We start from the raw sequence: 55,752 nt of genomic DNA on the forward strand, positions 1-55,752 counted from the left end.
TTCCGTATTTGTCTTTAACGATGAAATGGCAATCGGAGCGATAAAAGCCGCAAAAGACAGCGGGTTAAAAGTGCCTGAAGATATAGCTGTAGTGGGGTTTGATAACTCAAAAATGTCGGATATCATTGAACCTCATATTACAACGATTGAACAGCCTAAATATGAAATTGGAAAAAAAGCGATGGAATTACTGCTTGGATTAATGAGCGGAAAAGCGTTAGAACAAAAAAAGTTTGTATTAAAAGATGAACTAATCGTACGCGAGTCTTGCGGAAGTAAAACTACAGTGAAAAATTTTATCCAGCTTGAAGGCTCAGCTAAGAAAATTAACTAGTGCTGTTTAAACGCTATGCTATGAGGTTTTTTGCTGAGAAGTAAACAAGAGAGACCATCATCTTTGTCTTCTCTTGTTTACAGCAAAGCGGAAGGAACACTCTGATAAAAAAGAGAAGGTGACTTTAGTGAGGATTAAGGGAACAGTATTCAAAAAAAGAACATATCCAAAGCATCACTATAAAAGAATGGATCACCTGTCTTTTTTAGAGGTGAAAGATAACATCTCCTTTGATGGCGATGTGCTGAAAATCATTCCTGTTCTTAGTCAAAAATCAATGGAATGCTGGAATATCGGAGATGAAATTGATGTGGAAGGTGAAATGAAGTACATTCGCATCATTACGTCATTAGGAAAACTCAGCCTTCTGCCCGTCCCTGTGTTTATCGTAAAAACAATTAAAGAAATAAAACCTTCTCCGATAACTAGTTAAGCTGTCAGACATAAAACGGCTGGTCATCGTCATCAATCATAATCATATTTTAATGGGATTTAAATTCTGAAATTTCTTATAAATTACAGGTTCCTTCAGATGAGAAGGAGGTGGAGCATGTGACAGCTAATCTTATAGCGGGGAAAATTTCTTTAAATGAACGTGCCCATCGTACACAAGTAAACGGAATGTCTTTTCATGTTCACTACCTTCGTAATGCGGTAGGACCTATCGTAGGATTAAATTTAGATCTAAGCCACTTAATCTGGATGGGCGCAGATCCGATTTTATCAGCTAGAGAACTAGGAGCAGCCATTCATCATGTTCATAGAAAAGACGTGCGCCTTGAGAGACATCTATCAGGAGTGAACGGAGTGATGGAAACAAAAGAAGTGACGGATGTAGCAAATAGAGCCTGGAAGTACGTGGCCGTAGGCTGTGGACAGGATTTACAGTGGTGGAAAGAGTTTTTCTCTGTTGTTAAGATGATGGGCTATGATGAAGAAGTTTCTTTAGAAATGGAAGATTTAACGATGTCAGTTGAAGCTGGAGTTCGCACTTCCGTTGAGGCATTAAAACAAACGCTTAGCTTTTAATTTGAAGGAATTTTCACTCCCTAACCAGAAAAACAATATAGATATCATTTTCTGGAGGAATACGATGAAAGAGCTAAAAAAGTTAGAACCGCTGCAGGCAGCTACAAAATTCATTTTTAAACATTACCCTAACTGTCAAGGCGCATTACTCACTGGAAGCGTAGTGAGAGGAGAAGCTACACATACGTCTGACCTTGATATTGTTATTTTTGATGATAATTTTACTTCTTCTTTTAGGGAGTCCCTCATTGAGTTTGGGTGGGCAATTGAAGTTTTTGCTCATAATCTCACTTCCTATCAATTGTTTTTAAAAAATGACTGTAAGAGGGCTAGACCATCACTACCGAGAATGATTTCCGAGGGAATTATTTTAGCGGATAAAGGAGTAGTGCAGTCTATAAAAGAAGAAGCAAACCAACTCCTTGAAAAAGGCCCGGAAAAATGGTCGGAAGATACGATTAAACTAAAAAGGTATTTTATAAGCGATGCCTTAGATGATTTAATCGGTTCTTCAAATACAAGTGAATCACTTTTTATCGCCAATACGCTCGCTTACATAACGCATGAATTTGTTTTAAGAACAAACGGTCATTGGATCGGGGATTCTAAATGGATTGTCAGGTCTTTGAATCTCTATAATGAAGGCTTTAGTAAAGAGTTTGTAGAGGCATTTGATACCTTTTATAAAACAGGGAATAAAGATAAAGTAATTCAACTGGTGGATAAAGTGTTAGAACCACATGGAGGCCGGCTGTTTGAAGGGTTTTCACTGGGGAAAGAATGATAAAATCAGTAGCCTTGTTAGAACCCCACTACTATTTCTTGCTAGTAGTGGGGTTTGTTTTTTAGGAATATTCGCATATGCTTAAAGCGTTTGCCCGTTATCAATCGTAAACACTTGGCCCGTCACAGACTCTTGCTTTAACTGAAACAGAATAGCATCTGCGATATCTTCAGGAGAAGAAATGCGCTGAAGAGGCAGATTTCCTGCAAGCTGATACATTTTATCTTCGTTGCCAGCCCACCACCTTGTATGGACTGCACCAGGAGAGATGCAGTTTACTCGAATATGGGGTACGAGTGCAATAGCTAACGACTTCGTCATCGTATGAATTGCTGCTTTTGTTGCTGCATAGGGAATAGACGAGCCGATTCCAGTTGTACCCGCGACACTTCCTACATTAACAATCGCCCCTGACTTTTGCTTTTTCATATGTGGAACGGCTGCTTTTACACAGTGAAACATGCCTTTTACGTTTACATCATATAAAGAGTCCCATACGTCATCCGTTGCAGACTCTAAGTCATTCATCGGGATTTGAGCTGTAATACTAGCATTATTCACTAATCCATCTAACCGTTCGAATTGTGTAATCGTTTGATGAATCATTTCATTCACTTCGTGCTCGTTGGCTACATTCGCTCGAAAAGCAAAAGCCATACTTCCTTTTTCTGAGATTTCTTCCACAACTTTTTTAGCTTCTTTTTCTGAGTTGCTGTAGTTTATCACAAGTTTCGCGCCCATGTCAGCTAGCTTTAAAGCCGTAGCTTTGCCTACACCAGTGCCGCCGCCCGTAATAATAAATACTTTATTTTTGAAATCGATCATTTCTATAAACCTTCCTTTCTCTTAACATCTTTTATTATATCTTCGAAGAGAAAAAGGATATAATAGGTAATACTAAGAGAGGTATCATTTAAAATGATATCAGCGGAGGAATTAAAATTGGAAAGCCAAGACTTACGAATGTTCAAATGTGTGGCAGAAGCAAAGTCATTATCAAAAGCTGCGGACGTATTAGGATATGTTCAGCCGCATATCAGCCAGCGAATGAAAAACTTAGAGGAAGAGTTAGATACTAAATTACTGACACGTACAAATAGAGGAGTCACGTTAACGGATGAAGGAGAAGCTTTGTTTAACTATGCTCAGCGTATTTTACGTTTAATGGAGGAAGCTAAAGCAGAAGTTAATCCGCATAAGTTTAAAAGATCCTTAATCATTGGTGCCTCGCAGACGGTTTCTGCTACTAAAGTTCCTTTTTTGTTCTCGTCTTTTTTGAAAGAACATCGGGATATTGAGGTTAAAATAAAAACAGATAGGAAACACGCCTTACAGGAAATGCTTTCGTACGGGGAAATTGATGGACTTTTTCTTAGCGGTACCTATAACGAGGCTCAGTTTGAAAGAGTTTATCGCTATGCAGAAAAAATGGTGCTTATCTCATCTCTATATGAAGCTAGAGAAGAAAAAGACCAACCAACGCTACTCATCAATAGTGATGGAAACTGCATCTATAGAAACAGACTATTAGCGTTTTCAAAAGAACATCATATACATAAAGCCAGCATCATGGAATTTGATTCATTAGAAGCTATTTTACAAGGCGTCCGCGATGGACTAGGTATAAGTGTAGTCCCGGCTAGCGTAGTAAATTCTCGTGGTGATATAAAAAGCATTCAATATCAAGAGCTTCCAGAAGACGTTCATATTGATTTTGTAGTAAAGAAAGGGAAGCAGCGCTCACAAAGTCTTAAAAAGTTTAGTCGTTTTTTAGAAAGCCTATAGATTCTGTCTTTAGGAAACGTGATGTCTTCTCTTTTCCAGTACATTAAAAAGAACCCTTAATGCCTGAAATGCGCTTCAAGGGTTCTAGCTTTCTTATATTCCAAAGATTATGCAGCTAATTTTCTACATTCATCCGCACATTTCAAGCAGGCCTCTGCACATTTTTGACAGTGGTCATGATCGTGTTTCTTACACTCGTTACCGCATTTTTCGCAAATTTCAGCGCAAACTCCCGCTAGTTCAGCAACGAAAGGCGTTCCTCTTTCTAAAGCTTGTTCCAAATATCCGCAGATATCTGCACATTCTCGGTCAAAACGGATACAGTCCACCATCATCCCTACATTTTCTTCCTTTAGGCAAGCATCAAAACATTGGTTGCAGGCACTCATACATTCATGCAGCGTTTGAATAACAGTTTGATAATTTTCGTTAGACATTGTAAAATTCCTCCTTATTTTTTCTTCTCTCTATTACATTAGACTATAGTTTAGTTTAGTAAACATAATAAACATAAGAGTGCTGTAAAACTTATTAAGTGATGAGCAGGTTCTTTTTTTTACGTTTAAATATAGGGGTGGAGGGTATGTAGTTGATAGATAAATCTTAAAGGAGTGTAGCACTTGAGCTGGCTAGAAATACTTTCTTATATCGCTATTGCAATTGGAATTATTCAATTTTTAGTTATTACAATCGACGTGATCAGGCATTCGCAGATGATGTTTGTGATGAATATTGTGTGGCCTATCACAGGGCTATATTTTCCTGTCGCAGGGATATGGTTTTACTTTAAATTAGGCCGTAAAGATCGAAAAAAACACGATCATGCTCATCATTCCTCTGATTATATGCATGATGCTCATGAGGGTCATCATCACGAGCACCATCATAGTGAGAAGCCTTTTTGGCAAAGTGTTTTTGTATCGACTACGCACTGCAGCAGCGGGTGCTCGGTCGGAGATTTAATTGGCGCACCAATCGTATTTTTAACGGGATGGACGATTGCCGGAAGCGTACTTTTTGCAGATTATGTAGCAGAATTTATTCTTGCTTATATAGCGGGAATTGCTTTTCAATACTACGGCATGAGTATGAAAGATAATAGCTCAAAAGAAGAGTTGAAAAATGCGGTAAAAGCAGATACGTGGTCCCTTATTGCCTTTGAAATCGGCATGTTTGGCTGGATGGCTTTATCACATTATGTCTTTTTTACACAGGCACCCAAACCAGACAGCGCGGTCTTTTGGTTTATGATGCAAATCGCCATGATCATTGGCTTTTGTACGAGCTATCCTGCTAACTGGGTACTTGTTAAAAAAGGGGTAAAACATGCGATGTAGATTTTACTTGGAGCTGCTGTCGTTGATATCAGGTTTAAAGCTACAGGATGGGGCAGAATAGTGTCAACTCCGAGATGAAGTGCTTCAACGACTAGCAGAAGATATTGAAACAAGATTAATACGCTGCATTGATCAATCTGTATAAGTCCTGTGATTCCGAGAAAGAAAATAACAAAACAAAAAGATACCTTTACGTAAGGTATCTTTTTGTTTTCTAACTTTATTAGGGTATGAGGAGTGGAAACGAAATTTTTGATACATGAATAATTTGCTTTCAGATGCCTACTCTAAAAGCAGACTGTAATAAAAAGGATGATATTATGAATTTTATCTGGCAATCTGTAATCTTGATTTTAACGGGAATCTTATTGTTGAGAATAGCGGGAAGAAAATCGATTGCTCAAATGACGCTCGCTCAGACGGTCGTTATGATTTCCTTAGGTACTATCATTGTACAACCTATTGTTGAGAAAAGTATGCTAAAAGCCATTGGCGGGGCAGCTATTTTTGTTCTTGCTATTTTAGTTTTAGAGTACTTACAATTAAAGTTTAATGGGTTTGAAAAATTTCTGACAGGTAAGTCTAAAATCGTTATAAATGATGGTCAATTAGATACTAAGCAGCTTAAAAAATTACGTTTAACCGCCGATCAATTAGAAATGAGATTACGAAATGCAGGCATATCAACTATAAAAGATGTTAAAACCGCCACAATCGAACCAAATGGACAGTTAGGATACGAACTTCAAGAAGACGCAAAACCTTTGACTGTAGGGGACTTTAAACAGTTGATGGAATTATATATGTCATCTTTTTCTCAAAGCAGCGTCCCTGCGCAAGATTTACATAACAAAGTGTCGTCTAAACCTTCTTCAGATATATTTGAAGAAATTAATCACCATTCTAAACCGAATCCTAAATACCTTCAGTGATATAGTCACTAAAAAAAGACGGCCTTTTTACCGAATAAAAGGACGTCTTTTTCACATGTGCTGTTAGTGTTTTAGTTATCTAAGTAACGGTACAAAGTCGTCTTGCTTATACCTGTAGCTTCTGTAATTTGAGCAATCGTATAGTTTTTACTCCAGTACATATCAAGCGCTCGGTGGACGTTATAGTCAGGTTTTTTTGGCCGGCCACCGCTTTTTCCTTTTGATTTTGCTTCTTGAAGACCGGCTTTTGTGCGTTCACTGATGACGTCATGTTGAAATTCACCAATACGTTTAATGGTACTGAAAAAGGCTTTTCCTTGTTCGGTGGATGTATCAACGTCATCCAAAATCGATACAAAGTGAACATGATTATCTGAAAGATATTCAATTAATTCAATGAGGTGCCGAGTGGAGTCTGCGATACAGTAAAATTTATACACAACGACTGTATCGCCTGGCTGAAGTGAAGCTGCCATCTCATCGAATTCTACTCTTTTTTTTATGGAATTTGTTTTTTCATGATAAATTTTATCGCAATTAAAAGGCTGCAACGCCTGTAACTGTTTGTCCAAGTTTTCATCTTCGCTATATGGACGGGTATAACCAATAATCACTACACCATCTCCTGCATGGATTGTTTATTTATATTTACCTATTGTACCAAATTCCTTCCGCTCATAACATTTCTTTTCAGTATAGAAAGAAGTGTAGTTCCGAAAAAGATCGTTTTTGGAACAAAAAATGATAGACATTTTGGTTTAGGTCTGCTAGAGTTTTAGTTGTTCACAACGTCTCGGCTTCTATGAGAGTTGGAAGCCACTTATAAAAGAAAAGCGAGGTGTAATATGGATAAAGAGACCATTAAACAGATTCGAAAAAGCTACAATTTGAATCAGCGGAATTTCGCTGAAAGAGTAAACTGCAGTTTTTCACTCATTGCATTAGTGGAAGTTGGAAAAAGAAGAGTCACACAGGACTTGGAGAATAAAGTGAAAAAAGCGTTTGGATTAAATGAGGAAAAAATAAAGGAGCTGATTACTTCAATTTAATAAGAGCGTAGTTAAAAAATGTAATGAAACGTTTCATGTACGTGAATATAATTCTTGAGAAAGATAGGATATGTTAGGCTGTTTTCACTCATTTTTTTATATATTAAAAGTACCATAAACGTTCCATTTAGGTTCTATTTATTTTCTATTTTACTACTTTTATTGTCCAAAATCTAGAAAAGCGTACAGTAAACGCTTATGACTATAGAGAGAAAGGTGTTTTTGGTTATCATGTTCAATAAATTAAAAGTGGAGTGGTTTGGCAACGTGAAAGGAGATATCCTTTCAGGTATTGTCGTAGCGCTTGCGCTCATTCCTGAAGCCATTGCTTTTTCCATTATTGCCGGGGTAGATCCGATGGTAGGATTACACGCATCTTTTTGTATCGCCGTTGTAATGGCCTTTGTAGGAGGGCGTCCTGCGATGATTTCAGCAGCTACCGGCGCGATGGCCCTGCTGATGGTGACACTAGTAAAAGAACATGGAATGGAGTATTTATGGGCAACGACTATTTTAACGGGTGTGATTCAACTTCTGTTTGGTATTTTTAAGATTGCTCGCTTTATGAAATTTATTCCGAGGTCCGTGATGGTTGGGTTTGTGAATGCATTAGCTATTTTAATTTTTATGGCACAAGTTCCGCACTTCGTAGGAATTTCAACGATGACGTATGTGTTTGTGGCGTTAACTCTTGTCATTATCTACGTGTTACCGCGCTTTACAAAAGCAGTGCCATCTCCATTAGTAGCCATTGTCGTCATGACAATTGCAGCTATTTTCGGAGGATTTAATTTGCGTACAGTAGGAGACTTAGGAGAGATTACAAAATCACTGCCGCTCTTTTCTATTCCTAATGTTCCTTGGAATATGGAAACACTGTCCATCATCTTTCCAACAGCTTTAGGGCTGTCCATTGTTGGATTAACGGAATCGCTGCTGACGGCATCGATTGTGGACGATATGACAGATACGTCTAGTAATAAAAACCAAGAAAGCAGAGGGCAAGGAATTGCGAATATCGTCGTTGGTTTCTTTGGCGGCATGGCCGGCTGTGCGATGATCGGTCAAACCGTTATTAATGTAAAATCAGGCGGACGCGGTCGTTTATCAACGTTTGTAGCGGGGATATTTCTCATGTTTCTCATCTTGGTGCTAGGGGACTGGGTTGTCAAAATCCCAATGGCTGCACTAGCAGGGGTCATGATTATGGTATCGATTGGAACATTTGACTGGTCTTCACTTCGTACGCTCACAAAAGTCCCTTTAACAGATACCGTCGTGATGCTTGTTACGGTGATTACGGTTGTAGCAACACACGATTTATCCAAAGGAGTTATTGCAGGTGTGATTTTAAGCGCAGTTTTCTTTGCGGCTAAAATTTCAAAGCTAGACGTATCAGCAAAGAAGTCGGAAAATCGAACGGTCTATAAGGTAAAAGGTCAGCTATTCTTTGCCTCTGTAGAAGACTTTGTTCATTCTTTTACGTTTACAGAAAAACAAGATCAAATTTTGATTGATTTTTCAGAAGCCCATATTTGGGATGACTCAGCCGTAGCGGCTATCGATAAAATCGTACTGAAGCTAAAAGCACAAACGTCTGCTGAAGTGAAGCTGACAGGTTTAAATGATGTAAGTGAAGAGCTGCTTCAAAGGTTAGCGACTTACAATAAGCCGAATGCAAGAGCATCAGCTCATTGATAGGGGGACAATGAATGTATCAAAAAATCTTGTTAGCTGTAGATGGATCAGAACATTCAAAAAGAGCCGCGGAGCATGCGATACAAGTTGCTTCTTTCATACCGCAATCAAAAGTAGAAATTATTTCGGTTATTGACTTATCAAAGGCGAAAACCGAAATTTTACACGGAGAGCTGAAACAAAAAAGACAGCAAGCGCTTGAAGAAATAAAGAGCTGCTTTGAAAAGAAGCAGATAGCGCATCAACTTAAAATAGAACGCGGCGACCCGGGGCCAACCATTGTAGCCTACGCCAATCAAAACAACTTTGATCTGGTGCTAATAGGAAGCCGAGGCTTAAATTCTCTTCAAGAAATGGTGCTAGGCAGCGTCAGTCATAAAGTAGCTAAACGAGTACGCTGTGCGGTTATGATTATTAAGTAAACGAACGTAGTTATTTTAGGTGCAAATCGCAGATAATTTGTACCTTTTTTGCGGTTAAATATAGAAGTTAACGTTTATACATCATCACTGACATGTATGATACTTTTTATCGTATACACATACTCGTAATGATCTACCAAGGACTTTTGCTTTTGAAAAAAGAAATAGTTTATAAAAAAACAAAAGGAGTAGATTCTATGAAGATTTCCTTTTCACATTCTATAGAAAACGTTGAGTGGTCGAGGATGAAAGAAATTTACCGCTCTGTCGGGTGGAAGAACCATGATGAAGAAAAAATTAAAAAAATATTTCAAGCAAGCAGCGTAGTAGCGATTGCTTATGATGAAAATAAAATAACAGGGTTTGGCAGAGCTCTTTCCGACGGTGTGTTTAATGCTGCGATTTATGATGTTGTGATTGATAAGGAGTATCAAAACAAAGGAATTGGACAGCAAATTATAGAGAACCTGCTTGCTCAGCTTGACGATATTTCCTGCGTTCATCTTGTTTCCACAGCAGGAAATGAAGAGTTTTATAAAAAAGCAGGGTTTCGTAAAATGAAAACCGGTATGGCTCGCTACTTAAATCCTTCTTTAGCGGAAGAATATTTGCAATGAGCTATGTCTAAGATTGTCACCCATATCAATATAATTCTCAATCGAGTTCTCTAATTAAAAAAAATCAATAAAAGCAGAGAAGGGACAGCAATTAAGCTGCCCCTTCATTTTAATTTCAATACCTAATCCTCATAATTGAAGAAATTTATGGTCTTTTATTATTGATTGTCTTCGTCGCTTTTGTACTCCAAAATATCGCCTGGCTGACAATCCAAAGTCTTACATATCGCTTCTAATGTTGAAAAACGAACCGCTTTTGCTTTCCCATTTTTCAGGATGGAAAGATTCGCCATAGTAATTCCAACCCTCTCTGAAAGCTCGGTTACGCTCATTTTTCGTTTTGCTAACATCACATCAATATTAATAATAATTGCCATATCCTCCACCTCAGACCGTTAAATCATTTTCTGATTTTATGTTAATCGCTTCTTGCAAAAGCCTTTGGAGAACAGCAGCAAAAACTGCGATAACCAACGAAGCAAAAGGAATGACCATTCCAACAAATATAAGACCTGGGGCATCGTCTTTATCTGCCACGAGATAATAGACGGGTAAACCTAAAACATGCAAACTACAGATGGAAATGGCGCAGTATTTGATGCTCATTAAAATTCGAACAGACAATTCGGAGAAAGCAATGTTCTTGTCGATATAACTTAACAGTTTAAAAGCTTGGTAAAGGGCGAAGTAAAAAGGTAATGTTCCTCCATATAAAAGGATGAAAATGATATATTCTATGGAATGAATACCTAAGAAATCCGCTACCGCATCTGCCAGTTCAGGAACCAGAAATATGCACAAAGCGAGAACCGGAATTCCAATGAGAATAACTGCTATCTTTAAAAATAATGTGGTTGCTATCTTCATAAAAAACACCTCTCCTATATTTCTAAATGTTAATTGTTTTTTGGCTGTGAATCCATGACATTCTTTATAGGTTTTTGAAACACGTCCACAATGGCTGCGATGATACTTGTTGCCAAGATGCCCATTAGACCTAGAGATATTGGACCTGCTGCATCATCACCTGTGAATTGAGCATGCACCCTTAAATAAACTATTGCTAACAAAATAAAGAAAATGACAGTAAAAGTGCATTTTTTTATTATCTTCAAAGACTGAAGAGATAACTCAGAGAAAGCATTATTCTTTTCGATATAGGTTAAAAGTTTAAAAGTTTGATACAACGCCACAGAAAACGTGATACATATTCCATATGTACATACCAAAAGTGGATATAACGAATAATCACCAGGACGCTCTACAGCATCTCTTCTGGCTGCTTCAGGCAACAAAAATATACATGCGGCAAGCACTGCAATTCCAATCAGAAAAATTATTACCTTTAAGAAAGTGGTAGAACCTCGTTTAACATTCATAAAAACACCTCGCTTATTTAATGATAATAAGAATTTAACATATGATTTATCGTTTTACAATAAAATATTATCGTTTTTTGTTATACTATTATTGTTATTATTGAAATATGCTTTTGATTTTAAGCAAAATAAAAAGCATTTCTCATCACAAAGAAATGCCCTTACTTTAGAAGGTTAAATTTACAACTTGTTCAACAAAACTTCCAAAATCAACAACGAAAGATATCAGAACCTACTTAAAATAAATAATATCTTTAAAACTAACTAAATAATAATTCACGGTTAAATTCAAATAATTATTTCCATATTCGAGAATTTTTATGCGAATTTCTGCTTGAATTTAAGGGGAAATAGCAAATATAGAAGTAATACCAAGCAAATAAAAAACGTGATTCATGTGTCAATACATACTAGAATGCATTATGAAAGTAAGTTTTGCCCCCCAGAAAAGAACCCGTTAATAAAAATCTATGTCCTTTTTTTCTTTCTGATGTTGAGACTTTGTAATTTGTATATTTCAATTTAGTATTATATGGTATTATTTTCTTTAGTTAGGAGGATATTTGAAATGAGTGTTTCAAAAGAAAATAAGCCAATTTTATTAACGGTTATTTTGTTGGTGGCTGCGTTTGTAGTGTTTTTTGCAGATTGGATATTTCCATCAAATTCAATTTTTCCAAACAGAAGCGGAGATTTGACTATTGCACTGTGGCTGTTTTTTGCAATAGACCTTGGTTTTATTGTGGCATTAGTTTTAGGAGTCCGAACGAAGAAGCCGAGCGTTGTGTGGTTTAGCATTATCGCAAACAGCATCTTTATTGTGTTGCTTTCTGGCTTAATGTTTTTATTAGCAATTGCGAATGGGATTTCCGAGCCCTAAGCCTTTGGTTAACTAAAAATTTCATAGATTGTGATAGTAAAAGCTTTCTTAATTAGGAGAGCTTTTTTATTTTTGTAAATAAAAACCACAACTTTTTATTCTAGATTACGTCTAAGTAACGAATATTAGTTAAAAGGATGGTCAGAACATTGGAAAATACGAAAAAAGAAGAGATTGAGCGTTGGTATGACGAACACAGTAACGCCTTATTAAAATTTATTTTGATGCTCGTAAAAGATTATCAGCAAGCTGAAGATTTGACCCATGAAACATTTGTAAAAGCTTATCTTTCCTATGATTTATTTCAGCAAAACGCTAGTGAAAAGACGTGGTTATTTCGTATTGCCCATAATGTAACGATTGATTATTTTCGAAAACAAAAGCCTACTAGTCTTTTAAAAGACTTTCTTCTTTCGAAAAAGGATCATGCTCGTTTACCTCAAGAAATGATTGAGCTTAAAGAAAGTTCTCTAGAACTGTATCAAGCGTTAGGAAAGCTCAAAGATTCACATCGTAAAGTTATTTTACTGCGCAAAGTTCAAGGTTTTTCGGTTAAAGATACAGCGACTATTTTAGGCTGGTCTGAAAGTAAAGTAAAATCAGCGCAGTTCAGGGCAATTCCTGCTTTAAGAAAGCAGTTAGTAAAGGATGGATACGTATATGAAGAAACCGTTTAATTTTTATATAGATGACAATTCGCTAGAAAAATTGAACGAGGAGTTGATTTGGAAACCAACAAGGAAGCAAAAACATAAACAAAGGCTTTTAGAAACAATTGATCAATTAGAATCTTCACCACCAAAGTCTAAAAGAAATTTATTTTCTATAAAACAAAATCATCTGGTAAGAAATATTGTATATTGTGGGATTGCCCTCTTTCTTTTGAGCGGTGCATTCATTAGTTCAGCTTTTGTTTCTCCAGCAATGGCCCAAGTGGCTGCTAAAATCCCTTACGTAGGACAGCTTTTTAAGCAAAAGCCTATAGCCGATGTATTATATCAAGAGCTTGAAAAAAAGGGATATAAAACAGCTAGCGTGGGGCAGACCTATTATGGAGGGAAAAAAGAATTAGTTGTATCAGTAGAAGGGTCGGAGAAGTATTTTAATAAGGTACGAGGAGACATAACTGATATTGCAACCAACATTTTGTCCAAAAGGCAATATGATGCCTATACGTTTAAAATTGAAAGAATGGAGCCGTATGTCTATACGGAACCGAATGCACAAGAGAAAAAAATTGAAAAGATTCAAACTGATCTTTCTACAGAATTAGAGAAGCATCATTATGATTTTTTAATAGCTAACGTTAGTTTTAATTCTCCGCCAAGAGTAGAGCTGGAAATTCCTAATACAGAAAAGAGAGTAGAAGAAATAAAAGCCCTCATTCATGCTGTTCTGGCTGAAAATAAGGCAGAGAATGCTTTAATAAAAATAAAGAAAATAAATCTTAAGAAACGTGATCAAGATAATCGATGGGGAACTATTGTTACGGATATAGGCGAAGACTTATTAGGAAAAAAGAAATATTATGTCAAGATGGTAGGCTATTCTGTTCATCCCGAACCACAATTATTTATCTACACTTCATTAAACGTTTCCGAAGATAATAAGAAATTTGCCGATAAACTTAAAGGGATTATCGATGAATTTCTTGAAACAAAAGAAATGAAGAATAAAGTGAAAGGTGATTCTTACACAGTTGTGATTTACGGGAAAGGGAATAAAAAACTAAACTAAACACAGCACTTAAATATTTCTCTATACATGCTCCTCAATAACAGATATCTTGAAAGGTTGATAGACGATGATGATAGGCGGTCCTTTACTTATTGCACTGCTGCCAGGTGTACTTATACTCGTGTTAACTTGGCTATTCAGAAAAATGAAATGGAACAAAGTCGTTAGAATGGCTCCTTCAATTCTAACCGTTATTACTGCGGCTGTACTTTTTTATATTGGTTATGGAGAAGTAAGAGGCTTTGAAAGTGCGGGCTATTTGTTTTTGCTTTTATTCGCAGTGGTATCCTATATCGTAGCTAAAAAGCCTGTACAATAATTTTTAAAAACTTTATAAATTCTTTATAAATCCCTCCTATACTACGTGTAGGGGGGATTTAATATGAAAAATATCATTTTAGATGTAAAAAGCGTTTCGAAAAAGGTAAGACGCCGTCACTTAGTAAAAGAAGTATCGTTTCGAATTAATGAAGGGGAAATATGTGGACTGTTAGGACCAAACGGAGCTGGTAAAACGACCTTAATTCGTTTATTGACGGGGTTAATTAAACCAACCGCAGGAGAAGTTTTTATTAATGACAAACATATTTTTTCACAAAGAAAAGAAGCGCTGCAAAGCGTTGGCGCAATTGTAGAGTCGCCCATCTTTTTTCCTTATATGACAGGAAAAGAAAACCTGACAAATTTAGCTCGCCTGCATTCATTTCACACAAAACAACAAAGGCAGCAAAGAGTAAAAGAAGTGCTTGATATCGTGGGATTAACCGGCAGAGAAAACGATAAAGTTCGAACGTATTCTCTTGGAATGAAGCAGAGGCTCGGAATTGCTCAAGCGCTCTTAGGTGACCCGGACCTGTTGATACTAGATGAGCCAGCCAACGGCTTAGATCCAATGGGCGTACGTGAACTGCGCGAGCTGCTTTTTACGTTAAAACGCGACTATAACAAAACGATTTTGATTTCTAGTCATTTGCTGGATGAATTACAGCGAGTATGTGATCAAATCGTTGTGATGAGAGAAGGAGAGCTAATATGGGCCGGCGCTCTAGACCAGTTAGCATCCGGTAAAAATCTGGAAGATGCGTTTGTAGAGCTGGTGTCACAATGAAGGAGCTGTTAGTAGCGGAGTGGGAAAGACTTTGGAAAAGAAAAGTGGCGTGGCTGACCTTTCTATTAGTGCCGGTGGTGCTGTTAGCTGCTTCATCTTATCTCCAAAAAGAAAACGGAGCACTCACAGTCGATTTACCACAGTATACGTTTGCGGGAAACTTTCCTGTACTGAGCTTAGCTGAAATGTTATTTACCGTTTTTAATGCCATGTTCTTAGTTTTTATTACGCTCGTTGTTACCGGCGAGTACCGGTCAGGACAGCTGCGAATGGTCATGATACGATCATATTCGTTTAAAGAAATCATCCTAGCAAAAGCCGCAGTGATTCTGCTGTTTAATTTACTGTTTTTTATTACGTATTTTTGTATGAGCTATGTGATAGGCTTTCTGATGTTTGAACATCCGCAAACCTACTTTGTGTTTTATCACAGTCATGCTTTCAACATAAAAGAAGCGCTAGTATATAATCTTTCATTCTATGGATATGCCTATTTAACGACTATTGCGATATGCTGTGTGCTGTTTTTTATCTCTGTTATCAGCAAAACGACCACTACGGCTGTTGGAATCGGTGTTGCTTTTATACTGATCTCGTTTTCGTACCCGACTTTATTAACAGGGTTTAAGCAGTGGATGAGTGAAGAGCTTTTTGGACAGCTGTTTTTTACTTCCGTACCGATGATTCAATGGCAGGGGATCACAGTCATGATGGCAGAAAAACCGCAGTTTGTAGGCTGGAATTTCGGTGTGTTAGGTTTTTATGTTCTGTTTTTTAGCGGTTTAACGTATGTAGCTATTCGAAAAAAAGAATCATTTCTATAAAAGGAGAAAAGACATGATGACAGGACTTTTTATCAGTGAATTAGAGCGAACGTTTAAACGAAAGAAAACAGCGGCTGTATTAGCCGTGTACGCAGGGTTACTTGCTTTTATTTGGTTCTTTTTTCAAAGGGGAGGCATTTCGTTTTTTGATGCAGACCACGACGTGAAAATTGATTCTTTAAATTCAGCACCGCTGCTTCTTCGAGACCTATCCTTTGCGATTACGTTTATTGTCATTCCTATGTTTGTGGCAGATAGCTTCAACGGTGAGTACACGTCGGGAGCGCTGCGCATGGTACTAATTCGGCCGCACCATCGTGTGAAGCTATTTTTTGTAAAGTGGGCGGTTCAATGTTTACTAGTTTTTATTATTCTTTGTATTACGTGGTTAGTGGGTACATGCCTTGGAAGAATGGTTATGCCTCATGTAAATGAAACAACGTTTTTAGGAGGACAGACTTTAGGGACTGTTGGAGCGTTACTATATTCGCTGAAATTTTACGGCATTTGTTTTTGCATCTTTATAGCGGTTATTAGTATCGGGAGTATCCTGAGTGTTCTTATGCCTAATTCCATTTTATCTTACGTCGCAACTATTGGTGCTTTAATTGGAAGTGTGTATGTGTCAGATAAACTAAGCTTCTTTTTCTCCGTAACCGATTCTGTTTTTCATGAATTAAGCAGGCCAAACTCTGAATTTTTAGTAAACCTATTATTTCCAATTTTACTCATTAGCCTTATAATAAACCTATTCGTATGGAAAAAGAAAGAATGGGTAGGGTGAGCTGGAGATGAATCAAACAATTTTACTAGTGGATGATGAAAAAGACATTATTTCATTTATGAAAGATGCGCTGCAAGATGAAGGGTATGAGGTGCTGTTCGCCTACGAAGGGCAAGAAGCGTTAAAAAAGTTAAAAATAAATCCAGATTTAATTGTGCTGGATGTGATGATGCCAGGCATGGACGGCTTTGCACTTTGTGAACTAATCCGAAAAAGCATATCATGCCCCATCATCTTTTTAAGCGCAAAGCAAACGGAGCAGGACAGAGTAAGAGGACTATTGGTCGGTGGAGATGATTATTTAGTTAAACCTTTTAGCATGAAAGAACTAAAAGCCCGTATTTATGCCCATCTGCGCCGTGAGCAGAGAATTAGCAGCAATTCCTATAGCAGGCTTCATTTTGGAGAGTTAACCATTGATTTAAATGGCTATCAAATTTTACATAACAATGAAGTAATTCCGTTTACTTCGAGAGAATTTGAGATCATTCATTTTCTCGCTCTTCATCCAGGTCAGGTGTTTACACGCGAGCAGCTGTATGAAAAAGTGTGGGGCTACGACGCGGAAGGAGATTCATCTACGATTACAGAACACGTGAAAAAAATTAGAGCAAAACTATTAAAATGTGACGAAACACCTTATATCTCGACCGTTTGGGGCATTGGCTACAAATGGGTAAAATAAAAAAATGGATGAACCGGGCAACGTTAAAAGCGCAGTTTGTTTTATCTTTTCATGTGATTTTGCTGTATAGCCTGCTTGCTACGCTTTTAACGTGGGGAATTGTCATCTCAGTGAACTGGTTTTTTATGCCCGGAGCACTGAATCCAGCAAATTATTATGAAAAACAAATTCCCGATATTCTTCAGTTCGTTAAGAAAAAAGAAGACGCGCTCCTTTCTAAAGATGCTAAAAACCAAGTAGAATCGGTTATTCCGCTAGAAGGCATGGATTATCAAATTATGAATAGAGAAGGACAAATCGTGTATGGCTCCATGTCCACTTCATATATCAAGAGCAAACGCGATTTTTATTCTCAGGTTAATACAAATATCCATTCAGGTAAATATATTATAAAAGTCTATCCGCTTTTTGATTCAAAAGACGAAGTAAACGGGGCCATTGCGTTAAGATATCAATTAAACATGGCTTCGGCTAACCCAAATATTAAATGGATCGTTGCGCTTGTAGCGTTTTTATCTCTAGCCAGTCCGTTTCTTTATTTTTATTTGTTTGCTTATTTATTTGGAAGACGATTTAGCAAAAAAATTGAACGACCTTTTAACGAGCTGATGACAGCCGCAAAGAATATTCAACATAATAATTTGGATTTTTCGCTGTCCGTGACTCAAGACGCCAAAGAATTAAGTCAGCTGCTGCACGCCTTTGAAGAAATGCGAAAAGAATTAAAGCAATCGCTAGCTAAACAGTGGCAGCTAGAAGAAGACCGTAAGGATATGACGGCTGCGATTGCGCATGATTTACGAACGCCTCTTACAATCATTCACGGTCACACCGAAATTTTAGTAGAAGGAAGCAAAAAGGACGCGGAGAGGCTTAATCGATATTTACATACGATCTACACAAATACACAGCGTTCGATTCAACTATTAAATCAGCTGCAAGAAGTATCTGTCATAGAAAACCCGGGCTTTACCGTAAAACAGGAACCTATTGATATCTACACATTTGTTCATGAGAAAGCGGACGAGTTTCAGCTTTTATGTCAAAAAAAAGAGATTACCTTTTTATCTTCAATTAGTGAAGCAGACGGACCAAATCAATTTTACGGAGATCCTCAGCGCATTTCTCAAGTATTAGATAATGTCATCACAAACTGTATTCGGTACACGCCTGAACGAGGGGAGATAGCTTGGAATACCGTCATTCATCATAGCGAAGTAATCTTTGAAATACATGATACGGGTCCTGGGTTTACACTATCCAACAAAGAACAGCTGTTTAAAAAGTTTTACAGAGAAGATGCGTCGAGAACAAGCGGGCACGGGAATTTGGGGCTAGGTCTTTATATTGCTCATTCCATTGTGAAAAACCACGGAGGAAGCATCACGGCCGATAATAAGGAGACGGGAGGATCATTGTTTAAGATTGTTCTTCCGATGGGAAAGAAGTAAACGCGTAAAAAAAGAACTCTCAAAAAAGAGAGTTCCAAAAAGGGTAAGTAAGAAAGAAATGTACATGTTCCTTTAGGGGGACTGCATCTGTACAGTAAAATTTATACCCCGTATACCTCCATTAAAAAGTTGAAAAATAATCCAATAATAGAAATTAATAGTTGACGATATGTTTTATAATTTATAAAAAAGACTGCAAAGCAGCTGGCTGTATACCGTGCTTTGCAGTCTTTTTCTAGTTTATTTGCTTAAGAAGTCTCTCATAAATTCATTTACCTTTTGGGGCTGCTCATGCTGAGGCGCATGTCCTACACCGTCTAAGCGATGAATCGTTACGTTTGGAACGTACTCTTCAATACCATCTAAATTACTGTTTTCAAACGCTTCGTCCGCATTTCCCCATACAATTAAAGTCGGAGACTGAAATACTTTATGCGGCAGTGCTACGGGTTTACGAACGCGCTCTTCAAATGGGTAAAGGGAAGACGCACGATAGTAGTTAAGCATTGATTTCATTGCATTTGGCTGATTCCACGCCTCTACATATTTAGCTTCTTCTTCTTTAGTTAAATAGCCTTTTTTAATGCCGGGCTCCGTCAGCATATTTCTTAGCTTTTCGCTATTATTTGCGAGTAGCTCATCTTGAGAATTCGACTGTTGGAAAAAGCTCATATAGCTGCTTGCTTCTCGTTGAGCAGGATTTTCAGCAAGCTCTCTTATAAATGTGTAAGGGTGCGGTGCATCAAACATCACTAACTTTTTGAGATACTGCGGGTATGTATAAGCAAATGCTTCAATTAACTGTTTTACATCTTCCATTAAGTGAGGCATGCTGTAAGAAGAAATTTCTTCCGGCTTATCTGATAAGTTATAGCCTCGCATATCTGCAGCTACCACGCGGTAATCTTTCGAAAACTCTTCTAACTCTATTTGTTTATTACTTATATATAAAGAACTATATCACATAAATGGAATATTTATCTTATTATAATTTTAGCATATTCTAATTAGGTGTGAAATTCCCTTTAGATAAATCCAAAAAAGTATTATAATGGAATTTGTGAAAAAAATAGTATTAAACGGAGGAATCATCATGAAAGTAAGACTGCTGCTAGGAATACTCTTAGCATTCTTGTTCATTCTGGCTGGATGCAACAAGGAAACGGACACTGCCCAGCATAAGAAAGAGAAAACAAAGGATGAAAAAATAAAAATAGTAGAAGAAAAAAGTTATACACTTGCAGATTCGATCACTCATAATAACGTACTGAGCTATTCTGCGGTTATAAAAAATGAAAGTGACCAAACGCTTAATGTAAACGATACAACAATAAAATATGTAAACAAAACTGGAAAAGTCCTTGATCCGCATATTATTCCAAGTGACCCCGACGTTCATCTTGCTCCCTATGTACTAAAGCCGGGCGAGGAAGGGTACATTTCAGCGGAAGGAATTATTAATAAAGAACCAGATACATATAATGTAAAGGTCAAGATTAATCCGATAAAACCTGCAAGTAATGTACAGAGCTTGAAAATTAAAGGCGACGCAATGAGTCAGGAAAAAGAGAATCACATCTTACATATCAAAGGAACAGCTACAAACAATACCAAAGAATCTATTGAATATATTCTGGTTGGTGGAGCCTTATATGGAAAACAAAATGAGTTTATAGGAACTACATTTCAATCGGAAGAAGCGCAGCTGACTCCTGGAAAATCCATTTCTTTTGACGCTGCTTCATCGCAAATCCCTGATAAAGAACTAGCAAAAGTGAAAAAATATAAAGTAGTAGCTTCTACGTATCAAGAGTAAAAGAGTCTTCACATTAGACTTTTTTTGTGATTAATTAGACTTTATTTAAAGGAGGAAATCAATATGCCTGGAATTGTTAAAACCCCTGATCCTCCTTATTATGCTGTCATTTTCGCTTCTGAAAGAACAGAAGGAGAGAAGGGTTACGGGATAATGGCAGATAAAATGGTGGAGCTTGCATCTAAACAAAAAGGCTTTTTAGGAATAGAAAGTGCTAGAGATCAAGATTTAGGTATTACCGTTTCCTACTGGGATTCCTTAGAATCAATAAGAATGTGGAAAGAAAACTCAGCCCACCGCGCAGCGCAGCACAAAGGAAAAAAAGAATGGTATCAAACGTTTTCGCTTAGAGTGTGCAAAGTGGAAAGGCATAGCTTTTTTGAGATGTAGGGCGTATATGGTTGATTGTTTAAAAAAGGGGAGAAGCCTTTATATTTTTAGCTACTGTAGGATTTATAGCCGTTTTTATCACTTTATGTTCATTAGAGGCAAAGCTAGGAAGATCCTTAAACAAAATGATAGAATCATTGAATCACTTGAGAAACAGAATAGAAAGTAAGCAAACCCTAATGAGCTCAACGTTTATGATATCATCTCCTGACTTTAATTACGGGAGATGTTTTATTTTCAGTTTAATATCAAAACAAAAGTTTAGGCATGCACAAAAAAACCTCAGTAGGAGGTCTAGTTATTCCTTGTTAATAAAACACTTATAACAAGCTCATCTACTGTCGGATGTCATCTAGAGGCTGTATTAAAAGCTAATTATAAAGTAAGGCTATATTTATCGTTTCATCAGGAAAGATGAGCTGAACTTCTTTATTTCTTACTTGTGATCTTTCATTTAATCACCGTATTTTTTTCTGTAGGTGAGAAACGTTATCAAATATACAACTGAAATCATCGTTAGAAATATTAGCGGCGAAATGCCAATGCCATCATAAGAATTTTTTCCTTGAAAAGTCCGATAAATGGACTCTATAACTTCTAAAATCAGCATACCTATAACTACCACAAATGCGTATGATTGAGCCTTCGTGCTGATAAACTTCTTTCTTTCATCACCTTTTCGAGAAGATGATGTAAAAAAAATCAAAAGTCCGCAAACTAACAGGATGAATGAATACACAATTTTAACCCAATCCATTCTTACTCCTCCTTATAATAAATGTAAAAAGTATTTTACATTTATTATTTTATCATCAGTTCCATAAATGTCAAACTCTTTTTACATTGTAAATTATTTGTATAAAAGAATTGGTGAAAAAAATGATTTTATAACATAATGTCACGCTACAAAGTGACTTAAATCAACTCCACTGGTAAAATGGAAGTAACAGGAATTCACGTGTTTCACTAACTAAAGTGAGGTGGGTTGTTTGGTTCTTCATAAAAAAACAGTTTCTTTTGTTGCTCTTTTTTTACTGCTGTTAGTCATAAGTTCAAATTACGTGTTGTACCACTCTTCTTTTGGTCTTCAGTCGCTGCCTGCTGATCTCAACGGAGTAGTAGTAGGTTCTATTTTAGACTTAAGTCTTGTGGCTCCGCTCTTATTTCTAGCCTGGCAGCGTAAGTTCAGTTTAAAGCACTTTATTGTGTTAATGGCTATAGGCCTTATTGCTGCGCGTTTTATCATTCCAAGTGAATACTTGGCTTCTTTTCAGACGGTTATGTGGCTCGGTGTTGGAATAGAAGGAGTACTCATTTTATTTGAACTTTCGCTGCTGTTTATGCTAGTTAAAAACGTACCGCCTATTTTGAGAAGGATCAAATCAAGCTCTTTACCGCTTTTATTTTCTTTTTCGCGGGCTGTAAACGAAAAGTTCCCCAAACAAACGTTTCTACACATCCTTTGTTCAGAAATGCTGATGTTTTACTATGCATTTGGAACGTGGAAGAAGCAGCCCAGTAATGAAGGGAATACGTTTACTCTGTATAAACGCTCAAGTTTTATTACGTTTCAAATTATGATTATTCATGCGATTGTTATTGAAACATTAGGCCTTCACTGGCTGCTGCACAATACGTCTATCATTCTTTCAATCGTTTTACTGATTCTTAATATTTATAGCATTGTTTTCTTTTTAGGAGATATTCAAGCATTAAGGCTTAACCCTTTGCGAGTGGACGATGATTGTCTATACGTTTCTTTTGGCTTAGCCAAGCGTATGAAAATCAGATTTCAAGATATTGAAGAAATAATTGAAGATACTCACATCCTCGAACAAAAAATACCTAGCACCACGATTGAATTTATCGCACGCGATTTTGAAACCGTGCATCCTGATCTTTTACTAACACTAAAATCTCCAATCGAAGCAACGCTTTTTATGGGAATCAAAAAGAAATACAAGCAGGTTGCCATTCGCGTGGATGATTCTCACGCGTTTAAAAAAATAGTCAAAGAGCGTTTGGAGAAAGCTCAGCGGGATGAGTTGATCTAGAACTTTAGAAAAACAAGATCTTATAGGAGTATCTATAAGGTCTTTTTGCTGTTGATCAGCTATTGGACATAAATAGTGAAGTGTTAGCTGTATTTTAGTAAAATGGAAGTAATAGGTAACTTGGTGAAGGAGGATAGAATATGGGGATTTTTTCAAAAGGAAAAGAGAGGTATTTAAACTCTGTGGAGTGGCTATCTAAAAACTCAATCCATTTAAGCGAACCGGCTGAATGTACGCCTCAAGAGTTTGAATTTCTCCGTCATATCGTAAAAGATAAGAGAATTGTGTGGTTAGGGGAAAATGGTCACAACATAAGAGAACATAATATGATGAAGTCAAAAATAATAGAATTTCTACATAAAGAAATGAATTTTACCGTACTGGCATTTGAAAGCGGATTAGCTGAATGCTACAGCGCTAATGAGTTAAAAGAAGAGTTTACAGATGAAGACTTTTTAAAAAACGCCATTTATTCTTTATGGGCAACAAAAGAAAATCTATCTTTGTTTCAGCTAATGAAAAAATCAGATTTAAGTTTAATAGGAATAGATATTAATCCTTCTTCTAATCGTGATCTTTTCGTGAAATTCGTTCAGCAGCTGAGTCCCGTAGTGTCTGAAGACATGATAGAAAAGATAGAATACATTGAAGCAGGCGTGTATAAATGGTATTACCAACTAGGGCAATATAAATCGAGAAGAAAAAAAGTTCCAGCAGAAATGCTACGTGAGTTTGCAGAGTTTAAAGAAAAAGCAAGCGTAGTAATAGGAGATTTAGAAGCTTATCTACTTGAAGAATACGTTTTGCATCTTGAAAATCAAGAGCTTGTATGTAAAGTTAAAATAATTATTCGATGCCTGCAAAACCGTTTGTATTTTATCAATCATATTCACCATAATCACCGGATGTATAAAAAACTAAGAGAAAAACGAATGAAGGGAAATTTAGAATGGATTTGTCAAGAGCTGTACCCTAATGAAAAGATTATTATCTGGGCACATAACCTTCATATTTTCAAACAATATAAAACGTTTACAGGCTTTGAACCTCTAGGAGCGATTGTCTCTAATGAAATAAAAAAACAGTCTTATTACTTAGGCTTATTTATGTATGAAGGTGAAATACATACGGATACAGGGCAGCCATATAAAATAGAGAAGCCGCCTAAAAAAAGTCTAGAGGACTATATGCATCAAGTGCAGTCACCAGCTTTATTTACTGATTTCTCACAGCTTGAAAAAAAATCAGACAACAAATGGATATTTACTAAAACGATCTTTTTAGAAAGTGGTACTATGCCAACTTTATTTGTACCGCGTGACCAGCTAGACGGTGCTTTATTTGTTGAGTCTGTGTCTCCGCCTGAGTATCTTAAACGCAGTAAAAATAAATAAGAAAACGTGATGGACAAAGAGGGTATGTATATTGAAAATCTACAAATTCAGTAAAGAACATAGCAAAAAAGTAGAAAAATATCAGTCGCGTTTAGCCACTTACGTAAAAATGGCACGAACAAATGAAGCAGCTACGATCGGTTATATGTATATAGAAGGAGAAGGAACGATAGGGCATCATCAAGCTCCTATCTCTCAGCTATTTATCGTAGTCGAAGGTGAGGGATGGGTAACAGGAGAGAATCAAAAACGAATATCCATTAAACGTGGAGAAGCAGTACTGTGGGAAAAAGGAGAGTGGCATACATCGGGAAGTGAAACCGGCATGACGGCCATTGTCATTCAATCAGAGGAGCTACATCCTGAAACATTTATGGAAAGAAAAAAGCACGCTTAGATAAGTTATCTAGGCGTGCCACTTTTCTATAGGACTTCAAAATTTTTAAGGGCAAACTCAATCCCGTCTTCACCCGATTTCTTCGTGACAAAATCTGCGGCGTTTTTTAACTTATCAGATCGGTTCCCCATCGCAATTCCAAGGCCGGCTAATTCTATCATATCGATGTCATTTTCTCCGTCTCCGAATGCGATAGCCTCAGATTGATCGATGTTAAAATAGTCTAAGACCTTCAGGATAGCTACCGATTTTGTAATTTCTTCTTGAAGAACACTTACGACAAAAGGGTGCCATCTTTTAAACATTAACTGGGGAAATCGTTGTTTATACTGATCAGCCGTTTTATCATCAGCGTATAAGCACATTAAATAAATGTCTTCATCATAAATACGCTCATTCATTTGAGGATAATCACTGAGAGATAGCGTTTCCTTCAGTGCTTTTAAAATATTGTCATCTTTGACACCGTTCGTGCTGAGCTCTTTTGTATAAAATGAAAGACCGTGATTTTGCCAGGCTGCGTATTCAAAGACTTCGCGCGCAACGTGCTTATCCATGGACAGCTTATGAATGACTTCTTCATTATGTACAGTATACGCGCCGTTTGCGGTAATGAACGTATCTATACCTAATTCTCTAATTTCTTCACAGAGAGATAAAGGCCTGCCTGTTGCGGCAACAACTTTTATTCCTTTATCTTTTAAGCTTTTTACAATCTCTCGAGTTTTAGCGGAGATAGTCCCGTTTTCGTGGTGCGTAAGGGTTCCGTCCACGTCAAAAAATACAATTTTATAGCTCATAGTATTCTCCTTGCTTAAACAGCTCGATCTTTTTTTACATTTATAAATAATAATGCACAAATTAAAATAGCAGCTGCATATAAAAATGCAGAAACAACCGGTTTATGTAAAAAAGCAGTATGATTATATGAAGAGTCATACAAATAAAGAGCGGCTAAAAATAAAAAAGGCAGTAGTTTCTTCATGTTGTCACCTCCTGGTTTTATTATACATATTTTTCTTGTATTTGTATGTAATCTTAATAAGAGTGATAGAATAATAGTATTTTATAAGCAAAGAGAAAGCGAAGTGACGAATATGACCGTACATCACTATATAGGATCTCCCTATGAATTGCCTACAGGAAGTTTTGGCACTAAAGAAACGCTGGTGCCTTTACCCGAAGTTTCTCTTTTTAATCGAAATCAAAAGAAAGATCAGCTGATTACAATCTATGAAAAAGAAGAAGATGCGTACGGTATTAGTATCAATTACTTAAATGACGGGTACAGTGACATAGAGCACGCATTCACCTTGCCCTATATCTACGAATTATCTTGTGATGTACATTCTAAATCAATAAGAGAGTTGTTTACTTATATTGAGGAATACCTGATAGAGGGGTGTCACATTGAATTATATTCTTGCTTAGATGGTGAAGAAGCCAAAGAGAAAGATCTCAATTTAAATATAAGTATTAACTTAAAAACGCTTTATTTTGGAAAGTATTATAAATTAGACAAAAAGAAGTACATCTATGAGTTAGGGGAAATGTTTACATTTGAAGATAAACAATTTGTAGCGGTGGTGAAATGAGTGGGTTAGCCTGTAGCTTTTGGGTAAGAGTTATAGGCTAACCAGTTTAAGCAGAATGATATTTATAAAAAAAGCTTAATATACGGAAGACTTAAAGCAAAATAAATAACAAACGACATAAGCAAATAACAGCCAATAACACTTCGTTTAACGGGTTTAGAAGCTTTTTTTAGCCAGCCCCAGTGTTTGTCATCATAGTCAAAAATAAAGTAGTCCAAGATAACCGATAAAGTGATAATGGCAGTAATCATTAATAGACCCATATGTATCCTCGCTTTCAGTTTATAAAGTAATTTCCTATTTATAACAATATACCTTGTTATCCAATTAATTACAAATAGATAAAAGTATTATGAATGGTTTATTGTAACTACCGTATTATAGTAAAATTTACAGAGTATATTAAGAAAGATGTGAAGAAGTTGGACGTAGTAAAAGAAGTAAAGCTATTAAAATATCAAATGAGTCTGATGAAACATATGATTAACGCAGAGGAACACCTTTTTTTATGTTCACGATTGATCATGAATTTGAAGAAAATCAAGTCAATGCATTCTTAAAAATACTAGGTGTGTTTAGCTACCGAATAAAAGGTGAAGAAATTTTCGAATGGTATCAAAATGATCAGCTGTTCTCTCAATTTAACCTTTCGTTAGATAAACTATATGCGTCAGAACCACCTACGCTAGAAGAATTAAAAATGTATGTGACTAAAATTTTTTATCAGGAATTTGAACTAGAATATTTATTGTGCAGTTTGAAGAAGCAGTTTATTCAAACCGAAGTTTGTGATTTTTTCTTGAAGCGTTTAAAAACAGATTTGAAATAAATGATTTAAGAGGGTTTTAAATATGTAGAGTTTAAAGGGAAGGAAGTTTAATTGAAGTGGCACGAATTATCAACTTTTGGTCATTTATGTGTGCGTTACTGTGCGTTGTGTTCTTTTTCATCGCTTTTAATCACCCAGCGTTATTTAATATAAATTTTTGTTTAGCAATGATTCTATTTTTCGTCGGCATTATAGGGTTCTTTGGAATAAACAATTGGGCATCGGCTCTAAGAAGTATTCTAACGGTGGTAATTAGTGCTGGATTAATTCTAGTGACAGGATTTATTATCTTCATCGGCAATCTTTTTTCATAGCAGATACATAAGAGGTACAGCGAAAGGTTCTCGTGTAGAGAATCTTTTTTTATGTACACGCAATTATCTAGAAAATAAAAATGAAAATATAAAAACCTTTTGACAACAAGCTTCGTCTAAGAACAAGAAAGGAGAGGCAGAAGTGAAAGAACTGACCGTAGAATGGATACACGTACAAGACAAAGAATTAGTTATAGATGAAATCATGGATCGATATGGACAAGAAATTTTGCAGCTTGCTTACTCGTATGTAAACAGCGTAGCAGTTGCGGAGGATTTGACGCAGGAGATTTTTATTAAATGCTACAAAAATCTTTACAAGTACAGCGGTAGATCCAAGTTTCGGACGTGGTTATGGCAAATCGCAATTAACCACTGTAAAGACTTTCTGAAAAGCTGGTACAACAAAAATATCATACCGGCGACAGACTATTTTCCAAATCATATAAGTGAAAAAGAAAACATAGAGGAAGCTGTTATTCAAAACGAAGAAGACCACGAGCTGATGTCAACTATTATGAAGCTGCCGACTAAATATAAAGAAGTGATTTACCTCTTTTATTATGAAGAATTATTGATTAAAGACATTGCGTTAGTAACCAAAACCGGAACAAATACAGTAAAAACGAGACTGAGGCGGGCCAAATCACTTTTAAAAGAAATGCTGGAGGAATGAGTCATGGATAAACGTCTTAAAAATCTTAGAAAAACAATGGATCGTGAAGTGTTTGCTCATCTGAAATTTACAGAAAACCATAAGAAAAGTATTCGAGAAAAAATAAAGCAAGAGACTCATAGTGATGAAGAAATTTTGATTGCTATGATGCAGCTGCTCGTGCAGGAGAAAACAGGCTATCAGTTAGTCAGCTTACTGCAAAGCCGAGGAATTTTAAACTTTAAAGAAAACGAAGGTTCTTTATATGTCATCCTGCATCGACTAGAGCTAAAAGGTATATTGACGAGCAGTTGGCAAGAAGACGGAGCTAAGTTTTATCAATTAAATCAAAAGGGCCGCAGGCTACTTAAAAAAGTGGAAGAGCAGCCGTTATCTAATCATATGAGTTTTAAAGAAATATTAGAGGGGTGAAGAAGGGTATGAGTGAACAAAGAAATTCATTCTTGGAACAAGTGAAGGCACAAATAAAATCAAAAGAAGCCAAGGCATTTGTTTCCGCAGAATTGCACCATCATTTAAATGATGTAAAAAGCTATTGGCTGCAAAAAGGTATAAGTGACGATCAAGCAGAAGAAAAGGCCGTTAATCAAATGGGGAACCCCATCAGCATTGGTCGAAACCTTAACCGTATTCATCGTCCAAAAGTAGATTGGGTTACGCTAGTTTTATTTGCTGCCGCTCTATTTTTAGGGTTTTTGCCACTATTGTCTCAAGGGTATATGAGTGGTAACCATTTTCCTATGTATAAGGCTATCTTTGTGGTTTTGGGTGGAATTTTAGCTCTTGGCATGATGTTTATAGACTATAGAAAGATGGCCAACAAGGGATGGATATTCTATTTACTAGGTACCGTACTCTTATTATTTTTGACAAGATATTTTAATACGCTCGTAGAAGGACAAGCCGTTTTAAAGATAGGTCCTTTGAAGATAGAAGGTTTGATGGCCATTCCTTTTTTCCTTATGGCATGGGCAGGGTTCTTTCAAAGCAATCGCTTTAAAATGTGGCAATTCTTGCTTTTATTTGTTCTATCATCGTATTTCTTTTTACAATTTAGCCTTACAACGCTCTTTATACATGTAACTATGACTTTTACGATGATTTGGTGGAGTAAGCTAAATAAAAAGAAAATAGCCATTGTTTTAGGATCTGGCTTTGTATTAGTTGTTGCTTGGGGAATAATTGGATGGATGACCGTTGCTTATTATCAGAAGTATAGAGTTCTCTCATTTTTAAATCCCTATAACACTGAATATTTGACGTCCAAATTTGGACTCTTAGAAATACATCATCTATTTGTAGGTGCAGGTTGGTTTGGGAAACATTCCTTTGCGGATCAATTTATCCCTGAGGCCCATACTAACTTCGTCTTCTTAAGTTTTACGTATTACTACGGATGGTTATTCGCAGCAATTCTTATTTTGGCTCTTTCTTTAGTTGCCTTGAGAATTATGTTTATTGCCCGAAACCTAAACGATACGTACAGCAAGCTTTTGTTAGTAGGAGTTGTAATGGTTTACACCATACAGCTAGTTGGAAACGTAGGGATGATTGTCGGGTTCTTTCCTATGACAAACATGTCACTGCCGTTTATTAGCTACGGATTAATGCCGGTTTTATTAAATGCCTTCTTAATCGGAATTGTGTTGAGTATTTATAGACGCAAGGATTTTTTGGCTACAAACACTTTGCGTGATTAGCAGCAATAGATTATGAATGATAATGCTTTAAAATCTGTTAGTGTGATAAACAGATGATAAACTAGTTATTTCGTAAAGACAGCAAAACGCTGGCATTCACTTGCCAGCGTTTGCTTATAGATTTCTTAACCCTTTGGTGTAGCAGCTCCATTCTCGTATATTTTCTCGATAATTTTATACGTAACTCCAGTTAAAACGGACAGGATTAGCACCTTTCCTATAAGGTTAAAACCATAGTTATATTTTAGATATTCTAATAGTACTGCATATACAAAGACGCAGATACCTAATATGACATGTTTCATACATAACTCCTTTGTCATTGACTTAATACAGCTATATTTAAACGTATAGAAGAGGGCTAAATCGTTAGCCCTCTGTTAAGTAAGCTTGTTAAGTGATCAGCTGTTTTTTTACTCAGTTATTTACATTCAAAAGAATAGTCATTGGTAATTGAATTATGTATTTCTACTATGGTTTTTCCGCCATTATCATAACATCTTGAGGTCAAAGTTTTTATCTCTGAACTATTAAAATAGCTAGAGAAGTTAATCAATACAGAGATTACTAATAGTAAAGTAAGTAGAACAATTAGGATTTCTTTTATTCTAGATTCAACGATAGATTTAATTTTTTATTCTCCTTTGCAAGTTACATTAAAAGCTATAGGTGTAGTAACAATGAGTCATAGTTAACGTTTGAATTTTAAGAGCTTGATCTTCGGATAGTCGAAAATCAAGCTTTTATTCTTTCATATAGAAATTTCAATAATCTTATCTACACCCCGATTTTCTTACGTTTTTTAATTGACCTGGTTTATTCATAGTCAACCGTCGTTCCGCCAAACATAAACGTAATAATCCCCAGTACAAAAAACAGCTGAGAAATTACGCCTACTATACTGCAAATCAGCCCAGCAATAGCGAGTCCTTTACCGCTTTGATTGGTAGCAGCTATTTGATTTGATGCTTTTTTGTAGAAGATAATTCCAGTAATACCTGTAATAAACCCGATGATTGGAATAAAAATAGATACGATACCTAGAGTTAGAGAAACAATAGAGTTGGTGTTTACTTGAGGTTTTGTGTTAGTTTCCAACGAATTCACTCCCTATAAATAATATTTTTTGATTATACCATAAAAAGGAAGAATATCCTTTTTACTAATAAAAGTAGAAATTTTTAGAATTATATGTGTCTCTGTATATTTTCTATGCGTCGTTTTATTAAACGTAGGATGATATGTACAAAAAGAAACTTATTCTTTGACGTTCCTATAAGGAAATCAGCTTTGTAGAGTATATTTACTGAGATAGCAGATTCTGCACCATAAAATCAATTAACCTAAATTAAGGAAAATATGATATAATAATCCACAAGGATGTGAATAAATAGAATTGTTTATACCAGATGCTTTTCTGTATTTGTCATTTGCGATTATGACGGCATTCTTTGCACATGCTGCTATTAAACTCGCTACCTTTCAAACGCTACATAAGCATGTTTTTACAAGGAGCTGTTGGCTATTTAGTCGAGATATTAGCGGCATCAAGCTTACCGATCGCTTCTTCTTTGCATGTTCCTATTTTATATACTCTCTTTGGAATGGTGATGTATATTGCTTCTTACTTTATTGCGCTGTCTATCTACCGGAAGAGAGAATTTTAGTGTGAATTGCTTTTGAAGTAAAGACTACAAAGCATTCCTCAAGGCTATTTATCAACAAATAATTCAAACAAAAAAACAGCCACAACATTTGATAAACTAAGCAAACAAGACCTTAAAAATATAACCGATATCATTGGCGGTAAAGCTTAACTTATGGGGATTTTTACAAAAGTTAATTGTGTCCTCTAAGCACATGTATTATAGTAAAAGATGCAGTTTTAAAATGAGAAAGGAGATTATATGGGGAATTTGTTTAAACGGGCTTCAAACGTATCGAAAACCGCTTTTATTGCTACACTGATTTTGTATATCATTATTGTAGCATCTTTTATTCCGTCAATTGTATTTGCTGGAGCTTTCTTTGCTATAGTAATTAAAATAGCAGCAGCACTTTTAATCTTAGTAACAATCCTAGGAATGATTTATTCGCTCTCCATTAAAGGCGGTCAAAAGTTTCTTTTTTTAATGTTACATGCCGCTTCTTTATTGATTGTTTTGTTTAGTATCTCTGCTTTTATGCTCGCTAAAAGCGCTGAGTTGACATAGTAAAGAGGAATTACATATGCAAAAAGGCAGGAGAAATCCTGCCTTTTTTATTTTTGTATGATTTCAAGAGGACTCGTATGTTCTGGAGAGGCGCCGCTGACTATTTGGTTAAACTTGTTTAACAAAAAGAAAAGAAGGAAAAGAAAGAAAAAGAAGATGTGATAATTTGGAAATGATCGTAACCTTGGAAGCTGGGGCTGTTCTAACTTTGTCCTGTTATAAAAGAGGAGAGATTAATACAATGAAATGGTACAAACATGCGCTCATTCCTTTCGCCATAGGATTTTTAAGTTTTGTATGTTTTATGATTTATAGTAAAGCAACAGGAAATACAAGTCTTCAGCTGAACCAAGCGCTGTTTATTTCCATAGGTATATGTATTGGAGCAGTCCCAGTCTCATTTTTTGTAGAGTATCAAAAGAACAAAGAAAATAAAAAGTTTCATAGCTGATTTATTTACCAATTGGCCGTTCGTTCTTTATTTTGTTTGTTAACAAGGATGTGATGACCTGTTAATTCTCGTAAAGATTGGTATGTTGGTTTTTATCATTTTACTGCACGTTGCCTTTCGAAAACTGATTTTTTACGCCCATAAAAAACAAAAGAAATCCCCAAAAGAAGCAAGCAGGGGATGAATAGGAGGAGTTTTGGTTATTTTGATCATCTTGTTATCTATCCGAAACCTTTTGGAGTTTTATTATGGTGATTAAGATATAGAAGTAAAAGAATTGCCTCTTAGCAAGTAGGAGGCAATTCTTAATCGCTGTCTAGGTAAGATAGCTCCGGCTTTAGTTTAAGCTCATGCTACAATCATTTTACTTTCTTTATTAGTAGGGTTGAAAGTCTTAATTAATCTTTCATTTCTTGTTTCGAAGGTAAAAACATTTATCTTTAATTACTCTTACTATACAAGCTGAAATGTAGATGGTACTTATTTTAAAAGGGAGCTTTCTGCTGAGTCGGAATATACCAAGTTTGGCATTGTAATTTCAAGGAAATGCTTAATTACTAATGCGCATGCACCCAATTCATATGCCTTTTTTCCAGTTGAGGAGATTAATAATTCACGGTAGTGACTTATAGAGGAAGAAAGGCTGCTCTTAATTTTTTGTATAGAATCTGGGTATCGAGAAAGTAATTCACTATCGATAATTAAAATTTCAGGATTATAGATATTAATGACATTATTCAAACCAATTGAAAGGTAATGAATAAAATTCTCCATTTCTTGATGGGTTTCAATATCTTTTCTATTAAGCTCTTCTTCAATATGTTTAAAAGACATATTGCGAACTTGTTTTCTTTGGGAAAGATTCTTTAGAAAGCTTGACTCAGATGCATATTTCTCCCAGCATCCTTTGTTTCCACAGGCACAAAGCTCTCCATTTGGTTGAACAATCATATGACCAATCTCTCCTGCATAGCCATCATGACCTTTAGATAATTTGTTGTTTATTAAGATTCCAAGACCTATACCTGAACGAAGCGTTATACATACTAAGTTATCAGATTTATGATGTGTATAAGCACGTTCAGCAAAAGCTAGCAAATTTGCATTGTTTTCAAGATAAACATTCACCTTTACTGCTGTTTCTAAGTCCTCTTTCAAAGCAATATCACGCCACTGCAACCTAGGGATGTAGTGAATAATTTCATCAGTGGTAACGAGACCATGTATCGAAATAGCTATACCAATCAAACCGTATCTAGACATAAGACATTTATCTTTATATTCATTAATTTTTTTTACTAATACACTAAATATACTCGAGTAATTTGTATCGTGTATTTTGATTTTATCTGAAGAAACTGGACGTCCAAGAAGATTAGAAAGAGTAAATGAGATTTGACCATAATCTAGATCAATTCCTAGTGCATATCCTACCGTTTCGTTCAAAGATAACATTATAGGCTTTCTTCCAACGTTTGAATAGTCTTGTTGTGTCTCAATAATAATATCTTCTTCAAGTAGACTTGCAACTTGTGCTGAAATAGTAGCTTTTGTTAATGCTGTAGCCTTAGACAATTCAGCTCGTGAGATCATTCCTGCCTCTACAATTTTGCTAATAATTAAAGATCGATTTAATTTTTTGATATAAGCTGCATCACCGTTGGGCATAAATATATCCTCCAAATTTTTGTTGACATTGTTTTTTTATTATAGCATCTTCGTGTGGGAAAATATTAATTGTAAAATTTAAAATATTTAATTGACTGAATTTTGTATACATGCTAAATTATTTTTATAATTAATTAGTTTAGTAAACGAACAAATTAATTATAACAGAAAATGAAAGTGTTTACATATCTTTTTAACCATAAATCAATTTTGTTTCCTTAGGAGGAAAATAACATGAAAGAGTTTTTAGCAGACGATTTCTTACTATACACACCTACAGCTGTTAAGTTATATAAATACATTGCTAAAGAAATGCCGATCTTTGATTTTCACTGCCATTTAGACCCAAAAGAGATTTTAGAAGATAAACAATATAAAAATCTTACTCAGCTGTGGTTAGCAGGAGATCATTATAAGTGGCGAACAATGAGAATGAATGGTATAGCTGAGCATTTTATTACGGGAGAAGCTAGTGACTGGGAAAAATTTTTTGCTTGGACAGAGACGGTGCCCTCTTTAATTGGAAATCCGTTGTACCACTGGACTCATATGGAATTAAAGAATTTTTTTAATATTGATAAAAGGCTTAGCCCGGATACGGCACTTGAAATTTGGGACGAATGCAACGAAAAACTGCAAAGTGCCGAGTTTACACCTCAATCGTTAATTAAGAAATCTAATGTACGATTTATAGGGACTACGGATGATCCTACTTCTACTCTTAAATACCATCAATTGCTAAAGCAAACTTCTACGTTTGAAACAAAAGTTGTTCCAACCTTTCGTCCTGATGGAGCAATGTTTATTGAACGTCCAACTTTTCAGAGATGGATCAAGAACCTTGAACACGTAGCTCAGAAACAAGTAACATCTTTAGCAGAATTAATAAAAGCGCTTAAACAGCGAGTCGATTATTTTCATGATAATGGGGGGAGAGCAGCGGATCATGATATTCCTTACATGAAATACCAAGAGGTGACTCTAGCAGAAGCGGAAATGATTTTTACGAGACGTATGAATGACGAACTTCTTTCACAAGATGAGTTAATTAAGTACCGATCGTTTCTTTTAAAAGAACTAGGAAAAATGTACGCTGACAAGCAATGGGTAATGCAACTACATATCGGTGCTATGCGAAACAACAATACAAAAATGAAAAATCTTTTAGGAGCGGATGCAGGGTTTGATTCAATTGGAGAAGCTGATATCGCACGAGGATTATCGGAATTTCTGAATGCGCTTGATCAAGAAGATGCGCTTCCGAGAGTCATATTATTTAATTTGAATCCTAAAGATAATCCTGTACTTGCCGCTATGATGGGGAATTTTTATGAAACTGGTGTTCCTGGAAAAATTCAGTTTGGGACAGCTTGGTGGTTTAACGACCATATTGATGGAATGGAGAGACAAATGAAAGATTTTGCTAACGTTGGGTTACTCAGTCATTTTATCGGTATGTTGACAGACTCTCGCAGCTTTCTCTCCTATGAAAGACATGATTATTTTCGTAGAATACTATGCAACTTAATTGGCGAATGGGTAGAGCAAGGAAAGGTTCCCGATGATTCTACAGTTCTGCAAGCGCTGATTGAAAATATCTCTTATTACAATGCAGAGAGATACTTTTTACAGCGTTAACATGAATAAAGTTCTTTTTCTTATTATGTACGGATAATTCTAATGTTACAGGTTAAAAGAAAGGAGAGAAAAAGATGGGTATTTTGCAAGATTTATTAAAAGATGTTCCTATTCCTAAAATGGCCAAGGTACAAGTGGCATTTGATGATACAAAAATTCATGACGTTCAACATGTATTAACGGAAAAATTAAATCAAGAAAACATAAAAAGAAGAATAACACCTGGAATGGAAATTGCCATTGCAGTAGGTAGTAGAGGGCTTGATCAAATAGTCGAAATGACAGCTACCACAGTACAATTCTTAAAAGAACTTGGAGCTAACCCTTTTATTGTTCCAAGCATGGGTAGTCATGGCGGAGCAACTGCTGAAGGCCAGCAAGAAGTTTTACGCCATCTTGGAATAACCGAAGAGAGTGTACAATGCGAGATTCGTTCTTCAATGGAGGTAGTGGAAATTGGACAATTATCCAATGGATTACCTGTCTTTGTAGATAAGCATGCTTCAAAAGCTGATGGAATTATCGTTGTAAATCGAATAAAACCACATACAGCTTTTCGCGGTCCAGTGGAAAGTGGTCTCATGAAAATGATTAGCATTGGTTTAGGAAAACAAAAAGGGGCAGAAGCTTGCCATCAGCTAGGATTTAAATATATGGCTGAAAACGTTCCTGCAATGGCTAAAGTTATTATGCAAGAACTTCCTGTTCTATTTGGCATTGCTAGTATTGAAAACTCATTTGATAAAGTAGCTGTAATAGAAGTATTGCCGTCTGAACAAATTGAGGATAAAGAGACGAATCTACAAATTATAGCTAAACAGCTTTTACCGAAACTGTACTTTGATGAGCTAGACGTGCTGGTTATTGATGAAATTGGTAAAAATATTAGTGGGGATGGAATGGATCCTAATGTCACAGGACGCTATCCAACTCCATATGCTCATGGCGGACCGGCCGTTAATAAGATGGTTGTTTTGGACTTGACTCCCCAAACAGAAGGAAATGCAAATGGAGTCGGAACTGCAGACTTTACGACTCAAAGATTAGTAGATAAAGCAAACCTAGAATTTATGTACGCCAATGGCTTAACTTCAACAGTTGTGGCGCCTACAAAAATACCTACTACGTTGCCTAATGATCGCCAAGCCATTCAGGCAGCTATTAAAACGAGTAATATATTAGACTTTACTCAAGTAAAGATGGTGCGAATTAAAAATACGTTAGAGCTAAGTGAAATTGAGGTTTCTGAGGCATTGCTAAATCATATCCATTCTCATCCTCATATGCAACAAAGTTCAGAGCTGTATTCTATATCATTTAATAAAGAAGGCAATTTTTTGAGAGTGGAGGACAGAAATGAAACAATTATTTGATTTAACTAAAAAAACTGCAGTCGTAATTGGTGGAAATAGTGTCTTAGGTTCATCTATAGCGATAGGACTAGCTAACCATGGAGCAACAGTTGCTATTGTAGGACGTAATTTAGAAAAAGCAGAAGGTGTAGTGAAGGAAATAGAACGTAATGGAGGAAAAGCAAAAGCTTTTCAAGCTGATGTCAGTGCTCGTGAATCCTTAATCGAAGTAGCTAGTGCAATTGAAAAATGGTCAGGAGGATGGGATATTCTTCTTAACGCTCCTGGTAAAAATAGTGGAACGCCTTTTTTTGAGCTAGATATGGACGAATGGGATGATATTATGGATGTCAATCTAAAAGGGGTTGTACTTACGTGTCAAATTTTTGCTGAAAAAATGATCCAACAAAAAAGAAAAGGCAGTATTATTAATATTTCTTCTGTTTCTTCAACTACTCCGTTATCTAAAGTATTTACGTATTCTGTGTCAAAAGCCGGTCTTAATAGTGTAACGCAATTTTTAGCTAGAGAGTTAGCTCCGAACGGTATTCGGGTCAACGCAATTATTCCTGGATTTTTTCCAGCAGAGCAAAATAAAAAATTACTAAGTTCACAGAGGGTAGACTCAATTATGGGACATACACCTATGAAGCGGTTTGGTAAGCCAGAAGAACTACAAGGAGCAGCTGTTTGGCTTTCTTCAGAAAAGGCTTCTAGTTTTGTAACAGGAACGCTAATACGGGTTGATGGTGGATTTGGAAGCATGACAATTTAAAAGTAAGAAGATTGTCAAAGACGGGAGGATAAGAACATGTTGGGCAAAAAATACGAGATTTTAACTTCTATTCTTCGAGATATGGAATCAGTTGTTGTAGCTTTCTCCGGAGGAGTGGATAGCACTTTCTTATTAAAAGTGGCTGTTGAAACATTAGGAAATGAAAATGTGATTGCAGTAACTGCAGATTCGGAGACCTATCCATCAAGTGAACTAGAAGAAGCCAAGGTGTTAGCAAGGCAAATTGGGGTAAGGCATCAGATCATTGAGACATCAGAACTAGCCATTCCAGGCTATTCGGAAAACAACAAAAATAGATGCTATTTTTGTAAAAGTAGCTTATTTGATCATCTGAAGCCAATTATTGAAGAATACCAATTTAAAACGATTGTATATGGTGCTATAGCGGATGATATGAATGAACACCGACCTGGCATGAAGGCTGCAAAGGAAAAGGGAATACGAGGACCTCTACTGGAGGCTAATTTGTTTAAAAAAGAAATTAGAGAGTTATCTCGGCAATTAGAGTTACCAACTTGGGATAAGCCTTCATTTGCTTGCTTATCTTCTAGAATTGCTTACGGTGAGTATATTACGAAAGAAAAATTAACCAAAGTAGAAAAAGCAGAAGCCTATTTAAAAGAACTAGGTATTGGTCAAGTGAGAGTTCGAACCCATAAAGAGATCGCTAGAATTGAAGTGGAACCTCAGGATATGAACTTTATTATGAAAAAAAACGATATCATTACTAAGAAATTGAAGGGACTAGGCTATAAATATATTACATTAGATTTAACTGGTTATCAAAGTGGTAGTATGAATCAAGCTTTATCCAAAGTGGAGTAGTGACACTAAACTTCACTGAATAAACAATCTAAGGTGTGTGACGAACAATGATAAAAGAAATTTTGAAACAAGTTCAGCAAGGGAAACTAACTGTGGCAGATGCTGAAAAAGAGTTAGCTACATATGAGGATTTAGGTTTTGCTAAGGTAGATTATCATCGAAAAAAACGTCAAGGTTTTTCAGAAGTAGTATTTGGTGAAGGGAAAACAGCGGAACAAATCATTTCTATTATTAAAGCGCTGCAACTGAAAGATAAGTCGGTGCTTGTGACGCGAATATCAAAAGAAAAAGCAAATCAAGTGCTTGAAGCATGCCCGAGTTTTGCATATAACGAGGTAGCAAAAATTCTCTTTTGGAAGGACTCAGATCAGGATTCTTTTTTTAAAGGATATATTGCCATTGTTTGTGCAGGAACCTCTGACTTGCCTGTGGCAGAAGAAGCTGCAGTAACTGCAGAAATACTCGGGTGTAAAGTTCGCCGTATTTATGATGTAGGAGTAGCTGGTATTCATCGACTCTTAAATAATATTGATGAGATTCAAAATGCTACTGTGACAGTGGTAGTAGCTGGTATGGAAGGAGCTCTTCCAAGCGTTGTTGGTGGATTGGTTTCCCATCCAGTCATTGCTGTACCTACTAGCATTGGTTATGGAGCAAATTTTAACGGATTATCAGCTTTATTAACTATGCTAAATTCATGTTCTTCCGGAATTAGCGTAGTTAATATTGATAATGGGTTCGGCGCTGCTTACAACGCTGCTTTGATTCACCGATTAATTCAAAAAGGAGCTAAACATAATGAGAACGCTTTATCTTGACTGCTTTTCAGGCATTAGTGGTGATATGTTCATTGGTGCACTTATTGATGCGGGAGGAGATTCGACTCTTTTAGAAGATGAGCTTCAAAAACTAAATATTTCTGAAGAGTATAAATTGAGCTGGAGAAAAGTTGTGAAAAATGGAATCTCTAGTACAAAGTTTGATGTAGAACTATCGGAAACAGCTGATCACAAGTATGATGATGGACATCAACATAATCATAAACATGAAGGTGTCGACCATAATCACGAACATGAACATAGTGACCATCATCACAAGCATGAACATAGCGATCATCACGAACACAGCCATCACCATAGTCATCGTGCTTACCAAGATATTGTAAAGCTAATCGACGGAAGTCAATTATCTCAAGAAGTGAAAGAAACTTCGTTAAACATTTTTAAAAAAATTGGGGAAGCTGAAGGTCTCATTCACGGTATTTCTTTAGAAAAAGTACACTTTCATGAAGTCGGAGCTGTAGACTCGATTATAGATATTGTAGGAGCTTCTATTTTGATAAACAAACTAGAAATTCAAAAAATAAAATCATCACCTGTTTGTGTAGGTGCTGGGAAAGTACATATTGATCACGGGATTTATCCAATCCCTGCACCTGCTACTTTAGAAATATTAAAAGGTGTTCCTCTTCAGCAAAGCAATATAAAAAGCGAGTTAACCACGCCTACAGGTGCAGCTATTGTATCAGTGCTTTCAGAAGAATTCTGTACAGTTCCTTCCATGACGGTACAATCAGTGGGGTATGGAGCAGGAACAAAAGATTTTGAAAAACATCCTAATGTGCTCCGAGTAATTATTGGTGAGGAAGCTTGAAAGTCTGAAGTATCGTATCTCAAAGTAAACAAGAACTAAAAGAAAGGAGAGACTATTTTGTCTTCACACATTCCTCCTAACTTGGAGCACATCGATTGTAAAATGATAAAAATGGAAGTGAATCTTGACGATATTTCTGGCGAATTACTGGGATATATTATGGACTTGCTTTTAGAGTCCGGAGCTAACGACGTCTTTTACACGCCTATTTACATGAAGAAAAACAGACCAGGTGTTTTACTTCAGCTGCTTTGTGCAGAGGCATATGTAGATAAAATAAAGGAGATTTTATTCCAGGAAACAACAACTTTAGGAATTCGCTATTATCCATTGTCGGTTCACCGGCTGGAACGAGAATTTCATAAAGTAGAAACTGAATGGGGAAGCGTTACGGTGAAAACCGGAATTATGAAAGGTGAAGTTGTACAAAGGGCACCAGAATTTGAAGATTGTAAGTTGATTGCTGAGACTTACAGCGTTCCTTTAAAAAGAGTATATGAACAAGTATGGAAAGAGTTAAAGAAAAGAGGAAATTGATTCTTTAAGTTTGTGGGCTACTAACTTAAAAAGAGACATCTGAAAGGAGTGTGATAGATTTTAAATATTGAAACATCTATGTCTACTTCTTAATGAAAGGGTTTACAAAAAGGGGATTGTAAATGGGAGAAAGAGGGGATAGTTATATGGCATTACCAGTGGTTCCAAGTAAAAGGCCAGTAGTTACGGTTTCTAAAAAGCTAACTTTCAAAGAAAAGATGTCTTATGGTTTTGGTGATATTGGTAACGGACTTATGTTTGATATGGGACAGTTATACCTTCTAAAATTTTATACAGATGTTTTGGGAATCTCTGCTTACTGGGGAGGGCTAGTATTTTTAATTTCTAAAATATTTGACGCGTTTGCAGATACAAGTGTTGGTGCATTTGTAGATTCAAGAACAAATATCTCAAAAAGAGGAAAGTTCCGACCTTTCATTTTATGGGGAACAGTTCCTCTAGCATTAATGACGGTCATCTCGTTTTTGGCTCCAAACTTTTCAGACACCGGAAAGATTGTTTGGGCATTTGCCACCTATATGGGATTTGGGCTAGCCTATTCATTTGTTAATATCCCATATGGTTCTTTATCTGCAGCGATGACACAAGATCCAATTGATCGTGCATCTTTAGGTTCATTTAGAGCAATTGGTAGTCAAACAGCTCTTCTTATTTCAGGAGTAGTGGTAATTCCTATTGTGCTACAGTTTGCTAATAAAGAAGTCGGGTACATCGTGGCTATATCTGTAATGTCAATATTCGGAATTTTTTTTCATTTAATTTGCTATCGTAATACTAAAGAAAACGTTATTAGAGCCCCAAGAAAAGAAAAGTTGCCTTTATCTAAGCTATTCAAAGCATTGTTTTCAAACCGTCCTCTTATTGTATTGTGTTTAGCAGCGTTATTCATGATTGCTTCTTCCAATATTCGCAACGCTGTTCAGTTGTACTATTTAGAGTATAATTTAAAAAGTCCAGAATTAATGTCAATACTTTCCTTTTTGAGTATAGGGCTTGCTGTAGTTGGTTCGATGTTCATCCCAGCAATGGTAAAAAGAATAGGGAAGAAAAATACATTCATGCTTGGGCTTTTAGTTTGCATTGCCTGTGATGTTTTAAATTTTATATTACCAACGAGTACAGTAACGTTTTTAACTGTTTTTTCATTAGGAAACTTTGCATTAGCATTTGCGCTTGGTCTACCGTGGGTAATGATTGCTGATTCCATCGACTATCATGAGTGGAATTCGGGAGAACGTACAGAAGGCATTGTTTACTCAACATACAGTTTCTTCCGAAAGCTTGCACAGGCTTTGGCAGGTTTTATTCCAGGGGTTGCACTGAGTTTAATTGGGTACGTTCCAAATATTCAGCAGTCTTCAGATACGTTGTTAGGTCTTAAGGGGTTATTATTTCTTGCTCCGGCGGCTCTTAATATTATTGGATTAATCATTTTATTTTTCTTTTATAACCTTACAGATAATTTATACAGTAAAATTGTTGCCGACTTGAAAGAGAGAGCAGTTTTAACTAAAAAAATTTGATAAAAAGTATTTTGAATAGGAGCTACTAAAGACAATATTTATACACTTTTATTAGGAAGCAGCTTGACATACTATTTTATAATACATGCACAGTTAAGGAGATGCGACATGAGTATTAAGGGAAATTATCAATTTACTTTCTTAAATGAAGCTAATAATGTTCTTCAATTTGAACTAGCAGAGAGTAACATATACGCGAAAATTATGGTACTTGAAACGGACATTATCAGGGTTTTGTTTACAGAAGGTGAAGAGTTACAACTAGATAAAACTTGGAGCGTTGCACCAGGACAGACAGATGTTCCATTGGAGGGGCGCAAACGTTTGGATACAAGCGGTTTTTCACTACCAAGCTATGAATTTAGTAATAATAACGGTGAATGCACCGTAGAAACTTCAGCGTTAAAGCTTAATATTGATTTAAATGGATTTAAGATCAGCTGGTTTTACCGTGAGGATTCTGGGTGGGTAAATTTTGCGAATGACCGAAAAACTCAGGCGTATAATTTTGATGGTTCACTTGGTGAGGGGATCGTTCATTATTTAAAGCGTGATTTAAATGAACAATATTTTGGATTGGGAGAAAAGACAGGATCAGTTGATAAACATGGAAAGCGCTATCGAATGCAAGCAATTGATGCAATGGGGTATGATGCAGAATATAGCGATCCTCTTTATAAACATATTCCTTTTTATATCACAAGGCATAGAGAAACAGGATTCTCATTTGGGGTCTTCTATGATAATTTGTCCAGTTCAATTTTTGAACTAGGTACGGAACTCGATAACTATCATGAGCTATACAGATACTATCAAGCTAAACAAGGTGATTTAGATTACTATATTATTGGAGGCCCAAAAGTTAAAGATGTTACTCGGAAATTTTCATGGTTAACTGGACAAACGATCTTTCCACCGAAGTGGAGCTTGGGGTATTCTGGATCGACAATGAGTTATACCGATGCTCCAGATGCACAAATGCAGTTAAACGAATTCTTAAAGCTGTGTGAAAAACATGATATCTTATGTGATTCATTCCAATTGTCGTCGGGTTATACGTCAATGGAAGATAAGCGTTATGTATTTAATTGGAACCAATCGAAAATTCCTTCACCAAAAAAGATGGTAAACGACTTTCATGATAAGGGTTTACGTTTATGTGCAAATATTAAGCCCTGTTTATTAAAAGATCATCCCTTATTTAATGAGTTAAAAGAAAAAAAGATGTTTATAACAAACAATCATAACGAAGAACCTGAAATGGCCCAATTTTGGGATGAAATAGGTGCTTATTTAGATTTTACCAATAAAGAAACCTACGACTGGTGGAAAGAGCAAGTAAAAGAAAAGCTATTGGATTATGGAATTGATTCCACTTGGAATGATAATAATGAATTTGAAATCTGGAGTAAGGAAGCCATCTGTCACGGTTTTGGGCACAATAAAGAGTTTGAACTGATTCGCGCACTTCATCCACTGCTTATGATGAAGGCTTCCTATGAAGCACAGTTGGAACATAATCCTCAGTTGCGTCCTTATTTAATATCACGATCCGGCTCTGTGGGAATGCATCGTTATGTGCAAACTTGGACAGGCGATAATCGCACCAGTTGGAAAACGTTAAAATTCAATATCAAGATGGGGATAGGGCTAAGTTTATCCGGTATTTATAATTTTGGACATGACGTAGGTGGATTTTCTGGCCCTGCTCCTGAACCAGAATTATTCGTAAGATGGATACAAAATGGAATTGTTCATCCGAGATTCACGATCCACTCTTGGAACGATGACGAGACAGTTAATGAACCTTGGATGTATCCTGAAGTTCTAGACTCAATTAGGGAGTTAATCAAATTTAGAACAAAAATAATTCCATATATTTATAGTGAGTTGCGCGAAACCTCTACTAGCTACCACCCTATTATAAGGCCTACTTTTTATGATTTTGAACATGATGAAATTACCTTTGAAGAAAATGACGACTTTATGCTAGGCGATTCTCTGCTGGTTGCTTCCGTTGTTGAAAAAGGAAAGAAAGAGCGAGAAGTGTATTTGCCAAATAATCCTGGAGGATGGTACGATTTTCATATTGGGACGTGGTATGAAGGGGGAAAAAAGGTTGAAATTCCTGCACCTTTACACTATACGCCGCTGCTAGCTAAGGCGGGAGCAATCATCCCGATTAATGAAGCAGAAGTAACTTTTTCAACGAAGAATATGGATGAAAGAGGATTTTTATTATTTCCTTGTAGAGGGAAAGGGAAATCTTCTTATAGCTTATACGAAGATGATGGGTTAACAAACGAATATTTGCACACATTTGCGTACATTCATGTTGATATGGAAACTACAGAAGATGAGATTCAAATAAACATTAACAAGGAAGGTTCTTATGAATTACCTTATAATCAGATTACGTTTCACCTTCCGGAAAAAGAGCAGCGCAAGCTAACTATCAATGGATTAGACCAAAATGCTGGAAAAGGAACATTTAGTTATAATCTGAGCTGTTAATAAATATAACCATTGACCCTATAGCTACTATAGGGTTTAGTTGTTTTTATTTCTACATTTATAGCGCAGTTGAGTAAAAAAAATTTATTTACTAAAAGCGATAAGTATCAAAAATTGTATGCCTAGGAGACTCTGTTTCAAGTCTTTACCTAGGGTCTGCGTGAACAAAGACTCCATTATTCCCTCAGTTTATAGCTCTTAAAGTCTTATATGGGGAAAATCGTAACGGTTTTACCTAGCTCTATCTAAAAAATAACTAAAAGAATAAAAAGTAAGAATTTTTAAGAAAATTTTAATAACTGTCTAAGAAACTTCTAATTTCTCCTTTATTTTTTTGTAAGTTGTCTCCTTTAAGATAGAAGTAATCGAGTAGCCCACCTTATTTTGAGAAAGCTCAATAAGGTTGTATGACGAAAATACGAATGGGTAACCTCACTACTTAAAATGGAGGCTGATGTACACTTATGAATCTAGAGGTTTTTCGAAATTACTCCTTGCAGCATTTGAAGAAAGATATACTATCGGGTATTGTTGTTGGCATTATAGCTATACCTTTAGGGTTAGGATTTGCGATAGCTTCTGGAATATCGCCTGTTACAGGACTTTATACAACGATTGTAGCGGGCTTGCTAATTGCTATTTTAGGTGGATGTAGGTTTCAAATTGCGGGACCTACCGGTGCTTTTGTTCCTGTTTTATTAGGAATTGTGTTGCAATATGGCTATGAAAACTTATTAATTGCCGGCTTTATGTCCGGAATTCTCCTCATTATCTTTGCGCTATGTAAAGTAGGAGCTTTAATCAAGTATTTTCCGTCCTCTATTATTGTAGGATTTCAGTCAGGAATCGCGTTGATTATCTTTAGCGGGCAGATTCCAAACTTCCTTGGGCTGCACGCGATTGACAAATTTCAGTATTTTCATTTGAATATAAAAGAGATTTTTGGTAATTTACACTTCATCAACATCTATAGTATCGCGACAGCAGGATTGTGCTTAGCTACGATTTTAATTGTTCTTTACTTTTCGCCTAAGTCGCTGGGAATGTCTTATTTACTCGGAATTATTGTATCAACGGGCTTGGCATCTTTTTTCTTTTCCAATCAGTTTGAAACCATTGGTTCCATTTACGGAGAGATACCTCGTCATTTTCCGGCGCCAGCGTTTCCAGATATAACAGTGGAGAGGGTGGTCACTCTTTTACCTTCTGCATTTGTGATTGCTATACTTGTAGGGTTACAATCTTTACTGACAGCTCGCGTTGCAGATGAAATGACAAAATCAAAGCACAGCAGCAAAAAAGAACTGATTGGCCAGGGAATCGTAAACATGGTAACGCCGATGTTTTCAGGTATTCCCGCAGCAGGAGAGATTGCAAGAACTGTTACCAATATTAAAAATGGTGCTTCCTCTCCAATTGCAGGAATCACGCATGCTATCTTTGTGTTGATTGTGCTGCTAGTGCTCGCTCCGTACGCTTCATATGTAGCGCTTGCCAGTCTCGCTCCAGTTTTGATGGTCGTAGCGTGGAATATAAGTAAAAAAGAACAGTTCTCAAAGGTGGTAAAAGAAAAATCATTTCATTCATTGGTTTTACTTACGACATTTTCATTAACGGTGTTTACAAACCTGACGATTGGAATCGCCGTTGGATTATGCCTGTCGGGTGCACACTTTATGGTGAAAAAGAGTCAAGAAAAACAAAAGCTATTAAGAAAAACTGGTTAATATAAGCATATAAAATAATACGCGTAAAAACCCCCACGGTCGGCTTAGACAGTGGGGGTTTTAGTAGTAATGAAAAAGAATATCCCAATTACTTTCCTTCAAACCAGCAGCGGGCGTTATCAAAAAGCATATGCTGAATCTGCTGTTCGGTTACGCCTTTTCTTTTTAATTCCGGCACGACTTCTTCTAACACAAAGCTCATTGACCATTTTGGAAAACGTTCTTCAATTACGCCTTCTGGAAACCAGTCCATTGTACAGCAGTAATCTTGTGATAGAAACATGCGGTTTGAGTATCCTTGTTTGGCTAACTCAATGACCGTGTTATTTCTATTTACAGTTGAACATTCTCTTGTCAAACCGTAGCGGTCCATTCCAATAAAAGCACCTTGACTTAATATGTTTGAAATGTACTCAAGATTATCCGTATCTCCCGTATGTCCAATCAGAATTTGGTTCGGATTAGCGCCTTCTTCGAGTAAGATGTCGAGCTGCTTTAAGCCCGTGCCGCTTGCAGGATGTGAATGTGTCATAATCGGCACGCCCGTTTTTTCATGAGCTCGTGCGACGGCGCGCATTACTTTTTCTACATCAGCCGTTACGCCAGGTGCATCCGTAGCGCATTTTAGAAAGCCTGCTTTGATCGACGTGTTTTGAATGCCGACTTCAATGTCTCGAACAAACAGGTCTGCCATATAGTCAATGCTTCGAGTTTGAAAATGGGTAGGGATGTAGTTATACGTATAAATTCCTGTAGCTGCGATAATTTGAGTGTCTGTTTCACGGGCAATTCGCTCAATAAAACGAATATCGCGTCCTTGTTCCATCACCGTAGGATCACAGATTGTTTTAACTCCGAGCGCCTTCGCACGATTTACTTGTTCGACTGCTTTTGCAACTTCTTGTTCTTCATCATATAAATGAAGAAACTGTGCGTGAACAGATTCAGAACGAACGCGCATATGCTCATGGATTAACGTTAGCCCTAGTTCTGACGCGTTGACTGGGCCTGTTACAGAATTGATAAATGTCATAGTATGATTCCTTTCATAATCTACCTGTAAATTAAAAAGCGAGTGACCAGGTACATTTTTAATTTAATCTGTTTTATTTTTATATATAGACTACCGTTATAAAAAACACATATTGCGTTATACAATATATGTGTTGTCTTACACAACAGGCGGGACTTTTACTCACTATAACAAAAAATCCTTCTTTCCAAGCAGAAAGAAGGACCATTCATATTGATGATTACCCAGCGTTTACGCTGTAATTATCATCGTTTAATTTACGAAATTTTAGATAGCTGCCAACTCTCCAAATAACAATATATATAAAGGCTAGCGTCATCGTTAAGACCGCGAAGTCTATGGAATCTAACCCTTTAAAGTACTGGCTCAAAGCCATTCTTATGAAGATAATAGCAATAATCACATATTTAAAATTTTTATTTGGCTTTGAGTAAATGAAGCCGTCTTCTCTTACTTCATAGTCTGTTTGGCTAAGCATAATAAGTCCAAATATAACACCTAATACACCAGCAATCAGCATTTCCCAGTAGGGAGGTAAGTGAAAGGGCTGGCCCGGTATGTGCATCAGCTGACTTAGACTAAGGGAAAATGCAATTAATATGAACAAAATAGGAGCTAATATACCAAGTCCATTCCTTTTAATGGGTCTATGTCTCCTTTTAACCCTTCTCCAAATAATGAATCCAATAAGAGCGATAACCAATATATAAATAAATGGCATTTCCATCGTCATGTTTCCTCCTTTTTTATGTGGATGTTCGTACAATCCACTATTTAGTATAAACAATAAAAGGATGGAGATAAAAGTGCATTCTTTCATTTTTACACATGAGAATTCTCACTATTTTTCATTACTGTCGTTTTAGGTTTTGGTATACGCCTTATTAACTGTTTCTTTCTTTTTTACCACAATATGTTAGAATTGTAGAAGACGAGAAAACGTAGTGCAAGCAAATTTTGTTTACACGCTGCTGTAGTCATAGAGGTGAATGAATTGAGGTTAGGAAATAAGTTGCAAAAACTAAGAGAAGAACAAAAGATGTCTCAAGAAGAGATTGCTAAGCAAGTAGGGGTATCTGTACAAAACATACATAAGTGGGAAAATAATCAGGGCTATCCCGAAATTCACCATCTTTTAAAGTTAGGGGACATCTATGGAACAACCATTGATGAATTTATTAAAAGTGATGCTGCATTACAAAGCAGAATAAATATTCGGGAAGAAGAAAAAGAAGACGACGATGAACTGCTTCACCCAGGTTTTTATATTGGAATAGGCATCATGTTTCTTGGTACTTTACTTAGCCTGATTATCGGCAATCTTACAATCACGATGGTGACCAACATCGCTGGAATGCTAATTGCTTGTTTTTATAAAGGTATCTTAAAACTTTTGCGAGATATCAAAAAGGATTTTTACGAACAAGGATAAAAGAGCAAGCTGCGTAAGCCATCCGATGAAATAGTAGAAAAATAATGAGGTGTACCAGGTGAAAGAGTTAAATTTAAATTTTATGACCATATCTTTTTTATGTTTAGTAAGCTATTACTTATTTCGAGTGGGAGCATACGCTTTAGCCAGTAGGTATATAGACAAAACGTCTGAAGGAAGTGTTTCCAATTGGGCGCTTAGTGTGCTTGTTAGAGGCGGTAAAAAAATGGAGTTCAGTGATTATGTCACGTGGGCAGGGTTTTGTGTATTTTTGTACCTTATGTAGTCACATTAAAAAAGTAAGGAACTATCTTCTTATTTAAAAGGAAGAAACGTTGCTTCGCATGGTCTTTGAGCTCAAATGATAAAAGGGTGAAAATATATAAAATACTTAAAACGAATAGTATAGGTTATCAATGAAACCTAAAGCAGAAAGGTGGTGTAGTGATGATCAAGTCAAAGCTTTTGTGGAAAGTTAGTGGCCTAGAAATCTTAGTTATCTTTTGGTTTGTGGTAAACGGTGCATCCGTGAGCATGACGCATCCTACTACACATTATCTTCAGTTTTTAGGAATCGTCCCTTTGGCGATTGGAATAGCATTTTATCTAACAAAAACAAAAAAGTGGCCGCATTTTTTCTCCTTTCAACAAAACATGTCGTTTAAAACGAGAATCCTGTTTCTTTCTCCGCTTCTTTTATATTTGCTTATTATCCTCATTGGGAACAAAGGTGTACACGGAAGTTCCATTGTTGATCTTGTTCTTATTTTGCTTACCCAAACTCTAGTCATAGCATTTGTAGAAGAGATGGTATTTAGAGGATTTATCCTTAATCTGCTGTTAGCAAAAAGCTATAAAGTGGCGGTTCTTCTATCATCGTTTTTATTTGCCTTTACGCACAGTTTGAATATGCTAAGCGGTCAATCGGTAGCAAATACAATTTTTTAAATTCTATTTGCATTTGTTATTGGGTTGGTACTGGCTTTGCTGATCGTTAACGGTCAATCGATTGGAGTGACGATTGTATTTCACGGCTTAAATAATCTTCTCCAGTTTACAAGCCCTGTTGAAGCTAACGATTCTTTACTTATTAATTACACGCTGCTTTTATTTTTTAGCGGATATGTACTCTATTTATGGAACCGAAAATCTACTTTATCTGTTTCTCATCATCAAGTTAGTGGCTAATTAAAAGAGGCTGTGACAAAAGTAGTCCAGTTGAAGGTGAATCCGAACAAGGAATGGAGATTCTCCATCAAGAATCTCCATTCCTTGTTCGGATTTTTTGTTGTTGTGATGGACGTAGGTTTCGTTTGTGTGGGTAGGTGCTTCTAGTGATTGGGGGGCAAGGTGAAGACTCCCGCGGGAAAAGCGAAATAGGTGAGACCCCGCAGGAACGTAAGTGACGAGGAGGCTCACCGGCGGCCCGCGAAAAGCGAAGCCTTGCACGGAAATCAACAGCAGTGTAGCAAGTGACCTATACTAGCTCCTTTCTCCAATTTGCTCGCTTTTAGATTGAATTGCTTTAGTTGTGGTCTCACTCTCTTTTTAGAGTTCCGAAGCAGGTATTAATCTACCCAAAGCTGAATAACTCTTATGACTAATGCTGCTAAATTTAATTTGTTGTGATCTTATTAAACGCAAAAGGGGAGAACTATATGTTTGAAGAAAAAGTAGGGATCATTACGGGTGGAACGTCGGGTATTGGTTTAGCAACAGCGGAATTACTCGCAAAAGAGGGCATGCATGTTGTGATCGCTTCTAGAAATAGTGAAAAAGGAGAAGAAGCTCTTTCTAGATTAAGAAAGTGGTCTCCTCGATCTATTTTCATCAAAACCGATGTAACGAATAGTCAAGATGTTAAAAACCTTGTTAGCCAAACATACTCTACATTTGGAAAAATTGACGTGGGCTTTAATAATGCGGCTAACACGGAGGCAGCTTCTAATGCTACCCATGAATTCAAAGAAGAAGACTTTGACCATTTAATAAACGTTACGTTAAAAAGTGTATGGCTTTGTATGAAGTATCAGCTGCAGGTAATGACCAAACAAAACAGCGGTGTTATTGTGAATACATCGTCAATGGACGCGATTTTATGTTCAGCGGGGACTGGCGTATATGCCGCTGGGAAAAGCGGTGTGATTGCTTTAACGAAATCAGTTGCTCAAGAATATGGCCATCAAAATATAAGAATTAACTCTTTTTGCCCAGGTGCATTTCGTACGCCTATGTTAGAAGAAAGATTTTCAAATCTATCTTCAGAGGAAAAAGCAAAGCTCAATGAATCCTATCAAAAGCTAAACGCGCTGGGCAGAATTGGTGATCCGATTGAAGCCGCAAAAGCAGTAAAATGGCTCCTTTCTGATGACGCATCTTTTGTTACGGGTCAAAACATTATTGTAGACGGTGGGATTGGATTTAGGTTTGAGTAAGAATAATGGAATAAAAAGATATTTAAGGGGATACGTATGTCTTTCATTCTTACTAATTGTATAGCCATTAGCATAATTTTTGTCTTAATACTGTTTGTAAGTATCGTATGTAACAAAAGAATAGTCGCTCTTGTTATTTCATTCGTTACTATGTTATTCGGTTCATTTTTACTTCTTTATGCTTTTGCCAAAATAAGCGGGTTTGATGCTCTAGATATTCAAATAAAAGGTTTAATGATTATCGGAGAAGGTTTCATCTTACTCGTTATTACAAGCGTATTTATTTCCGTGCAAGAGACAAAAAAGAAAACGCTGTAAAGTAAAAGAGAAAATGGCTGCTAAAGGCGGTGATGAAATGGCAATTGGAGTGGCATTAACAGTTTTAGTAGTAGGGCTTATGTTTGCAAGCGGACTAAGCCGAGGGAAAACAGCTAAAAGAAAATATATAGTGTGGGGAACAACGATTATATTAATCATAGCTCCGTCCTTTTCATGGGCCGTTTCAATTTTGTTTACCATTAGCCAGGAAGAAGGTTTTGCAGGAGTTGCATTAATGATGTTATTGTTCCCTTTTTTCTTTTTAGTAGGAATCGTTACGCTGTTAATAGGAGTCTTTAAGAAAGAGAGTACGAATAGATCTATTTAAAAAAGAAAGAACAATCAAGAGTACAGCTGATGGTAATATGACTCAGAAATAACTAAAGTGAAATTTTTAATCTATTAATAAAAAAAGCCAATTCGATTTAAATTCGAATTGGCTTTTTCATTTTTGGAAACGACTGTTATGCAAATACACTTTTGACTACAGTATGAATCTCTTTTATTCCTCTTCTGGTTTTGAAGATAGCACTTCTTTTTTTAGAAAGAAGCATAAAACAAAGGCAATGATCGTAAGTACAAATGCGTAAGTATAGATATGCTGAAACGATTCAATAAATAAAACTTTGATTTTTATAAATAATTCTGGAGTAAGACCGTTTGGAATTCCTCCTGCTGCCAGGCTATTCATGTTATTTGCCATACTTTTAGGCAATTCATCGCCTAAACTGCTTAGATTTGACGTAAGTGTGGAAGATAATAGCGTCCCAAACATACTTACTCCGACAGTTGCGCCAATAGACTGAAACAATGGAACGGTTGCCAAGGCAATTCCTTTGTGTTCTTTTTCTACAGATTCTTGAACAATTAAGTTATCTCCACCGAACATAACGCCTAAACCAAGACCGGTGATAAAAAAGAAAATAATGACCTGCAGGGTAGTGGTACTAATATTTAATTTAGAAAATAAATAAAAGCCGATAACAGGCATAATGAAAGAAATCACAAACAATTCGCGGTACCGAACTTTTGTTAATAGAAACCCAGAAACGATTGAAGTTGCAACAGCACCTACCATCATGGGCAAGGTTAAATACCCAGATTCAGTAGGGGTAAGGCCTAATACGTTCTGTGCAAAGTAAGGGAAAGATGAGAATGATCCCATTAATCCACAGCCTACAGTAAAAACAAGCAGTGATAATACTAAAATATTACGGTTTTTAAATAGATGCAGCGGTACGATAGGTTCAACCACTTTTGATTCTACCCAAATGAAAAATCCAATTAAAAGTACGCCTACACATAGTAGCGAAATGATGAACGGGGAGCTCCACGCATATCCTTCATTCTCGACTAAAACAGGCGTAATTAATAACGAAATGATTGCAGCTACTAGAAGAATAGCTCCTGCCCAATCAATTGTTACTTTTTTTCTTTCATGTACTTCTTTTAACCCACTTGCTAAAAAAATGACTGCTATTAATCCCACTGGAATATTCACGAAGAAAATCCAATGCCAGCTTGCTTGATCTACAAAAAAGCCTCCCATTAGCGGGCCTAAAAGCATAGGGATAAACATAACTGGTCCCATAAACGCTTGAACTTTTGCTCGTTGTTCAACAGGGAACAAATCACTCGAAATTGTCATGACTAATGGCATGAGGCCACCCGCGCCAAGTCCTTGAATTCCTCTTCCAATTAAAAGCATAATCATTGAATGAGAAAGACCGCATATAATGGAGCCTCCAATAAAGAAAGCCATAGAAGCGAAGTAGACTTTTTTTCGACTAAATAAATCGGCTAATTTTCCTAGTATAGGCATAAAAGCAGATAGAGCTAGCATATAGATGCCTGCAACCCAGCCATACATAGATAATCCGCCAAGATCACGTATAATCGTTGGCATGGCTGTATTTACAACTGTTTCATCAAGCTCAGAAAAAATAATTCCAATCATTAATCCAGTCATTACTAGTATTTTATTGTTTTTATTATTTAAAACTTGTTCTCCAACATTTGAGATGTTTTCCATATTGCGTTTCCTCTCGTGAAATTATTAGAAATGATCACTAAACAGCATGTGAATCATTTCTCGTTATTATCTCTATTAGTCTCTCGGGGATTTCGGTTTCTAAATCTCGGTGTTCTAAATTCAGCACCGTCTCCCCAAGGTCCGCGCCCAAAACTTCTTGGACCATGCTCTGGATCACCACCAAAAAATCTATGGTGAGGTCCAAATCCTCGTAGGTCATTATGGCGTCGAAATTCTTGATTTTCATCATGACCTTGTTTTAACATTTCTTCATCTAAATAAGTATTTAACTTTTGCATTAAATGTGAAAGAGTATCTTGCTCTTCTTCTGAAAGAACATCAAAGATGCCTGAGTTATTGTCTTGTTCCTCCGTAGCCTCGATAGCTTCTAGTCCCGCTTCTGTTAGCTCAACGGAAAGTACTCGCCGATCTTTCTCAGATGGCGTACGAACAATGTAACCTTTTCTTTCTAACTTACTAAGTAATTCACCTATTGACTGAGGTCTCATATCCAGTAAGTACGACAGCTCTTTTTGTGTAGTTTTAGGCTGCAATTTTAATAATTTTAATATCCGTCCTTGCCCCCGGTGCTGATCACCTAGTGCTCCAGTACCTCTTCGATTAACAAAGTAGTGTCGCTGGTATCTTGCCAGCTGTCTCTGGAATCTGAAAAATTGATCAATCAAATCTTGTTCGTATAAATATTCGTTATCTCTTTCACTCATGATAAAAACCTCCTTGCTAATTAACGTTATCCTTATCTGCACAAAAAATGTTATTTTCTCAAAAAAAGATAAGGTACCTTATCAAATAATAAAGGTACCTTACTAAAATGTCAATATCTTATGAAAAAGATACTTTGACAAAGTTAAACATATGTATAAAAGCTGGATAGAGTTCTGTAAGTAGACACATTGCCGAATAGTTGAAGAAAGGTTTTGCTAAGAAATTTCGTTCTGAATAATAGTAAAGTTTTTGGTGGTGAAATCCGAAGGGTAGTCACTGCTTCTTACATAAGTGCATTTGGTAAGAGATCTAAAAAAATATTCCTATAATTAAAGTATGAATTACGTTTGTTTTTCGCGTTTTTATTTAAAATTACTGAGATTAACCCTAGAATAGTAATATAACTAACCTAGAAAGAAGTATAAAAACCCTAATTTAATAGAGTTTTTATACTTTTTGAATATTCAATAAAAGGATGGGTAAATCATACCTTACAATTCTGATAAAAATAATATAAATTATAGTGTATATAGTATGTTTCAGAATTTAAAGGAGTGTGTATGATGGCGTTTAGTTATGTTTCTCACTTATATTGTCCTAAATGTAAAAAAGAATATAGTCCAAAAGAAAAACATCAATTATGTGAATGTGGTTCACCTTTACTAGTAGCGTATGATTTAGAGAGATTAAAAGCTAACCTGACTCCAGAAGATGTTCAAAGCAGGGAACCAAATTTATGGAGATATCATGAGCTGCTTCCAGTAGAAGATCCTAAAAACGTCGTTTCCTTAGGAGAAGGGATGACTCCGCTTATAAAAATGCCTAAGCTAGGGAAAGAAATGGACATTCCAAACTTAT

Annotated in this window: 65 protein-coding genes and 3 pseudogenes (2 of these 68 only partly in view); 50 read left to right on the forward strand and 18 right to left on the reverse strand. The window is 36.3% G+C overall.

What is annotated here, in order from left to right:
* From AC0C45_RS13000 to AC0C45_RS13015, 4 genes and pseudogenes are all read left to right on the forward strand, one after another.
* Positions 1-334: the 3' end of a LacI family DNA-binding transcriptional regulator gene (locus AC0C45_RS13000; RefSeq protein WP_257061827.1), read on the forward strand. It extends 716 nt beyond the left edge of the window; only the last 334 of its 1,050 coding nucleotides appear in the window; the start codon falls outside the window, past its left edge; its stop codon occupies positions 332-334.
* A gap of 127 nt (positions 335-461) precedes the next feature.
* On the forward strand, positions 462-767 hold the full coding sequence (locus AC0C45_RS13005; protein WP_045290888.1) for a hypothetical protein: 306 nt from the start codon (positions 462-464) through the stop codon (positions 765-767).
* A gap of 206 nt (positions 768-973) precedes the next feature.
* A pseudogene (locus AC0C45_RS13010) lies at positions 974-1,363 on the forward strand (sugar phosphate isomerase/epimerase family protein); the annotation flags it as partial.
* Between the two features lie 64 nt (positions 1,364-1,427).
* Positions 1,428-2,147, forward strand: coding sequence for a nucleotidyltransferase domain-containing protein (locus tag AC0C45_RS13015; RefSeq protein WP_257061828.1), 720 nt, complete (start codon positions 1,428-1,430; stop codon positions 2,145-2,147).
* Between the two features lie 81 nt (positions 2,148-2,228).
* On the opposite strand, the gene AC0C45_RS13020 is transcribed toward AC0C45_RS13015, so the two are convergent.
* Positions 2,229-2,972: an SDR family NAD(P)-dependent oxidoreductase gene (locus tag AC0C45_RS13020; RefSeq protein WP_237892655.1), complete on the reverse strand. Its 744-nt coding sequence runs from the start codon at positions 2,970-2,972 to the stop codon at positions 2,229-2,231.
* A gap of 117 nt (positions 2,973-3,089) precedes the next feature.
* Here AC0C45_RS13020 and AC0C45_RS13025 point away from each other — a divergent pair, with 117 nt between their 5' ends.
* The gene (locus AC0C45_RS13025) at positions 3,090-3,932 is read left to right on the forward strand and encodes a LysR family transcriptional regulator (RefSeq protein WP_257061829.1); all 843 of its coding nucleotides are present in this window, start codon (positions 3,090-3,092) and stop codon (positions 3,930-3,932) included.
* A 107-nt stretch (positions 3,933-4,039) separates the two neighbouring features.
* On the opposite strand, the gene AC0C45_RS13030 is transcribed toward AC0C45_RS13025, so the two are convergent.
* A complete protein-coding gene (locus AC0C45_RS13030; RefSeq protein WP_045290877.1) occupies positions 4,040-4,369 on the reverse strand; it encodes a four-helix bundle copper-binding protein in 330 nt (109 codons plus the stop codon).
* Between the two features lie 183 nt (positions 4,370-4,552).
* On the opposite strand from AC0C45_RS13030, the gene AC0C45_RS13035 reads away from it, so the two are divergent.
* Together AC0C45_RS13035 and AC0C45_RS13040 are read left to right on the forward strand one after the other, a co-directional pair.
* The gene (locus AC0C45_RS13035) at positions 4,553-5,269 is read left to right on the forward strand and encodes a DUF4396 domain-containing protein (RefSeq protein WP_257061831.1); all 717 of its coding nucleotides are present in this window, start codon (positions 4,553-4,555) and stop codon (positions 5,267-5,269) included.
* A 320-nt stretch (positions 5,270-5,589) separates the two neighbouring features.
* Positions 5,590-6,201, forward strand: coding sequence for a DUF421 domain-containing protein (locus AC0C45_RS13040; RefSeq protein ID WP_280168615.1), 612 nt, complete (start codon positions 5,590-5,592; stop codon positions 6,199-6,201).
* A 71-nt stretch (positions 6,202-6,272) separates the two neighbouring features.
* Here the strand turns inward: AC0C45_RS13040 and AC0C45_RS13045 are convergent, their stop codons facing one another.
* A complete protein-coding gene (locus tag AC0C45_RS13045) occupies positions 6,273-6,815 on the reverse strand; it encodes a recombinase family protein (RefSeq protein WP_088567559.1) in 543 nt (180 codons plus the stop codon).
* Between the two features lie 231 nt (positions 6,816-7,046).
* On the opposite strand from AC0C45_RS13045, the gene AC0C45_RS13050 reads away from it, so the two are divergent.
* From AC0C45_RS13050 to AC0C45_RS13065, 4 genes are all read left to right on the forward strand, one after another.
* Positions 7,047-7,250: a helix-turn-helix domain-containing protein gene (locus tag AC0C45_RS13050; protein ID WP_237892651.1), complete on the forward strand. Its 204-nt coding sequence runs from the start codon at positions 7,047-7,049 to the stop codon at positions 7,248-7,250.
* A 231-nt stretch (positions 7,251-7,481) separates the two neighbouring features.
* Positions 7,482-8,948: a SulP family inorganic anion transporter gene (locus tag AC0C45_RS13055; RefSeq protein ID WP_472928180.1), complete on the forward strand. Its 1,467-nt coding sequence runs from the start codon at positions 7,482-7,484 to the stop codon at positions 8,946-8,948.
* Between the two features lie 14 nt (positions 8,949-8,962).
* Positions 8,963-9,370, forward strand: a complete 408-nt coding sequence (locus AC0C45_RS13060) for a universal stress protein (protein WP_237892649.1) — start codon at positions 8,963-8,965, stop codon at positions 9,368-9,370.
* A 197-nt stretch (positions 9,371-9,567) separates the two neighbouring features.
* Positions 9,568-9,987 carry a GNAT family N-acetyltransferase gene (locus AC0C45_RS13065; protein ID WP_034669126.1) on the forward strand — a complete coding sequence of 140 codons (420 nt, stop codon included), beginning with the start codon at positions 9,568-9,570 and terminating at the stop codon, positions 9,985-9,987.
* A 158-nt stretch (positions 9,988-10,145) separates the two neighbouring features.
* Here AC0C45_RS13065 and AC0C45_RS13070 read toward each other — a convergent pair whose 3' ends face one another.
* Genes AC0C45_RS13070 through AC0C45_RS13080 form a run of 3 tightly spaced genes read right to left on the reverse strand, consistent with a single transcriptional unit; the run spans position 10,146 to position 11,366 of the window.
* Complete coding sequence (locus AC0C45_RS13070) at positions 10,146-10,364, reverse strand: helix-turn-helix domain-containing protein (protein ID WP_013058154.1); 219 nt, start codon at positions 10,362-10,364, stop codon at positions 10,146-10,148.
* A 10-nt stretch (positions 10,365-10,374) separates the two neighbouring features.
* A complete protein-coding gene (locus tag AC0C45_RS13075; RefSeq protein ID WP_034650194.1) occupies positions 10,375-10,854 on the reverse strand; it encodes a DUF2975 domain-containing protein in 480 nt (159 codons plus the stop codon).
* A gap of 29 nt (positions 10,855-10,883) precedes the next feature.
* A complete protein-coding gene (locus AC0C45_RS13080; RefSeq protein ID WP_047931394.1) occupies positions 10,884-11,366 on the reverse strand; it encodes a DUF2975 domain-containing protein in 483 nt (160 codons plus the stop codon).
* Between the two features lie 568 nt (positions 11,367-11,934).
* On the opposite strand from AC0C45_RS13080, the gene AC0C45_RS13085 reads away from it, so the two are divergent.
* The 9 genes from AC0C45_RS13085 to AC0C45_RS13125 all read left to right on the forward strand — a co-directional run bounded on the left by AC0C45_RS13085 (position 11,935) and on the right by AC0C45_RS13125 (position 18,835).
* Positions 11,935-12,246 carry a hypothetical protein gene (locus AC0C45_RS13085; protein WP_016766554.1) on the forward strand — a complete coding sequence of 104 codons (312 nt, stop codon included), beginning with the start codon at positions 11,935-11,937 and terminating at the stop codon, positions 12,244-12,246.
* Positions 12,247-12,395: 149 nt separating this feature from the next.
* Positions 12,396-12,923 carry an RNA polymerase sigma factor gene (locus AC0C45_RS13090; protein WP_051975576.1) on the forward strand — a complete coding sequence of 176 codons (528 nt, stop codon included), beginning with the start codon at positions 12,396-12,398 and terminating at the stop codon, positions 12,921-12,923.
* The gene (locus AC0C45_RS13095) at positions 12,907-13,983 is read left to right on the forward strand and encodes a DUF4030 domain-containing protein (protein ID WP_472928181.1); all 1,077 of its coding nucleotides are present in this window, start codon (positions 12,907-12,909) and stop codon (positions 13,981-13,983) included. The genes AC0C45_RS13090 and AC0C45_RS13095 overlap by 17 nt, the downstream gene beginning before the upstream one ends.
* A 67-nt stretch (positions 13,984-14,050) precedes the next feature.
* Positions 14,051-14,302 (forward strand): hypothetical protein, encoded by a 252-nt coding sequence (locus AC0C45_RS13100; protein ID WP_472928182.1) that lies wholly within the window; start codon positions 14,051-14,053, stop codon positions 14,300-14,302.
* Positions 14,303-14,365: 63 nt separating this feature from the next.
* Positions 14,366-15,091 (forward strand): ABC transporter ATP-binding protein, encoded by a 726-nt coding sequence (locus AC0C45_RS13105; RefSeq protein ID WP_034650206.1) that lies wholly within the window; start codon positions 14,366-14,368, stop codon positions 15,089-15,091.
* Complete coding sequence (locus AC0C45_RS13110) at positions 15,088-15,915, forward strand: ABC transporter G family protein (RefSeq protein WP_013084151.1); 828 nt, start codon at positions 15,088-15,090, stop codon at positions 15,913-15,915. Before AC0C45_RS13105 ends, AC0C45_RS13110 begins: the two co-directional genes overlap by 4 nt.
* Positions 15,916-15,928: 13 nt before the next feature.
* Positions 15,929-16,699 (forward strand): ABC transporter permease, encoded by a 771-nt coding sequence (locus AC0C45_RS13115; RefSeq protein ID WP_051975577.1) that lies wholly within the window; start codon positions 15,929-15,931, stop codon positions 16,697-16,699.
* Between the two features lie 7 nt (positions 16,700-16,706).
* Positions 16,707-17,384, forward strand: a complete 678-nt coding sequence (locus AC0C45_RS13120; RefSeq protein ID WP_016766561.1) for a response regulator transcription factor — start codon at positions 16,707-16,709, stop codon at positions 17,382-17,384.
* Positions 17,372-18,835 (forward strand): sensor histidine kinase, encoded by a 1,464-nt coding sequence (locus tag AC0C45_RS13125; RefSeq protein WP_237892646.1) that lies wholly within the window; start codon positions 17,372-17,374, stop codon positions 18,833-18,835. The genes AC0C45_RS13120 and AC0C45_RS13125 overlap by 13 nt, the downstream gene beginning before the upstream one ends.
* A gap of 240 nt (positions 18,836-19,075) precedes the next feature.
* Here the strand turns inward: AC0C45_RS13125 and AC0C45_RS13130 are convergent, their stop codons facing one another.
* The gene (locus AC0C45_RS13130) at positions 19,076-19,717 is read right to left on the reverse strand and encodes an alpha/beta fold hydrolase (protein WP_257061842.1); all 642 of its coding nucleotides are present in this window, start codon (positions 19,715-19,717) and stop codon (positions 19,076-19,078) included.
* Between the two features lie 211 nt (positions 19,718-19,928).
* Here AC0C45_RS13130 and AC0C45_RS13135 point away from each other — a divergent pair, with 211 nt between their 5' ends.
* Entirely contained in the window at positions 19,929-20,651 is a 723-nt protein-coding gene (locus AC0C45_RS13135) for an FxLYD domain-containing protein (RefSeq protein ID WP_237892644.1), read from the forward strand.
* Positions 20,652-20,714: 63 nt separating this feature from the next.
* On the forward strand, positions 20,715-21,041 hold the full coding sequence (locus AC0C45_RS13140) for an antibiotic biosynthesis monooxygenase family protein (protein ID WP_016766565.1): 327 nt from the start codon (positions 20,715-20,717) through the stop codon (positions 21,039-21,041).
* Positions 21,042-21,495: 454 nt separating this feature from the next.
* Here the strand turns inward: AC0C45_RS13140 and AC0C45_RS13145 are convergent, their stop codons facing one another.
* Complete coding sequence (locus tag AC0C45_RS13145; protein ID WP_280168612.1) at positions 21,496-21,798, reverse strand: hypothetical protein; 303 nt, start codon at positions 21,796-21,798, stop codon at positions 21,496-21,498.
* Between the two features lie 232 nt (positions 21,799-22,030).
* Between AC0C45_RS13145 and AC0C45_RS13150 the strand changes: the two genes are divergently transcribed.
* The 3 genes from AC0C45_RS13150 (at position 22,031) to AC0C45_RS13160 (ending at position 24,886) form a co-directional block, all read left to right on the forward strand.
* On the forward strand, positions 22,031-23,095 hold the full coding sequence (locus AC0C45_RS13150) for a beta-carotene 15,15'-monooxygenase (protein WP_237892643.1): 1,065 nt from the start codon (positions 22,031-22,033) through the stop codon (positions 23,093-23,095).
* A 140-nt stretch (positions 23,096-23,235) separates the two neighbouring features.
* Positions 23,236-24,489: an erythromycin esterase family protein gene (locus AC0C45_RS13155; protein WP_472928183.1), complete on the forward strand. Its 1,254-nt coding sequence runs from the start codon at positions 23,236-23,238 to the stop codon at positions 24,487-24,489.
* Between the two features lie 31 nt (positions 24,490-24,520).
* On the forward strand, positions 24,521-24,886 hold the full coding sequence (locus AC0C45_RS13160) for a cupin domain-containing protein (protein WP_237892641.1): 366 nt from the start codon (positions 24,521-24,523) through the stop codon (positions 24,884-24,886).
* A 26-nt stretch (positions 24,887-24,912) separates the two neighbouring features.
* Here AC0C45_RS13160 and AC0C45_RS13165 read toward each other — a convergent pair whose 3' ends face one another.
* Together AC0C45_RS13165 and AC0C45_RS13170 are read right to left on the reverse strand one after the other, a co-directional pair.
* Positions 24,913-25,686, reverse strand: coding sequence for a Cof-type HAD-IIB family hydrolase (locus tag AC0C45_RS13165; protein ID WP_472928184.1), 774 nt, complete (start codon positions 25,684-25,686; stop codon positions 24,913-24,915).
* 14 nt (positions 25,687-25,700) lie between these two features.
* Positions 25,701-25,871: a hypothetical protein gene (locus tag AC0C45_RS13170; protein WP_186326202.1), complete on the reverse strand. Its 171-nt coding sequence runs from the start codon at positions 25,869-25,871 to the stop codon at positions 25,701-25,703.
* Positions 25,872-25,983: 112 nt separating this feature from the next.
* On the opposite strand from AC0C45_RS13170, the gene AC0C45_RS13175 reads away from it, so the two are divergent.
* Positions 25,984-26,481 carry a hypothetical protein gene (locus AC0C45_RS13175; protein WP_257062549.1) on the forward strand — a complete coding sequence of 166 codons (498 nt, stop codon included), beginning with the start codon at positions 25,984-25,986 and terminating at the stop codon, positions 26,479-26,481.
* A 62-nt stretch (positions 26,482-26,543) separates the two neighbouring features.
* On the opposite strand, the gene AC0C45_RS13180 is transcribed toward AC0C45_RS13175, so the two are convergent.
* Positions 26,544-26,744, reverse strand: a complete 201-nt coding sequence (locus AC0C45_RS13180; protein ID WP_013084139.1) for a hypothetical protein — start codon at positions 26,742-26,744, stop codon at positions 26,544-26,546.
* A 159-nt stretch (positions 26,745-26,903) separates the two neighbouring features.
* Between AC0C45_RS13180 and AC0C45_RS13185 the strand changes: the two are divergent.
* The 5 genes and pseudogenes from AC0C45_RS13185 (at position 26,904) to AC0C45_RS13205 (ending at position 30,000) form a co-directional block, all read left to right on the forward strand.
* Positions 26,904-27,310, forward strand: a pseudogene (locus AC0C45_RS13185) (DUF1878 family protein).
* A 56-nt stretch (positions 27,311-27,366) separates the two neighbouring features.
* Positions 27,367-27,624: a hypothetical protein gene (locus AC0C45_RS13190; RefSeq protein ID WP_034650228.1), complete on the forward strand. Its 258-nt coding sequence runs from the start codon at positions 27,367-27,369 to the stop codon at positions 27,622-27,624.
* Positions 27,625-27,766: 142 nt separating this feature from the next.
* A complete protein-coding gene (locus AC0C45_RS13195) occupies positions 27,767-28,300 on the forward strand; it encodes a sigma-70 family RNA polymerase sigma factor (protein WP_257061849.1) in 534 nt (177 codons plus the stop codon).
* 3 nt (positions 28,301-28,303) lie between these two features.
* Entirely contained in the window at positions 28,304-28,711 is a 408-nt protein-coding gene (locus AC0C45_RS13200; protein WP_257061850.1) for a PadR family transcriptional regulator, read from the forward strand.
* An 8-nt stretch (positions 28,712-28,719) separates the two neighbouring features.
* Positions 28,720-30,000, forward strand: coding sequence for an FtsW/RodA/SpoVE family cell cycle protein (locus tag AC0C45_RS13205; protein WP_257061851.1), 1,281 nt, complete (start codon positions 28,720-28,722; stop codon positions 29,998-30,000).
* Positions 30,001-30,125: 125 nt separating this feature from the next.
* On the opposite strand, the gene AC0C45_RS13210 is transcribed toward AC0C45_RS13205, so the two are convergent.
* Positions 30,126-30,305 (reverse strand): hypothetical protein, encoded by a 180-nt coding sequence (locus tag AC0C45_RS13210; RefSeq protein WP_221788158.1) that lies wholly within the window; start codon positions 30,303-30,305, stop codon positions 30,126-30,128.
* A 511-nt stretch (positions 30,306-30,816) separates the two neighbouring features.
* Positions 30,817-31,098, reverse strand: a complete 282-nt coding sequence (locus tag AC0C45_RS13215; protein ID WP_016766576.1) for a DUF4190 domain-containing protein — start codon at positions 31,096-31,098, stop codon at positions 30,817-30,819.
* A gap of 359 nt (positions 31,099-31,457) precedes the next feature.
* On the opposite strand from AC0C45_RS13215, the gene AC0C45_RS13220 reads away from it, so the two are divergent.
* The 3 genes from AC0C45_RS13220 (at position 31,458) to AC0C45_RS13230 (ending at position 32,664) form a co-directional block, all read left to right on the forward strand.
* On the forward strand, positions 31,458-31,667 hold the full coding sequence (locus AC0C45_RS13220) for a hypothetical protein (RefSeq protein ID WP_237892636.1): 210 nt from the start codon (positions 31,458-31,460) through the stop codon (positions 31,665-31,667).
* Between the two features lie 240 nt (positions 31,668-31,907).
* A complete protein-coding gene (locus AC0C45_RS13225) occupies positions 31,908-32,213 on the forward strand; it encodes a hypothetical protein (RefSeq protein ID WP_237892635.1) in 306 nt (101 codons plus the stop codon).
* A gap of 241 nt (positions 32,214-32,454) precedes the next feature.
* On the forward strand, positions 32,455-32,664 hold the full coding sequence (locus AC0C45_RS13230; RefSeq protein ID WP_237892634.1) for a hypothetical protein: 210 nt from the start codon (positions 32,455-32,457) through the stop codon (positions 32,662-32,664).
* A gap of 480 nt (positions 32,665-33,144) precedes the next feature.
* On the opposite strand, the gene AC0C45_RS13235 is transcribed toward AC0C45_RS13230, so the two are convergent.
* Complete coding sequence (locus AC0C45_RS13235) at positions 33,145-34,332, reverse strand: ROK family protein (protein WP_237892633.1); 1,188 nt, start codon at positions 34,330-34,332, stop codon at positions 33,145-33,147.
* 234 nt (positions 34,333-34,566) lie between these two features.
* On the opposite strand from AC0C45_RS13235, the gene uxaC reads away from it, so the two are divergent.
* The 9 genes and pseudogenes from uxaC to AC0C45_RS13280 all read left to right on the forward strand — a co-directional run bounded on the left by uxaC (position 34,567) and on the right by AC0C45_RS13280 (position 46,918).
* Entirely contained in the window at positions 34,567-35,970 is a 1,404-nt protein-coding gene (gene uxaC, locus AC0C45_RS13240; RefSeq protein WP_472928185.1) for a glucuronate isomerase, read from the forward strand.
* Between the two features lie 74 nt (positions 35,971-36,044).
* The gene (locus tag AC0C45_RS13245) at positions 36,045-37,343 is read left to right on the forward strand and encodes a nickel pincer cofactor-dependent isomerase, group 22 (RefSeq protein WP_074895275.1); all 1,299 of its coding nucleotides are present in this window, start codon (positions 36,045-36,047) and stop codon (positions 37,341-37,343) included.
* A complete protein-coding gene (locus AC0C45_RS13250; protein ID WP_472928186.1) occupies positions 37,327-38,097 on the forward strand; it encodes an SDR family oxidoreductase in 771 nt (256 codons plus the stop codon). Before AC0C45_RS13245 ends, AC0C45_RS13250 begins: the two co-directional genes overlap by 17 nt.
* 36 nt (positions 38,098-38,133) lie before the next feature.
* Complete coding sequence (gene larE, locus AC0C45_RS13255) at positions 38,134-38,943, forward strand: ATP-dependent sacrificial sulfur transferase LarE (RefSeq protein ID WP_074895273.1); 810 nt, start codon at positions 38,134-38,136, stop codon at positions 38,941-38,943.
* A 47-nt stretch (positions 38,944-38,990) separates the two neighbouring features.
* Complete coding sequence (larB, locus tag AC0C45_RS13260) at positions 38,991-39,761, forward strand: nickel pincer cofactor biosynthesis protein LarB (RefSeq protein WP_237892631.1); 771 nt, start codon at positions 38,991-38,993, stop codon at positions 39,759-39,761.
* A gap of 25 nt (positions 39,762-39,786) precedes the next feature.
* Positions 39,787-41,133: pseudogene (larC, locus tag AC0C45_RS13265) on the forward strand (nickel pincer cofactor biosynthesis protein LarC).
* Positions 41,134-41,279: 146 nt separating this feature from the next.
* Positions 41,280-42,677, forward strand: coding sequence for a glycoside-pentoside-hexuronide (GPH):cation symporter (locus AC0C45_RS13270; RefSeq protein WP_472928187.1), 1,398 nt, complete (start codon positions 41,280-41,282; stop codon positions 42,675-42,677).
* Between the two features lie 108 nt (positions 42,678-42,785).
* Positions 42,786-45,191 carry a glycoside hydrolase family 31 protein gene (locus AC0C45_RS13275; RefSeq protein WP_472928188.1) on the forward strand — a complete coding sequence of 802 codons (2,406 nt, stop codon included), beginning with the start codon at positions 42,786-42,788 and terminating at the stop codon, positions 45,189-45,191.
* 464 nt (positions 45,192-45,655) lie between these two features.
* Positions 45,656-46,918, forward strand: a complete 1,263-nt coding sequence (locus AC0C45_RS13280; protein ID WP_016766578.1) for a SulP family inorganic anion transporter — start codon at positions 45,656-45,658, stop codon at positions 46,916-46,918.
* Positions 46,919-47,006: 88 nt separating this feature from the next.
* Here the strand turns inward: AC0C45_RS13280 and AC0C45_RS13285 are convergent, their stop codons facing one another.
* Complete coding sequence (locus AC0C45_RS13285) at positions 47,007-47,951, reverse strand: phosphotriesterase family protein (protein WP_257061854.1); 945 nt, start codon at positions 47,949-47,951, stop codon at positions 47,007-47,009.
* Positions 47,952-48,171: 220 nt separating this feature from the next.
* Positions 48,172-48,684: a CcdC protein domain-containing protein gene (locus tag AC0C45_RS13290; RefSeq protein WP_237892628.1), complete on the reverse strand. Its 513-nt coding sequence runs from the start codon at positions 48,682-48,684 to the stop codon at positions 48,172-48,174.
* A 252-nt stretch (positions 48,685-48,936) separates the two neighbouring features.
* Here AC0C45_RS13290 and AC0C45_RS13295 point away from each other — a divergent pair, with 252 nt between their 5' ends.
* The 6 genes from AC0C45_RS13295 (at position 48,937) to AC0C45_RS13320 (ending at position 52,464) form a co-directional block, all read left to right on the forward strand.
* Positions 48,937-49,383, forward strand: coding sequence for a helix-turn-helix domain-containing protein (locus tag AC0C45_RS13295; RefSeq protein WP_257061857.1), 447 nt, complete (start codon positions 48,937-48,939; stop codon positions 49,381-49,383).
* Positions 49,384-49,830: 447 nt separating this feature from the next.
* A complete protein-coding gene (locus tag AC0C45_RS13300; RefSeq protein WP_171776889.1) occupies positions 49,831-50,331 on the forward strand; it encodes a CPBP family intramembrane glutamic endopeptidase in 501 nt (166 codons plus the stop codon).
* 36 nt (positions 50,332-50,367) lie between these two features.
* Entirely contained in the window at positions 50,368-50,571 is a 204-nt protein-coding gene (locus AC0C45_RS13305) for a hypothetical protein (protein WP_237892626.1), read from the forward strand.
* Between the two features lie 470 nt (positions 50,572-51,041).
* A complete protein-coding gene (locus AC0C45_RS13310) occupies positions 51,042-51,818 on the forward strand; it encodes an SDR family NAD(P)-dependent oxidoreductase (protein WP_047932232.1) in 777 nt (258 codons plus the stop codon).
* A 36-nt stretch (positions 51,819-51,854) separates the two neighbouring features.
* Positions 51,855-52,136 (forward strand): hypothetical protein, encoded by a 282-nt coding sequence (locus tag AC0C45_RS13315; protein WP_237892624.1) that lies wholly within the window; start codon positions 51,855-51,857, stop codon positions 52,134-52,136.
* Between the two features lie 37 nt (positions 52,137-52,173).
* A complete protein-coding gene (locus AC0C45_RS13320; RefSeq protein ID WP_472928189.1) occupies positions 52,174-52,464 on the forward strand; it encodes a hypothetical protein in 291 nt (96 codons plus the stop codon).
* Positions 52,465-52,638: 174 nt separating this feature from the next.
* Here AC0C45_RS13320 and AC0C45_RS13325 read toward each other — a convergent pair whose 3' ends face one another.
* Together AC0C45_RS13325 and AC0C45_RS13330 are read right to left on the reverse strand one after the other, a co-directional pair.
* Entirely contained in the window at positions 52,639-54,168 is a 1,530-nt protein-coding gene (locus AC0C45_RS13325) for an MDR family MFS transporter (RefSeq protein WP_472928190.1), read from the reverse strand.
* 53 nt (positions 54,169-54,221) lie between these two features.
* Entirely contained in the window at positions 54,222-54,893 is a 672-nt protein-coding gene (locus tag AC0C45_RS13330) for a MarR family winged helix-turn-helix transcriptional regulator (RefSeq protein ID WP_237892622.1), read from the reverse strand.
* 564 nt (positions 54,894-55,457) lie between these two features.
* Between AC0C45_RS13330 and AC0C45_RS13335 the strand changes: the two genes are divergently transcribed.
* Positions 55,458-55,752: the 5' portion of a threonine synthase gene (locus AC0C45_RS13335; RefSeq protein WP_472928413.1), read on the forward strand. The gene runs 920 nt beyond the window's last position; the window shows 295 of its 1,215 coding nt (coding positions 1-295); its start codon is at positions 55,458-55,460; its stop codon lies beyond the right edge, outside the window.

It is taken from the genome of Priestia sp. VA7, from assembly GCF_055710015.1.

What these genes read in the sequence shown, in the direction of transcription:
- AC0C45_RS13015 (WP_257061828.1), top strand. Translation starts at nt 1,428, where the DNA reads ATGAAAGAGCTAAAAAAGTTAGAACCGCTGCAGGCAGCTACAAAATTC.
- AC0C45_RS13020 (WP_237892655.1), bottom strand. Translation starts at nt 2,972, where the DNA reads ATGATCGATTTCAAAAATAAAGTATTTATTATTACGGGCGGCGGCACT.
- AC0C45_RS13030 (WP_045290877.1), bottom strand. Translation starts at nt 4,369, where the DNA reads ATGTCTAACGAAAATTATCAAACTGTTATTCAAACGCTGCATGAATGT.
- AC0C45_RS13040 (WP_280168615.1), top strand. Translation starts at nt 5,590, where the DNA reads ATGAATTTTATCTGGCAATCTGTAATCTTGATTTTAACGGGAATCTTA.
- AC0C45_RS13050 (WP_237892651.1), top strand. Translation starts at nt 7,047, where the DNA reads ATGGATAAAGAGACCATTAAACAGATTCGAAAAAGCTACAATTTGAAT.
- AC0C45_RS13055 (WP_472928180.1), top strand. Translation starts at nt 7,482, where the DNA reads ATGTTCAATAAATTAAAAGTGGAGTGGTTTGGCAACGTGAAAGGAGAT.
- AC0C45_RS13060 (WP_237892649.1), top strand. Translation starts at nt 8,963, where the DNA reads ATGTATCAAAAAATCTTGTTAGCTGTAGATGGATCAGAACATTCAAAA.
- AC0C45_RS13065 (WP_034669126.1), top strand. Translation starts at nt 9,568, where the DNA reads ATGAAGATTTCCTTTTCACATTCTATAGAAAACGTTGAGTGGTCGAGG.
- AC0C45_RS13070 (WP_013058154.1), bottom strand. Translation starts at nt 10,364, where the DNA reads ATGGCAATTATTATTAATATTGATGTGATGTTAGCAAAACGAAAAATG.
- AC0C45_RS13075 (WP_034650194.1), bottom strand. Translation starts at nt 10,854, where the DNA reads ATGAAGATAGCAACCACATTATTTTTAAAGATAGCAGTTATTCTCATT.
- AC0C45_RS13080 (WP_047931394.1), bottom strand. Translation starts at nt 11,366, where the DNA reads ATGAATGTTAAACGAGGTTCTACCACTTTCTTAAAGGTAATAATTTTT.
- AC0C45_RS13085 (WP_016766554.1), top strand. Translation starts at nt 11,935, where the DNA reads ATGAGTGTTTCAAAAGAAAATAAGCCAATTTTATTAACGGTTATTTTG.
- AC0C45_RS13095 (WP_472928181.1), top strand. Translation starts at nt 12,907, where the DNA reads ATGAAGAAACCGTTTAATTTTTATATAGATGACAATTCGCTAGAAAAA.
- AC0C45_RS13100 (WP_472928182.1), top strand. Translation starts at nt 14,051, where the DNA reads ATGATGATAGGCGGTCCTTTACTTATTGCACTGCTGCCAGGTGTACTT.
- AC0C45_RS13105 (WP_034650206.1), top strand. Translation starts at nt 14,366, where the DNA reads ATGAAAAATATCATTTTAGATGTAAAAAGCGTTTCGAAAAAGGTAAGA.
- AC0C45_RS13110 (WP_013084151.1), top strand. Translation starts at nt 15,088, where the DNA reads ATGAAGGAGCTGTTAGTAGCGGAGTGGGAAAGACTTTGGAAAAGAAAA.
- AC0C45_RS13115 (WP_051975577.1), top strand. Translation starts at nt 15,929, where the DNA reads ATGATGACAGGACTTTTTATCAGTGAATTAGAGCGAACGTTTAAACGA.
- AC0C45_RS13120 (WP_016766561.1), top strand. Translation starts at nt 16,707, where the DNA reads ATGAATCAAACAATTTTACTAGTGGATGATGAAAAAGACATTATTTCA.
- AC0C45_RS13125 (WP_237892646.1), top strand. Translation starts at nt 17,372, where the DNA reads ATGGGTAAAATAAAAAAATGGATGAACCGGGCAACGTTAAAAGCGCAG.
- AC0C45_RS13130 (WP_257061842.1), bottom strand. Translation starts at nt 19,717, where the DNA reads ATGCGAGGCTATAACTTATCAGATAAGCCGGAAGAAATTTCTTCTTAC.
- AC0C45_RS13135 (WP_237892644.1), top strand. Translation starts at nt 19,929, where the DNA reads ATGAAAGTAAGACTGCTGCTAGGAATACTCTTAGCATTCTTGTTCATT.
- AC0C45_RS13140 (WP_016766565.1), top strand. Translation starts at nt 20,715, where the DNA reads ATGCCTGGAATTGTTAAAACCCCTGATCCTCCTTATTATGCTGTCATT.
- AC0C45_RS13145 (WP_280168612.1), bottom strand. Translation starts at nt 21,798, where the DNA reads ATGGATTGGGTTAAAATTGTGTATTCATTCATCCTGTTAGTTTGCGGA.
- AC0C45_RS13155 (WP_472928183.1), top strand. Translation starts at nt 23,236, where the DNA reads ATGGGGATTTTTTCAAAAGGAAAAGAGAGGTATTTAAACTCTGTGGAG.
- AC0C45_RS13165 (WP_472928184.1), bottom strand. Translation starts at nt 25,686, where the DNA reads ATGAGCTATAAAATTGTATTTTTTGACGTGGACGGAACCCTTACGCAC.
- AC0C45_RS13170 (WP_186326202.1), bottom strand. Translation starts at nt 25,871, where the DNA reads ATGAAGAAACTACTGCCTTTTTTATTTTTAGCCGCTCTTTATTTGTAT.
- AC0C45_RS13175 (WP_257062549.1), top strand. Translation starts at nt 25,984, where the DNA reads ATGACCGTACATCACTATATAGGATCTCCCTATGAATTGCCTACAGGA.
- AC0C45_RS13180 (WP_013084139.1), bottom strand. Translation starts at nt 26,744, where the DNA reads ATGGGTCTATTAATGATTACTGCCATTATCACTTTATCGGTTATCTTG.
- AC0C45_RS13200 (WP_257061850.1), top strand. Translation starts at nt 28,304, where the DNA reads ATGGATAAACGTCTTAAAAATCTTAGAAAAACAATGGATCGTGAAGTG.
- AC0C45_RS13205 (WP_257061851.1), top strand. Translation starts at nt 28,720, where the DNA reads ATGAGTGAACAAAGAAATTCATTCTTGGAACAAGTGAAGGCACAAATA.
- AC0C45_RS13210 (WP_221788158.1), bottom strand. Translation starts at nt 30,305, where the DNA reads ATGAAACATGTCATATTAGGTATCTGCGTCTTTGTATATGCAGTACTA.
- AC0C45_RS13220 (WP_237892636.1), top strand. Translation starts at nt 31,458, where the DNA reads ATGCTGCTATTAAACTCGCTACCTTTCAAACGCTACATAAGCATGTTT.
- AC0C45_RS13225 (WP_237892635.1), top strand. Translation starts at nt 31,908, where the DNA reads ATGGGGAATTTGTTTAAACGGGCTTCAAACGTATCGAAAACCGCTTTT.
- AC0C45_RS13230 (WP_237892634.1), top strand. Translation starts at nt 32,455, where the DNA reads ATGAAATGGTACAAACATGCGCTCATTCCTTTCGCCATAGGATTTTTA.
- AC0C45_RS13235 (WP_237892633.1), bottom strand. Translation starts at nt 34,332, where the DNA reads ATGCCCAACGGTGATGCAGCTTATATCAAAAAATTAAATCGATCTTTA.
- uxaC (WP_472928185.1), top strand. Translation starts at nt 34,567, where the DNA reads ATGAAAGAGTTTTTAGCAGACGATTTCTTACTATACACACCTACAGCT.
- AC0C45_RS13245 (WP_074895275.1), top strand. Translation starts at nt 36,045, where the DNA reads ATGGGTATTTTGCAAGATTTATTAAAAGATGTTCCTATTCCTAAAATG.
- AC0C45_RS13250 (WP_472928186.1), top strand. Translation starts at nt 37,327, where the DNA reads ATGAAACAATTATTTGATTTAACTAAAAAAACTGCAGTCGTAATTGGT.
- larE (WP_074895273.1), top strand. Translation starts at nt 38,134, where the DNA reads ATGTTGGGCAAAAAATACGAGATTTTAACTTCTATTCTTCGAGATATG.
- larB (WP_237892631.1), top strand. Translation starts at nt 38,991, where the DNA reads ATGATAAAAGAAATTTTGAAACAAGTTCAGCAAGGGAAACTAACTGTG.
- AC0C45_RS13270 (WP_472928187.1), top strand. Translation starts at nt 41,280, where the DNA reads ATGGCATTACCAGTGGTTCCAAGTAAAAGGCCAGTAGTTACGGTTTCT.
- AC0C45_RS13275 (WP_472928188.1), top strand. Translation starts at nt 42,786, where the DNA reads ATGAGTATTAAGGGAAATTATCAATTTACTTTCTTAAATGAAGCTAAT.
- AC0C45_RS13280 (WP_016766578.1), top strand. Translation starts at nt 45,656, where the DNA reads ATGAATCTAGAGGTTTTTCGAAATTACTCCTTGCAGCATTTGAAGAAA.
- AC0C45_RS13285 (WP_257061854.1), bottom strand. Translation starts at nt 47,951, where the DNA reads ATGACATTTATCAATTCTGTAACAGGCCCAGTCAACGCGTCAGAACTA.
- AC0C45_RS13290 (WP_237892628.1), bottom strand. Translation starts at nt 48,684, where the DNA reads ATGACGATGGAAATGCCATTTATTTATATATTGGTTATCGCTCTTATT.
- AC0C45_RS13300 (WP_171776889.1), top strand. Translation starts at nt 49,831, where the DNA reads ATGATCAAGTCAAAGCTTTTGTGGAAAGTTAGTGGCCTAGAAATCTTA.
- AC0C45_RS13310 (WP_047932232.1), top strand. Translation starts at nt 51,042, where the DNA reads ATGTTTGAAGAAAAAGTAGGGATCATTACGGGTGGAACGTCGGGTATT.
- AC0C45_RS13315 (WP_237892624.1), top strand. Translation starts at nt 51,855, where the DNA reads ATGTCTTTCATTCTTACTAATTGTATAGCCATTAGCATAATTTTTGTC.
- AC0C45_RS13320 (WP_472928189.1), top strand. Translation starts at nt 52,174, where the DNA reads ATGGCAATTGGAGTGGCATTAACAGTTTTAGTAGTAGGGCTTATGTTT.
- AC0C45_RS13325 (WP_472928190.1), bottom strand. Translation starts at nt 54,168, where the DNA reads ATGGAAAACATCTCAAATGTTGGAGAACAAGTTTTAAATAATAAAAAC.
- AC0C45_RS13330 (WP_237892622.1), bottom strand. Translation starts at nt 54,893, where the DNA reads ATGAGTGAAAGAGATAACGAATATTTATACGAACAAGATTTGATTGAT.